The 54,682-nt window shown below is 73.1% G+C and carries 57 protein-coding genes (1 of these 57 cut by a window edge); 22 read left to right on the top strand and 35 right to left on the bottom strand.

Annotated elements, in window-relative coordinates:
* Positions 1-79 precede the first annotated feature (79 nt).
* The 4 genes from ACFWAR_RS14890 to ACFWAR_RS14905 form a co-directional block, all read right to left on the bottom strand.
* Complete coding sequence (locus ACFWAR_RS14890; RefSeq protein ID WP_385776947.1) at positions 80-1,777, bottom strand: DUF885 domain-containing protein; 1,698 nt, start codon at positions 1,775-1,777, stop codon at positions 80-82.
* Positions 1,778-2,024: 247 nt separating this feature from the next.
* Positions 2,025-3,518: a GNAT family N-acetyltransferase gene (locus ACFWAR_RS14895; protein ID WP_385776948.1), complete on the bottom strand. Its 1,494-nt coding sequence runs from the start codon at positions 3,516-3,518 to the stop codon at positions 2,025-2,027.
* A gap of 111 nt (positions 3,519-3,629) precedes the next feature.
* The gene (locus tag ACFWAR_RS14900; RefSeq protein WP_385776950.1) at positions 3,630-5,192 is read right to left on the bottom strand and encodes an alkaline phosphatase D family protein; all 1,563 of its coding nucleotides are present in this window, start codon (positions 5,190-5,192) and stop codon (positions 3,630-3,632) included.
* 104 nt (positions 5,193-5,296) lie between these two features.
* Positions 5,297-6,154 (bottom strand): alpha/beta fold hydrolase, encoded by an 858-nt coding sequence (locus ACFWAR_RS14905; RefSeq protein ID WP_385776952.1) that lies wholly within the window; start codon positions 6,152-6,154, stop codon positions 5,297-5,299.
* A gap of 294 nt (positions 6,155-6,448) precedes the next feature.
* Between ACFWAR_RS14905 and ACFWAR_RS14910 the strand changes: the two genes are divergently transcribed.
* Entirely contained in the window at positions 6,449-7,231 is a 783-nt protein-coding gene (locus tag ACFWAR_RS14910) for a GntR family transcriptional regulator (protein WP_385776954.1), read from the top strand.
* 107 nt (positions 7,232-7,338) lie between these two features.
* On the opposite strand, the gene ACFWAR_RS14915 is transcribed toward ACFWAR_RS14910, so the two are convergent.
* From ACFWAR_RS14915 to ACFWAR_RS14930, 4 genes are all read right to left on the bottom strand, one after another.
* Positions 7,339-8,499: an ROK family transcriptional regulator gene (locus tag ACFWAR_RS14915; protein WP_385776956.1), complete on the bottom strand. Its 1,161-nt coding sequence runs from the start codon at positions 8,497-8,499 to the stop codon at positions 7,339-7,341.
* Positions 8,500-8,610: 111 nt separating this feature from the next.
* Positions 8,611-9,261 (bottom strand): response regulator, encoded by a 651-nt coding sequence (locus ACFWAR_RS14920; protein WP_385776958.1) that lies wholly within the window; start codon positions 9,259-9,261, stop codon positions 8,611-8,613.
* Between the two features lie 4 nt (positions 9,262-9,265).
* Complete coding sequence (locus ACFWAR_RS14925; RefSeq protein WP_385776961.1) at positions 9,266-10,438, bottom strand: sensor histidine kinase; 1,173 nt, start codon at positions 10,436-10,438, stop codon at positions 9,266-9,268.
* Between the two features lie 128 nt (positions 10,439-10,566).
* Positions 10,567-10,791, bottom strand: a complete 225-nt coding sequence (locus tag ACFWAR_RS14930) for a hypothetical protein (RefSeq protein ID WP_385776963.1) — start codon at positions 10,789-10,791, stop codon at positions 10,567-10,569.
* Between the two features lie 98 nt (positions 10,792-10,889).
* Here ACFWAR_RS14930 and ACFWAR_RS14935 point away from each other — a divergent pair, with 98 nt between their 5' ends.
* The 3 genes from ACFWAR_RS14935 (at position 10,890) to ACFWAR_RS14945 (ending at position 13,146) form a co-directional block, all read left to right on the top strand.
* On the top strand, positions 10,890-11,882 hold the full coding sequence (locus tag ACFWAR_RS14935) for an ATP-binding cassette domain-containing protein (RefSeq protein WP_385776965.1): 993 nt from the start codon (positions 10,890-10,892) through the stop codon (positions 11,880-11,882).
* A gap of 24 nt (positions 11,883-11,906) precedes the next feature.
* Positions 11,907-12,659 carry an ABC transporter permease gene (locus ACFWAR_RS14940; RefSeq protein WP_385776967.1) on the top strand — a complete coding sequence of 251 codons (753 nt, stop codon included), beginning with the start codon at positions 11,907-11,909 and terminating at the stop codon, positions 12,657-12,659.
* 115 nt (positions 12,660-12,774) lie between these two features.
* Entirely contained in the window at positions 12,775-13,146 is a 372-nt protein-coding gene (locus tag ACFWAR_RS14945; RefSeq protein WP_385776969.1) for a hypothetical protein, read from the top strand.
* A 51-nt stretch (positions 13,147-13,197) separates the two neighbouring features.
* On the opposite strand, the gene ACFWAR_RS14950 is transcribed toward ACFWAR_RS14945, so the two are convergent.
* The 11 genes from ACFWAR_RS14950 to bioB all read right to left on the bottom strand — a co-directional run bounded on the left by ACFWAR_RS14950 (position 13,198) and on the right by bioB (position 24,006).
* Positions 13,198-13,791, bottom strand: coding sequence for a hypothetical protein (locus ACFWAR_RS14950; RefSeq protein WP_385776971.1), 594 nt, complete (start codon positions 13,789-13,791; stop codon positions 13,198-13,200).
* Between the two features lie 2 nt (positions 13,792-13,793).
* Positions 13,794-14,336, bottom strand: a complete 543-nt coding sequence (gene mug / locus ACFWAR_RS14955) for a G/U mismatch-specific DNA glycosylase (RefSeq protein WP_385777125.1) — start codon at positions 14,334-14,336, stop codon at positions 13,794-13,796.
* Positions 14,333-15,766 carry an adenylosuccinate lyase gene (purB, locus tag ACFWAR_RS14960; protein ID WP_385776973.1) on the bottom strand — a complete coding sequence of 478 codons (1,434 nt, stop codon included), beginning with the start codon at positions 15,764-15,766 and terminating at the stop codon, positions 14,333-14,335. Before purB ends, mug begins: the two co-directional genes overlap by 4 nt.
* 71 nt (positions 15,767-15,837) lie before the next feature.
* Positions 15,838-16,629 (bottom strand): SGNH/GDSL hydrolase family protein, encoded by a 792-nt coding sequence (locus ACFWAR_RS14965; protein ID WP_385776975.1) that lies wholly within the window; start codon positions 16,627-16,629, stop codon positions 15,838-15,840.
* A gap of 80 nt (positions 16,630-16,709) precedes the next feature.
* A complete protein-coding gene (locus ACFWAR_RS14970) occupies positions 16,710-17,729 on the bottom strand; it encodes a hemolysin family protein (RefSeq protein WP_385776977.1) in 1,020 nt (339 codons plus the stop codon).
* Positions 17,726-19,114 (bottom strand): hemolysin family protein, encoded by a 1,389-nt coding sequence (locus tag ACFWAR_RS14975; protein WP_385776979.1) that lies wholly within the window; start codon positions 19,112-19,114, stop codon positions 17,726-17,728. The genes ACFWAR_RS14970 and ACFWAR_RS14975 overlap by 4 nt, the downstream gene beginning before the upstream one ends.
* A 153-nt stretch (positions 19,115-19,267) precedes the next feature.
* Positions 19,268-19,696, bottom strand: coding sequence for a GNAT family N-acetyltransferase (locus ACFWAR_RS14980; protein ID WP_385776981.1), 429 nt, complete (start codon positions 19,694-19,696; stop codon positions 19,268-19,270).
* A gap of 64 nt (positions 19,697-19,760) precedes the next feature.
* Positions 19,761-20,468 carry a methyltransferase domain-containing protein gene (locus tag ACFWAR_RS14985; protein ID WP_385776983.1) on the bottom strand — a complete coding sequence of 236 codons (708 nt, stop codon included), beginning with the start codon at positions 20,466-20,468 and terminating at the stop codon, positions 19,761-19,763.
* 121 nt (positions 20,469-20,589) lie between these two features.
* Positions 20,590-21,324, bottom strand: coding sequence for a dethiobiotin synthase (gene bioD / locus ACFWAR_RS14990; protein WP_385776985.1), 735 nt, complete (start codon positions 21,322-21,324; stop codon positions 20,590-20,592).
* A 68-nt stretch (positions 21,325-21,392) separates the two neighbouring features.
* Positions 21,393-22,715: an adenosylmethionine--8-amino-7-oxononanoate transaminase gene (locus tag ACFWAR_RS14995; RefSeq protein WP_385776987.1), complete on the bottom strand. Its 1,323-nt coding sequence runs from the start codon at positions 22,713-22,715 to the stop codon at positions 21,393-21,395.
* Positions 22,708-24,006, bottom strand: coding sequence for a biotin synthase BioB (bioB, locus tag ACFWAR_RS15000; RefSeq protein ID WP_385776989.1), 1,299 nt, complete (start codon positions 24,004-24,006; stop codon positions 22,708-22,710). Before bioB ends, ACFWAR_RS14995 begins: the two co-directional genes overlap by 8 nt.
* Positions 24,007-24,161: 155 nt before the next feature.
* Here bioB and ACFWAR_RS15005 point away from each other — a divergent pair, with 155 nt between their 5' ends.
* On the top strand, positions 24,162-25,331 hold the full coding sequence (locus ACFWAR_RS15005; RefSeq protein WP_385776991.1) for an 8-amino-7-oxononanoate synthase: 1,170 nt from the start codon (positions 24,162-24,164) through the stop codon (positions 25,329-25,331).
* A 13-nt stretch (positions 25,332-25,344) separates the two neighbouring features.
* On the opposite strand, the gene ACFWAR_RS15010 is transcribed toward ACFWAR_RS15005, so the two are convergent.
* Both ACFWAR_RS15010 and ACFWAR_RS15015 read right to left on the bottom strand, forming a co-directional pair.
* Entirely contained in the window at positions 25,345-25,566 is a 222-nt protein-coding gene (locus ACFWAR_RS15010; protein WP_385776993.1) for a DUF397 domain-containing protein, read from the bottom strand.
* Between the two features lie 12 nt (positions 25,567-25,578).
* Positions 25,579-26,454, bottom strand: coding sequence for a helix-turn-helix domain-containing protein (locus ACFWAR_RS15015; protein WP_385776995.1), 876 nt, complete (start codon positions 26,452-26,454; stop codon positions 25,579-25,581).
* A 195-nt stretch (positions 26,455-26,649) separates the two neighbouring features.
* Here ACFWAR_RS15015 and ACFWAR_RS15020 point away from each other — a divergent pair, with 195 nt between their 5' ends.
* Positions 26,650-27,087, top strand: a complete 438-nt coding sequence (locus tag ACFWAR_RS15020) for an ATP-binding protein (protein ID WP_385776997.1) — start codon at positions 26,650-26,652, stop codon at positions 27,085-27,087.
* Between the two features lie 6 nt (positions 27,088-27,093).
* Here the strand turns inward: ACFWAR_RS15020 and ACFWAR_RS15025 are convergent, their stop codons facing one another.
* Positions 27,094-27,483 carry a VOC family protein gene (locus ACFWAR_RS15025; protein ID WP_385776999.1) on the bottom strand — a complete coding sequence of 130 codons (390 nt, stop codon included), beginning with the start codon at positions 27,481-27,483 and terminating at the stop codon, positions 27,094-27,096.
* 358 nt (positions 27,484-27,841) lie between these two features.
* On the opposite strand from ACFWAR_RS15025, the gene ACFWAR_RS15030 reads away from it, so the two are divergent.
* The 7 genes from ACFWAR_RS15030 (at position 27,842) to ACFWAR_RS15060 (ending at position 34,256) form a co-directional block, all read left to right on the top strand.
* Complete coding sequence (locus ACFWAR_RS15030) at positions 27,842-28,144, top strand: urease subunit gamma (protein WP_385777001.1); 303 nt, start codon at positions 27,842-27,844, stop codon at positions 28,142-28,144.
* A gap of 14 nt (positions 28,145-28,158) precedes the next feature.
* Positions 28,159-28,470: an urease subunit beta gene (locus tag ACFWAR_RS15035; RefSeq protein ID WP_385777003.1), complete on the top strand. Its 312-nt coding sequence runs from the start codon at positions 28,159-28,161 to the stop codon at positions 28,468-28,470.
* Positions 28,463-30,184: an urease subunit alpha gene (locus tag ACFWAR_RS15040; protein ID WP_385777005.1), complete on the top strand. Its 1,722-nt coding sequence runs from the start codon at positions 28,463-28,465 to the stop codon at positions 30,182-30,184. Before ACFWAR_RS15035 ends, ACFWAR_RS15040 begins: the two co-directional genes overlap by 8 nt.
* A gap of 28 nt (positions 30,185-30,212) precedes the next feature.
* Positions 30,213-30,887, top strand: a complete 675-nt coding sequence (locus ACFWAR_RS15045) for an urease accessory protein UreF (RefSeq protein WP_385777007.1) — start codon at positions 30,213-30,215, stop codon at positions 30,885-30,887.
* A gap of 26 nt (positions 30,888-30,913) precedes the next feature.
* The gene (ureG, locus tag ACFWAR_RS15050; protein WP_385777009.1) at positions 30,914-31,600 is read left to right on the top strand and encodes an urease accessory protein UreG; all 687 of its coding nucleotides are present in this window, start codon (positions 30,914-30,916) and stop codon (positions 31,598-31,600) included.
* A complete protein-coding gene (locus tag ACFWAR_RS15055; protein ID WP_385777011.1) occupies positions 31,597-32,403 on the top strand; it encodes an urease accessory protein UreD in 807 nt (268 codons plus the stop codon). Before ureG ends, ACFWAR_RS15055 begins: the two co-directional genes overlap by 4 nt.
* Positions 32,404-32,663: 260 nt before the next feature.
* Entirely contained in the window at positions 32,664-34,256 is a 1,593-nt protein-coding gene (locus tag ACFWAR_RS15060) for an alpha/beta hydrolase (protein ID WP_385777127.1), read from the top strand.
* A gap of 64 nt (positions 34,257-34,320) precedes the next feature.
* Here the strand turns inward: ACFWAR_RS15060 and ACFWAR_RS15065 are convergent, their stop codons facing one another.
* From ACFWAR_RS15065 to ACFWAR_RS15090, 6 genes are all read right to left on the bottom strand, one after another.
* On the bottom strand, positions 34,321-35,031 hold the full coding sequence (locus tag ACFWAR_RS15065; RefSeq protein WP_385777013.1) for a lysophospholipid acyltransferase family protein: 711 nt from the start codon (positions 35,029-35,031) through the stop codon (positions 34,321-34,323).
* 100 nt (positions 35,032-35,131) lie between these two features.
* Entirely contained in the window at positions 35,132-35,290 is a 159-nt protein-coding gene (locus ACFWAR_RS15070; protein ID WP_385777015.1) for a hypothetical protein, read from the bottom strand.
* A gap of 32 nt (positions 35,291-35,322) precedes the next feature.
* A complete protein-coding gene (locus ACFWAR_RS15075) occupies positions 35,323-36,279 on the bottom strand; it encodes a cytochrome c oxidase assembly protein (protein ID WP_385777017.1) in 957 nt (318 codons plus the stop codon).
* Positions 36,280-36,371: 92 nt separating this feature from the next.
* Positions 36,372-37,400, bottom strand: coding sequence for a 6-phosphofructokinase (locus ACFWAR_RS15080; protein WP_385777019.1), 1,029 nt, complete (start codon positions 37,398-37,400; stop codon positions 36,372-36,374).
* Positions 37,401-37,587: 187 nt separating this feature from the next.
* The gene (locus ACFWAR_RS15085) at positions 37,588-38,316 is read right to left on the bottom strand and encodes a glutamine amidotransferase (protein ID WP_354381934.1); all 729 of its coding nucleotides are present in this window, start codon (positions 38,314-38,316) and stop codon (positions 37,588-37,590) included.
* Positions 38,317-38,343: 27 nt separating this feature from the next.
* Positions 38,344-39,582, bottom strand: a complete 1,239-nt coding sequence (locus ACFWAR_RS15090) for a MurT ligase domain-containing protein (RefSeq protein ID WP_354381933.1) — start codon at positions 39,580-39,582, stop codon at positions 38,344-38,346.
* 113 nt (positions 39,583-39,695) lie between these two features.
* On the opposite strand from ACFWAR_RS15090, the gene def reads away from it, so the two are divergent.
* Positions 39,696-40,244, top strand: coding sequence for a peptide deformylase (gene def, locus ACFWAR_RS15095; protein WP_385777021.1), 549 nt, complete (start codon positions 39,696-39,698; stop codon positions 40,242-40,244).
* Positions 40,245-40,283: 39 nt separating this feature from the next.
* Here the strand turns inward: def and ACFWAR_RS15100 are convergent, their stop codons facing one another.
* Positions 40,284-40,940, bottom strand: coding sequence for a TetR family transcriptional regulator (locus ACFWAR_RS15100; protein WP_385777022.1), 657 nt, complete (start codon positions 40,938-40,940; stop codon positions 40,284-40,286).
* A gap of 204 nt (positions 40,941-41,144) precedes the next feature.
* Here ACFWAR_RS15100 and ACFWAR_RS15105 point away from each other — a divergent pair, with 204 nt between their 5' ends.
* Positions 41,145-42,374, top strand: a complete 1,230-nt coding sequence (locus tag ACFWAR_RS15105) for an acyl-CoA dehydrogenase family protein (protein ID WP_385777024.1) — start codon at positions 41,145-41,147, stop codon at positions 42,372-42,374.
* Here ACFWAR_RS15105 and ACFWAR_RS15110 read toward each other — a convergent pair.
* On the bottom strand, positions 42,371-42,841 hold the full coding sequence (locus ACFWAR_RS15110) for an SRPBCC family protein (protein WP_385777026.1): 471 nt from the start codon (positions 42,839-42,841) through the stop codon (positions 42,371-42,373). The genes ACFWAR_RS15105 and ACFWAR_RS15110 overlap by 4 nt on opposite strands.
* A gap of 155 nt (positions 42,842-42,996) precedes the next feature.
* Here ACFWAR_RS15110 and ACFWAR_RS15115 point away from each other — a divergent pair, with 155 nt between their 5' ends.
* Positions 42,997-43,182 (top strand): DUF5999 family protein, encoded by a 186-nt coding sequence (locus ACFWAR_RS15115; protein WP_330329229.1) that lies wholly within the window; start codon positions 42,997-42,999, stop codon positions 43,180-43,182.
* Between the two features lie 170 nt (positions 43,183-43,352).
* On the opposite strand, the gene ACFWAR_RS15120 is transcribed toward ACFWAR_RS15115, so the two are convergent.
* Positions 43,353-45,377: an ATP-binding protein gene (locus ACFWAR_RS15120; protein ID WP_385777028.1), complete on the bottom strand. Its 2,025-nt coding sequence runs from the start codon at positions 45,375-45,377 to the stop codon at positions 43,353-43,355.
* Positions 45,378-45,549: 172 nt separating this feature from the next.
* On the bottom strand, positions 45,550-46,530 hold the full coding sequence (locus ACFWAR_RS15125; RefSeq protein ID WP_385777030.1) for a fibronectin type III domain-containing protein: 981 nt from the start codon (positions 46,528-46,530) through the stop codon (positions 45,550-45,552).
* A 288-nt stretch (positions 46,531-46,818) separates the two neighbouring features.
* Between ACFWAR_RS15125 and ACFWAR_RS15130 the strand changes: the two genes are divergently transcribed.
* Complete coding sequence (locus ACFWAR_RS15130; RefSeq protein WP_385777032.1) at positions 46,819-47,013, top strand: hypothetical protein; 195 nt, start codon at positions 46,819-46,821, stop codon at positions 47,011-47,013.
* A gap of 137 nt (positions 47,014-47,150) precedes the next feature.
* Positions 47,151-48,719, top strand: coding sequence for a hypothetical protein (locus ACFWAR_RS15135; RefSeq protein WP_385777034.1), 1,569 nt, complete (start codon positions 47,151-47,153; stop codon positions 48,717-48,719).
* A gap of 13 nt (positions 48,720-48,732) precedes the next feature.
* On the opposite strand, the gene ACFWAR_RS15140 is transcribed toward ACFWAR_RS15135, so the two are convergent.
* Both ACFWAR_RS15140 and ACFWAR_RS15145 read right to left on the bottom strand, forming a co-directional pair.
* Positions 48,733-49,377 (bottom strand): cytochrome b/b6 domain-containing protein, encoded by a 645-nt coding sequence (locus ACFWAR_RS15140; protein WP_385777036.1) that lies wholly within the window; start codon positions 49,375-49,377, stop codon positions 48,733-48,735.
* Positions 49,361-50,026, bottom strand: a complete 666-nt coding sequence (locus ACFWAR_RS15145; RefSeq protein ID WP_385777129.1) for a molybdopterin-dependent oxidoreductase — start codon at positions 50,024-50,026, stop codon at positions 49,361-49,363. The genes ACFWAR_RS15140 and ACFWAR_RS15145 overlap by 17 nt, the downstream gene beginning before the upstream one ends.
* A 463-nt stretch (positions 50,027-50,489) precedes the next feature.
* Here ACFWAR_RS15145 and ACFWAR_RS15150 point away from each other — a divergent pair, with 463 nt between their 5' ends.
* Positions 50,490-51,614, top strand: coding sequence for an MFS transporter (locus ACFWAR_RS15150; protein WP_385777131.1), 1,125 nt, complete (start codon positions 50,490-50,492; stop codon positions 51,612-51,614).
* Between the two features lie 78 nt (positions 51,615-51,692).
* On the opposite strand, the gene ACFWAR_RS15155 is transcribed toward ACFWAR_RS15150, so the two are convergent.
* Positions 51,693-52,298 carry a disulfide bond formation protein DsbA gene (locus ACFWAR_RS15155; protein WP_385777038.1) on the bottom strand — a complete coding sequence of 202 codons (606 nt, stop codon included), beginning with the start codon at positions 52,296-52,298 and terminating at the stop codon, positions 51,693-51,695.
* Positions 52,299-52,676: 378 nt separating this feature from the next.
* Between ACFWAR_RS15155 and ACFWAR_RS15160 the strand changes: the two genes are divergently transcribed.
* The 3 genes in view from ACFWAR_RS15160 to ACFWAR_RS15170 are tightly spaced (each overlapping or abutting the next) and all read left to right on the top strand, a layout consistent with a single transcriptional unit that may run on beyond the window.
* The gene (locus ACFWAR_RS15160; RefSeq protein WP_385777040.1) at positions 52,677-54,275 is read left to right on the top strand and encodes an ATP-binding protein; all 1,599 of its coding nucleotides are present in this window, start codon (positions 52,677-52,679) and stop codon (positions 54,273-54,275) included.
* The gene (locus ACFWAR_RS15165) at positions 54,272-54,673 is read left to right on the top strand and encodes a roadblock/LC7 domain-containing protein (RefSeq protein ID WP_354381922.1); all 402 of its coding nucleotides are present in this window, start codon (positions 54,272-54,274) and stop codon (positions 54,671-54,673) included. Before ACFWAR_RS15160 ends, ACFWAR_RS15165 begins: the two co-directional genes overlap by 4 nt.
* Positions 54,670-54,682 carry the 5' portion of a DUF742 domain-containing protein gene (locus ACFWAR_RS15170; RefSeq protein ID WP_354381921.1) on the top strand. The gene runs 341 nt beyond the window's last position, so the window shows 13 of its 354 coding nt (coding positions 1-13); it begins with the start codon at positions 54,670-54,672; the stop codon falls past the right edge of the window. Before ACFWAR_RS15165 ends, ACFWAR_RS15170 begins: the two co-directional genes overlap by 4 nt.

A 54,682-nucleotide genomic window follows, 5' to 3' on the forward strand; every position in this document is an offset into this window, starting at 1 on the left:
GCCCCCCGCCGGGGGCGAACGGCCCGTCGTCACAGACCGACCGGAGTGCGGTCGGCGCGGTCGGTACCGGTCGGCGCGATCAGAGCTTGGACAGCTCGTCCACCAGGTCGTCCAGACCCAGCGAACCCTGCGAGAGGGCCGCCATGTGCCAGGCCTTCAGGTCGAAGGACTCGCCGTGCGCGGCGCGGGCGTTGTCCCGGCCCAGCAGCCAGGCGCGCTCGCCCAGCTTGTAACCGATCGCCTGGCCCGGCATCGAGACGTAGCGGGTCAGCTCGCTCTCGATGAAGTCGGCCGGGCGGCCGCTGTGCAGCCCGAAGAACTCCTGCGCCAGGTCCACGGTCCACGTCTCGCCCGGGTGGAACGGCGAGTCCGCCGGAATCTCCAGGCCCAGGTGCATGCCGATGTCCACGATGACCCGTGCGGCGCGCATCATCTGGCAGTCCAGGTAGCCCAGGCGCTGCTCGGCGTCCGTGAGGTAGCCCAGTTCGTCCATCAGGCGCTCCGCGTACAGGGCCCAGCCCTCGGCGTTGGCGCTGACGATGCCCACGGTGGCCTGGTAGCGGGAGAGCTGGTCCGCCACGTGCGTCCACTGCGCGAGCTGGAGGTGGTGGCCCGGAACGCCCTCGTGGTACCAGGTCGAGACCAGGTCGTAGACCGGGAAGCGGGTCTGGCCCATGGTCGGCAGCCAGGTGCGGCCGGGGCGCGAGAAGTCCTCGGAGGGCGAGGTGTAGTACGGGGCCGCGGCGCCGCCCGCCGGGGCGATCCGGGACTCCACCTTGCGGACCCGCTCGGCGAGTTCGAAGTGGGTGCCGTCGAGGTTCTCGATGGCCTCGTCCATGATGCCCTGCAGCCACGCCTGGACCTCGTCGACGCCCTCGATGTGGGTGCCGTGCTCGTCGAGGTGGCGCAGCGCGTCCCAGGGACCGGCGCCGGGCAGGATCTTGGCCGCTTCGGTCTTCATCTCGGCGAGCAGCCGGTGGTACTCCGACCAGCCGTAGGCGTACGCCTCGTCCAGGTCGAGGTCCGTGCCGTTGAAGTAGCGCGACCAGCGGGCGTAGCGCTCGCGGCCCACCGGGTCCGGGGAGCCCTTGACGGCGGGGGCGTACACGTCGCGCATCCAGTCGCGCAGCGAGACGACGGCGGCGTTCGCACCCTCGACGGCCGCGTCGAGTTCGCCGCGCAGCGCCTCGGGGCCGGCCGCGGCGAAGTCGGCGAAGAAGCCGGGGCCCTCGCCGTCCTCGCCGACCCAGGTGCCGAGCTGGCCGATGAAGGTGGCGGTGGGGCGCGGGCTGCCGTACAGGCCGCGGTCGAGGCCGAGCTGGAGACACTCACGGTATCCGGCGAAGGCGGCGGGAACTCCGCGCAGCCGCTCGGCGATCGCGGCCCAGTCCTCGTCCGTGTCGGCGGGGGTCAGCGTGAAGACCTCGCGGACGCTGTGCACCGGGGAGTGGATGTTGCTGACCGCGCGCAGGTCCTCGTCCGCTTCGTGCACGGCGAGTTCGGCGGTCAGGCGCTCGCGCAGCAGCCGGGCGCAGCGGCGCTCGGCGTCGCTGTCGCCGCCGGGGAGCTGCTCGGCGGCGTCGAGCTTGGCGAGGGTGGTGCGGGCGAGCTCGGCGGAGGCCTCGCGCCCGGCGGGGGAGAAGTCCGGGAGTTTCGCGGAACTCGCGGCGACACCGAGGTAGGTGCCGGTGATCGGGTCGAGTGCGATGAGGTCGTCGACGTACGCGTCCGCGACCTGGCGGGGCAGCTGGTTGCCGCTGTGGAGGGTGTCTGACATGCGGACATCTTCATACGGGAGACCCGTCCGCGTCACTACCGTTCGCTGTCAGCAGCCTGACGCGACCTGCGGCGGTGCGCCGCGTCCACCTCCATGAAAAGGCATCCCTGGCCGGCACGGGCGATTTCGCGCCACGGGGTGCGGTGCCGTTCCGGGCACGGGCCGTGTCGTGCCGGGTACGCCGCCGGCCCCGGGGAGGCGGATGCGCCACCCGGGGCCGGTGGGGGCCGGAAAGTCCGGCGCGTGCTCAGTTCTGGTGGCGCGGGCTCTCGTACGGGCGCTGCTCGGCCTGTTGCCGGTACGTCGGCCCGGTTCCGACCGTGGCGGTGTCCAGGCGGGCCGTGATCACCAGGGTGCCCTCCTCGATCTGGTAGTCGAGGGGGAGCCCGAGACCGCGCATGGCGGCCACCATGCCGGTGTTCGAGGCCTGCGTGACGGCGTACACGCTGTCGCAGCGGGCCTCGACCGCCATCGAGACGAGCCTGCCGAGCAGTTCGGAGCCGATGCCGCGGCGCTGCCAGTCGTCCTCGATGAGCAGGGCCACCTCGGTCTCGTCCCCGTCCCACAGCAGGTGGCCGAGGGCGACCAGCTTGCCGGAGGCCGTGGTGGCGGCCAGGGTGCGGCCGAAGCGCGGGCTCAGCAGGTGGCCGAGGTAGCGGTCGGCGTCGGCGACCGGACCGTGGTAGCGCAGGCCCAGCGTCCGCTCGGAGCAGCGGTCGTGCATCGCGCGCGCGGCCGGCAGGTCGGAGCCGTCGGCGCGGCGCACGGTGATCTCGTTGCCCTCGGGCAGGGTCAGCACGTCCTGGCTGCGCGGGACGCGCGGGCCGAGCCGGGCGTCCAGCTCGACCAGGGCGCGGGCGCGGGCGAACTCGGTCGGGGTGAAGGGCAGGTGGGGGCGGTCGACGGTGATCGCTCCGCCCGAGGGGTCGCGCAGCCGCATCGTGGTGGCCTCCAGCACGCCCTCGACCGGGGCGTGGGCGGCGGCGTTGGGGCGGCCGGTGAGGGTGGTGGCCGGGATCGAGTGGATCGTGCAACGGCCCAGGAGCTGGCGCAGCGCGAGCGGCAGCTCGGCGGCGTCGAGGGCGGTCCGGGTGGCCAGCCCCAGTACCCGGGTCGGGGTGTCGACCAGGTCGTGGGCGTCCGCGCGCTCGATCCAGGTGCTGTGGCCGCCCGCCCGGGCGGCGGCGCGGGTCAGCTCGGCGGAGGCCAGCTCCTGCGGGGCGCGCAGCAGGAACTCGTCGACGGTGCCGCCCTCGGGGAGCGGGTGGGTCTGGAGCGTCAGGATGTCGACGGAGTGGTGGGCCAGCGCGGTGCACAACGCGGCGAGGCTGCCCGGTTCGTCCCGTACGGTCGTGCGCATCCGCCACAGCGCGGTGGAGCCCGCGCTCGTCGGGTCGGACGCCGCGTCCGCAGCGGCGGCGCCGGAACGCGCGGGCTCCGACGAGGTGGCCGGATCCCCGGTCGGGGCGCCGGTATCGGAGGGGGCCGTCCGGCCCGGGGGAGGCGCGTGGCTGTGGCGGCGGGCCCACCAGGTGTGGAACCCGGCGGTGACCAGGAGCGCGACCGCCGAGGCCACCAGCATCACGGGCCCGCTCGGACCGTGCACCACGAGATTGGCCAGGGCGTCGGCGACCGCCACGGCGCAGAACAGGGCGGCCAGCTCCACGAGGTCGTGGCGCCAGTGATGGGTGCGGCGGGGTCGGTGGGACGGGTGGGCGGTGGCGGGGCTGCGGTCAGTCATGCACACCACTGTGACGCGGGGGTGTTGCGTGATCACGAACGGTTTGTGACCGACTGGTTAAGTGTCGATCCGATAGATTTCGCCCGGTTTTCCGGCTCGTCGCGCTCATGGCTACTGGCCCACCTGCCCCGGCCGGAGCGTCTTGGTGAAGAGGACGTCGCCGCCCTGGCGGCGCAGTCGAACGGTCAGCTCCCCGCTCGCCCCGTCGATCTCCACCTCTCCGTAGTACGGCGGGTTCTCGGCCGGGGACATGTTGGCCACCGGCGCCGACCGCACGAAGGCCGTCTCGGGGCCGAAGGTCGCGTCGAGCCGTCCGTGCGGGAAGCCGCCCGCGCCGACGGGCCCGGACACGAACTCCCAGAAGGGAGCGAAGTCGCGGAAGGCCGCCCGCTCGGGGGCGTAGTGGTTGGCCGCGGTGTAGTGGACGTCGGCGGTGAGCCACAGGGTGCCGGTGATGCGCTGGTGCTTGATGTGGCGCAGCAGTTCGGCGATCTGGAGTTCCCGGCCGAGCGGAGTGCCCGGATCGCCCTGGGCGACCGCCTCGAAGTCGGTCGCACCGTCGGCGACGACGATGCCGAGCGGCATGTCGGCCGCGATCACCTTCCAGGTGGCGCGGGACCGGGACAGCTCCCGCTTCAGCCAGGCCAACTGCTCGGCGCCCAGGATGCCGACGGGGTCGGCGCCCTGGCGGTCCGGGGAGTTGGCGTTGCGGTGGGTGCGCATGTCGAGGACGAAGACGTCGAGCAGCGGGCCCCGGCGCACGACCCGGTGCACCCGGCCCTGGGCGCGGGTGGCGGGGTCGATCGCGAGGCCGGGGAAGTACTCGCCGAAGGCCCGGCGGGCCCGCTCGGCCAGCACGTCGACCTGCTTGACCGTGTAGCGCGGGTCCTCCAGCAGCTGACCGGGGTACCAGTTGTTGCGCACCTCGTGGTCGTCCCACTGGGCGATCACCGGCACCCGGGCGTTGAAGGCGGTGAGGTTGCGATCGAGCAGGTTGTAGCGGAAGTTCCCGCGGAACTCCGCCAGGGTCTCGGCGACCTTCGACTTCTCCTCGGTGGTCACGTTGCGCCAGATCCGACCGTCGGGCAGCGTCACGCTCGGCAGGAGCGGACCGTCCGCGTAGACGGTGTCCCCGCTGAAGAGGAAGAAGTCGGGGTCGCGCAGGCGCATCTCGTCGAAGACGCGGTAGCCGCCGAGGTCCGGATTGATGCCCCAGCCCTGGCCCGCGAGGTCACCGGACCACAGGAAGCGGACACCGGAGCGGCGCGAGAGGGGCGTCGTGCGCAGGCTTCCGTGGACGGGCTCGCCGCTGCGCCGCGGGTCGTCCGGATCGGCCACCACCACGCGGTAGTGGACTTCCGCGCCCGGCGGGAGGCCGCGCAGGGGGGTGGTGCCGGTGAAGTCCGTGGCCGGTCCGAGGAGCGGACCCGGGTGCCGGCGCACCCCGCGACGGAACGATGCGGTGGGCGAGGTCTCGACGTACATGCGCGCGGGGCGGTCGGAACGGGTCCAGACGAGCGCGGACCCCTCCGTGACCTCACCGGACTGGACGCCCCACGACGCGCTCGGGCGACCGGACCGGGCGAAGGCCGGAGCCGACAGGCCGAGCGGGAGGGCGAGCGCGGCGGAGGCCGCGAGCGAGCCGGTGAGCAGGGTCCGGCGGGTGTGCGGCATCGGTGCGTCTCCAGGGTCCGGTCGGGCTCGCACGGGCCGGACCAGTGTGCCGCCGGCACACCGGTCCGCCCGCGTCGCGCACGCGAACCGTGGATGAACAGCCGTCAGCCGGCGGCCGGGGCCGGGAGCGCGGCGCGGGCCGTGTCGAGGATGACCCGGGCGACGAGCGCGGGGTCGTCGTTCATCGGGACGTGACCGCAGCCCGGCAGCCGGACCAGCCGCGCGCCGGGGATCGTGTGCTTGGCGCGCACGCCCTGGCGGCGCAGCAGCAGCCGGTCCCGTTCGCCCCAGGCGATGGTGACCGGCACCCCGGGCACGTCGTCGGTGAACCGTACGGACCCCCCGGCGGCCAGCGTGGAGTCGAAGCCGGTGGCTCCGCGCAGGGCGAGGGTCTCCGCGACCACGGCTTCGGGGGAGCGCCGGCCGGGGCGGGCGTAGATCGTGCCGGTGAGGGCGGCGCGGCCCACGGCACTGCGGGAGAGCCGCTCCACGGCGGGCAGCGGGAGGGCGTGGGCCCCGGCCCGCATCGCGCGCAGCGCCCCGAAGGCGTAGCGGCGCTCGGTCTCGCTCCAGAATCCGGCGGGGGAGAGGGCGGTCACGGAGCGGACGAGCCCGGCGCGCCCCATGGCCAGGGCGAGCAGACCGCCGAGGGAGTTGCCCGCTACGTGGGGGCGCTCGACGCCGAGGGCCGAGCAGAGGGCGCCGAGGGCGGGGGCGACGGTGTCGAGGTCGTAGGGGACCCCCTCCGGCAGCGGGGCGGAGGCGCCGAAGCCGGGCAGGTCGACCGCGATGACGTCGTGGTCGACGGCCAGGACGTCGGTGACCGGGCGCCACGCCTGGAAGTGGTGGCCGATGCCGTGGAGCAGCAGGATCGGTTCGCCCGCTCCCTTGCGCTCGTAGGCGACGGTCGTCGTGCGGGGGCCGGTCGGGGAGTCGATGGTGAAGGAGGCGGTGCTGGTCATGCTGCTCCTCGGGTGCGGTGGTGGACCGGTGCGGCGGTGAGCGCTGTGAGACTCGCTGTCAGTAATGATTACCGCCCGGTAGCACCCGACTACAAGCCTCCGGGGGCGCCGAGAACATCCTGTGAACGGCTTGATACGAATACCCGTTATGCCCGGCATCGGGATGAGGATTGGTCTTGACCAAGTCCGGGAGCCGTCCTATCGTCGCAGGGATAGTGCAAGGACCTTTAATAAACAAAGACGCGAAACTGCCGCTGGAACACGGCGATTGCAGCGATGGCAGGAGGAGTCAGGGTGGGGACCACGCAGCTCGAATCGGTGCCGGAACCGAAGTACTGGCACCTCAAGACCGTGCTCAGCGAGGCGCTCGACCAGGACTTCGCCGTGGGCGAGGTGCTGCCCAACGAGCGTGACCTGGCCGCCCGCTTCGGCGTCGCCCGCGCGACCCTGCGCCAGGCCCTGGAACAGCTGGAACTCGAAGGCAGGCTGCAGCGCCGACGCGGTGTCGGCACCACCGTGGCCCCGCCGCGGGTGGGCGTCGCCGTCGGCACCACCCAGCACGCCTGGCCCGGCGAGGCCGTCGACGGGTGGCAGCTCGTGGACGCGGCCGAGACCCTGCCCAGCGCCGCCGTCGCCAAGCTCCTCGGCACCGCCTCCGCCGTCCCCTTCGGCACCGACCAGACCGTGCACACCGTGCGCCGGACCCGGGTCACCCAGGGCCAGGCCGTCGCGGCCGAGCTGCTGTACGTCCCCGGCTCCTCGGTGCCGGGTCTCTCCGGCATAGACGCTCCCGCCGGGCCCGCCCGCGCCCGCGCCGTGCTGCGTGAGCTGCAGCGCCTGGCGCTGGAGGGTCAGGACCGGTCCGTGGAACTCGGCTCGGCCCGCGCCGACGACGCCAAGGAGCTCGACCGGCTGCCGGGGGCCCCGGTGCTGCTGGTCACCACCCGCTACTTCACGGCCGAGGGCACCGCGGCCGTCTCCGTCGCGACCTACCGCGCGGACACCTGCCGACTGACCTTCGGGGACTCGGGCGACGTCCAGATAAGCCACCACGCGGAGACGCTCGTCGCCTCCTGACCCGCGGGCTCCCGCCCGCAGGTGCGACCCGCTCTGCGCTCCCCGCTCTCCGCACCGCCCGAGGCGGCCCCTTCCGGGGGCCGCCTCGCGGTGTACCCGGCGCGGTATCAGGCGCGGTCGCGGGCCGGGGCCGGCTTCTCCACCGCGAAGAGCTCTTCCTCCGCCTGGTCCAGCGCCAGCCGCAGGGCTCCGGTCGCCACCGCCGCCTCCCCGAGCAGGGACAGGGCCACGCGCGGCGGGCGCAGGCAGTACCGCTCCAGCTCCCGACGCAGCGGATCCAGGACCCCGTCGAGCCCGGCGGCCCAGCCGCCGACCACGACCAGCTCCGGATCCATCGCCAGGACCAGGGCGGCGACGTCGTGCACCAGGCGCTGGATGAACCGCTCCACCGCGGCCATCGCCCCCTCGTCGCCCCTCTTGGCCAGCGCGAACACGGCGGCGACGGCCTGCTCGTCCAGCGGGTGCAAAGGCTCCCCGTTGGTCGACAGCAACCGTTCCGGCGTCACGTCGCGGCCCAGCAGGTGCAGCGCACCGATCTCGCCCGCCGCGCCGCCGAAGCCGCGGTGCAGCCGCCCGTTGATCAGCGAACCGGCACCCGGGCTGAGGCCCGCCATGACGAACACCAGGTCGTCCGTGTCCCGCCCCGTGCCCTTCCAGTGTTCGGCGACCGCCGCCGCGTTGGCGTCGTTCTCCACCTGGACCGGGCAGCGGAAGGACCGCTGCAACCGCTCGCCGAGCGGGAGCCCGGTCCAGCCCGGAAGGGCGGTGCACAGGCGGACCGTGCCGTCCGCCTCCACGATGCCCGGGCTGCCGACACCGACCGCGCGCAAGGAGTCCCTCGGCACTCCGGCGCGCCGGAGCAGGTCGGCGACCGTGGCCCGGACCCGGTCGAGCCGCTCGTCGGCCGAAGCCGACTCGTCGACCTCCTTGGTACCGGCCCCGATCACCCGTCCGTCCAGCCCGGAGAGCAGCGCCGCGACCCGGTGCGAGCCGATCTCGATCCCGAGCAGATGGCCCGCCTCCGCACGGAACCGGAACCGTCTGGCCGGCCGTCCCTGTCTGCGAGCGCCCTCTTCCGCCTCGGCCTCCATGACGAGCCCGGTGCCGATGAGTCCCTCGACGACCCCCTCGACCGTAGGTCGCGAGAGCCCGGTCAGTCGGGTGAGATCGGTGAGCGTCGGTGATTCGGCCGCGCGAAGCGCCCGCAGGACCACGGCGGAATTGATCCGCCGAAGCAGCGAGGGGTCCCCGCCGGTCAGCTGCCCCAACGTGTGTCCTCCCAGCTAGCGAGCTTGTTCAGCCGGATCGTACTGCGCACACTGGGTGACGGCGAGAAGCGGCCCCCCATCGGCCGGAACCGATCCCTCCTCTCTTCCCTCTCAGGCCGGGGCGACGAACCCCGATTCGTACGCCATGATCACTGCCTGGGTCCGGTCCCGCGCCCCCAGCTTCGCCAGCACCGCACTCACATGGGACTTCACGGTCTCCGCGCCGACGAACAGCTCTCCGGCGATCTCCGCGTTCGTCAGCCCCCGGGCCATCAGCCGCAACACGGACTCCTCCCGCTCGGTCAGCGCCGCCCGCTCTAGCGTGCTCCGAGCGGCCCGGTTCCCGTACTCGGCGGCCAGTGCGCGCACCGCCGCCGGGAAGAGCAGGGTCTCGCCCTCCGCCACCAGCCGCACCGCGTGGACGATCTCCGAGGGCCGGGCCCGCTTCAAGAGGAACCCGTCGGCCCCGGCGCGCAGGGCCCGGTAGACGTACTCGTCGTTCTCGAAGGTCGTGACCACGAGGATCTTCGGCGGGTCGTCGACGCTCTTGAGCACGGCCCGGGTGGCCTCGATCCCGTCGAGCAAGGGCATCCTGACGTCCATCGCTACCACATCCGGCCGCAGTCGGCGGACCAGCGGGATCACGGCGGCCCCGTCGGCGGCCTCGCCGACGACCTCGATGTCGGGCTGGGCCTCCAGGACGGCGCGCAGTCCCGCACGCACCAGGGGTTCATCGTCGACGAGGAGCACGGTGACGGGCATCCCGTCAGCGTATTCGCTCCAGCGGGAGCCGGGCGCGCACCCTCCAAGTGCCCTCGTGCGGACCGGTTTCGGCCGCACCGCCCAGCAGCGCGGCCCGCTCCCGCATCCCGCGCAGCCCGCTGCCGCTGCCCGACATCAGGGTCGGCCCCTTCGGGAGCGGGTTGGTCACCTCCAGGTCGAGCTGCCCGACAGCCACCTCGACCCGCACCCGGACCGGTACCGGCCCGCAGTGCCGCAGCACATTGGTCAGTGCTTCCTGCAGGATCCGGTACCCCTCACGAGTGACGGGCCCGGGCAGCTGGTCCAGGGGCCCGGTGACTTCGCTCTCCACCCTCGCCCCCGAGGCCCGGGCCGACTCCAGCAACCGGTCCGCCTCCGAGAGGGTCGGCCGCTGCGAGGGCGGCTGCGCGGACTCCCGCAGCACCAGCAGCACGCGCTCCAGGTCCTCCAGCGCGGCCCGTCCGGTCTCCTCGATCGCGCACAGGGCCCGCTCCGTGAACTCCGGGCTGCCCGCCGTGCGAGCCGCTCCGGCCTGCATCACCGCGACGGTCAGCGCATGACCGATCGAGTCGTGCAGCTCGCGGGCGATCCGGTTGCGCTCCAGCAACCGCTCCGTCCGCTCCTCGAGCGCGGAGAGCCGCTCGGCGGCCGAAGGTCCGAGCAGGCGGCCGGCGACCGATGTGATCATCTCGCCGAGCAGGACGACCGTCGCGGCGAGCAGGACCAGCGGCACCGGGGTGAGGAGGGCCGACGCCCAACGCGGTACCTCCAGCGGCACCCACGGATCCGCCGAAGGGTGACCGAAGGCGGCGCATCCCAGCTCGACCGAGGCCGACAGCAGGAACACGGTCGAGAACAGCGCCGCCGACGAGACCACCAGCCGTATCTCGAGCCACAGCACCGTCCGCCAGCGATCGCCCCAATGAGCCGAAGGGGCCGCGCTGATCATGCTGCCGAGGCCCCCTTCGTCGTGCGGAGCGAGCAAGAAGCGTGCCTGGAGGCCCTCGGCCAGGCGGACCCAGGGCACCAGGCCGACCGGCGCCACCAGGAGCAGCGGCATCAGCGGCGCGGCGGGGTAGACGAACATCCACACGGCCACGACGAGGGTGGGCACGCACAGATGTAACCAGCGGGTGTAGGTCACCGCCTTCAACGGTGCACGGATCATTCGGTACATGCCGTCATCGTGGCAGCCGCCCGATCACGCCCGGCACCCCCGCACGGGGGAGACGGGCACCCCGCACGGGGGAGGCAGGCACCCTTGCGCGGGGAGACGAGGCGGAGACGGACCACCCCGAGCGGGGGTCAGACGCGGGTGCGTGCGAACAGCTCGAGGTGGCCGCACTGCGGACACCGGAGCGCATCGATCTGCCACCGCTGCCGGCCCAGCCGCTTTGCTCCGCCGAAGATCCCGAGCTCCAACGCCCCGGCTATCCAGCGGGCGTATCCCCGTGAGCCCTCTCCGGAGTCCTCGACGAAGCCCTGCTCGAGCCCTACGACACCGCACTGGGTGCACTTGATGGTGTTCACGCGGTGAGTGTAGGCAGCGGGCCATCTCCCCCGCACGGGGGAGGGGTTCCCCCCTGGCGGGGGAGGATCGGCCAGGGCCCGACGCCGAATCTTGAGGCATGAAGAACATCGAGATCCGCGAACTCACCAAGGAGTACGGCGCTGCTCGGGCCGTGGACCACCTCAGCTTCGAGGTGCGGCCCGGACGGGTCACCGGCTTCCTCGGACCCAACGGCGCAGGCAAGTCGACCACGATGCGGCTCCTGCTGGGCCTGGACCGGGCCACCTCCGGCACCGCCACCATCGGCGGCCGGCTCTTCACCGACTTCCACGACCCGTTGCACCACGTCGGGGCCCTTCTGGACCCCCAGCCGGCCCACGGCGGGCGGACGGCCCGTGACCATCTGCTCGCCCTCGCGGTCAGCAACCGCATCCCGGCCCGTCGGGTCGACGACGTCCTCGACGCGGTCGGGGTCGCCGCCGTGGCCGGGCGGCGGATCGGAACCTTCTCCTTGGGGGTGCGCCAGCGTTTGGGCATAGCCGCGGCGCTGTTGGGCGACCCCGGGGTGGTGCTCCTGGACGAGCCGACGAACGGGCTCGACCCCGAAGGCATCATCTGGATCCGGGAACTGCTCCGGAGGCTCGCGCTGGAGGGGCGGACGGTCCTTGTCTCCAGCCATCTGATGTCGGAGAGCGCGACGTTCGTGGACCACTTGGTCGTCCTGGGCCGGGGCAGGCTGCTCGCCGACATGTCGATGAAGGCGTTCATCGATGCGCGGAGCGCCCCGAGAGTGCGGCTGCGCACCTCGGAGCCCCTACGTATGCGAGAGGTCCTCGCCGCCGACGGGCTCTCGACGGAGGAGGCCGAGGAAGGGCGGTGGCGGGTCGACGGCGCGCAGGCCGAGCGGATCGGTGCGCTCGCGGCCCGCGAAGGCATACCCGTCCTGGAGCTGGCCGACGAGCGTGCCTCGTTGGAGCAGGCCTACCTCGACCTCACGGCGGACGAGACGCCCTTCGCCGCCCGGTCCGGCGCACACCGACCTTGCGCGGCGCCTCCGGCACCAACGCCCGTGCGCCCTGCACGACCCCTGAAGCGACCTGGAACGACCTGAAGCCACCCGACTGGAGAACTGGCCATGACCGCTCGTGCTTTGCCCACCGCCCCCGTCCTGCACTCGGAATGGATCAAGATACGGTCGCTGCGCGGCACGCTCTGGGCACTCGTCGCGATACTCGCCGCGACCTGCGGCAGCCAAGTGCTGATGGCTGCGATGATCGGCCCGTCCGAGGCGGCGAGACCCGGGAGCGACCCGCTCCGGTTGGCCTTCCACGGTGTCGTCTTCGGGCAGATAGCGGCCATCGCCTTCGGTGCGAAGGCGGTCGCCTGCGAGTTCCACAACGGGGCGCTGCGGACGAGTCTGGGCGCGGTGCCGAACCGGACCCGGTTCTACGTCTCCAAGATCGTGGTCATCGGCGCACTCGCGCTGGTGGCGGGACAGCTCACCGCGATCGTCACCTTCGTGTCGGGTCAGGCCCTCATGGGAGAGCGGGCCTTGGAGTCGGGATCGCCGGGTGTGCTGCGGGCGGTCGTCGGGAGCGGGCTCTACCTCGCCCTGATGGTGCTCTTCGCAGCCGGCTTGACCGCGGTACTGCGCAGTGGGACCGCCGTGTTGAGCCTGCTCATACCCTTCGTCCTGCTGGTCTCGTTCGTCATCGGCGACCACGCCGGTGGCCTGGGGCAGTACCTGCCGGACCGTGCGGGGCAGCTCGTGTTGAGCGCCCACCCGCAAGGAGACCTCGGCCCGTGGGCCGGGTTGGGGGTGGAGGCCTTGTGGGCGGTGGCCGCCTTGGTGGCCGGTGGCATCGCCCTACGCCGACGGGACGCGTGACGCCGGGCCACTTGTCAGTGGTCGTGGGGATACTGACGACATGACGACGGCAGCGCACCTCGAGGCAATCGACCGGCTCCGGACGCGTGGGTTCCCCGCGGCGCGGACCAGATCGGTGACCGAGCGGAGCGGCCCGGGATACCACCTCGTGGAGCTCGGGGAGAGCCGCTGGTACGGAGACGAGGACGCGGCCGACCGGATAGCCGGGGTCGAGCAGATATCGGCCGAGTACGGAGCGCTCACCCTGCGGCTGACGGAGCGCTGGGGGGAGGAGCAGGTGTTCCACCTGGGAAGCCTGCTGGAGAGGGCGGTCTCGGGAGAGGGAGAGGGGGAGGTTCCGGAGCCCTGGGGGGAGATGAGCGGTACGACCGACCACGTGCACGTGTGGCGGGTCGAGGAGCACTGGGTGGTCGTGTACGTCGCCGAGTGGGGAGCGGATCACTCACCACAGTTGATGGCCGCCGTCACGGTGATCGACCCGCCCTAGGGCCGCGCCGTGCCGGATGCCGTGGCACGGTGAACCGTTCCGGTCACGGCACTAGCGATCCGGATCCCAGGGGGACGGTTGGCGCGAGGGGCCGGCGAGCCAGGCGGTGAGGGCGGCGTAGTCCGCGTCGGTCAGGCCGCGGCGGGGGTCGACCCGGTGGAGCAGGGCGGGGCCCGGGTGGTGCGCGGACACCCAGATCCGGTCCGCGTCCGTGATCTCGTCGTCGACCCAGATGAACGGCCCACCCGCTGCCCGGGACAGCAGCCCGCGGGTCTTCCAGTGGAGGCCGAAACGCTCGTCCCGCTCGTCCTGTTCGGTCGGTGCGTAGGCCTCGGTCGGTGCGTCCGGGGCGGACGGCTCCGGCCAGTGCATCACTTCCAGGGGCGGTAGGCCGAGCAGTGGTGCGAGGTGGGTGTTGGCGTCGGCCATCCAGGTCGTGGCCCAGACCAGGGTGCACGGGAGCGCCGACAAGCGGGGGCCGTGGCGCGGGTCGAACCGGTGCAGGAGCGGGTGGGCGGTGGCCTCTCCTCCCGAGGCTCCGGGCCACGTCGGGTGGGTCGGGTACGCGTGCGACGGTCCGCCGAACGGGATGAGCGGGCCGTCCACGTCGAGGAAGAGCAGCGCAGGGGCCGGGGCGTCGGGCACGGTCAGTGGTCCGCCTCGGCGGCCAGGCGGAGGCGGGCGTACTCCTCGGCCATGGTGTCGGCGGTCCAGTGGGCGTTGAGACCGCTCGGGTTGGGCAGGGCCCAGATCCGGGTGGCGCCGATGGTGCGCTCCTGGGGGCCGATCCGGGCCTTTCGCTCCCCGAAGGCCGTGCGGTAGGCGGTGACGCCGACCACGGCCAGCCACTGGGGGCGCAGGAGTTCGACCTTGGCCGTCAGCAGGCGGCCGCCCTCGCGGAACTCCTCGGCGTCGAGTTCGTCGGCGCGGGCGGTGGCCCGGGCCACGACGTTGGTGATGCCCAACCGGTAGGTCAGCAACTCCTCCTGCTCCGCGGGTGCCAGGCGGCGCGGGGTGAAGCCCGACAGGTGCAGGACGGGCCAGAAGCGGTTTCCGGGACGGGCGAAGTGGTGGCCCGTCGCGGCCGACAGCAGGCCCGGGTTGATCCCGCAGAACAGCACGCGCAAACCGCCCGCGACCACATCCGGGAGGATGCGGTCGCGGGCGGCGGCCAGCTCTTCGGGCGTCAGAGGATCGACCCCGGGGTGTAGCCCGCGGCCTCCGGGTGCTGCTTGGTGATCTCCTCGATGCGGGAGACCACCACGGCGACCTGGTCGCCCGCCGCGCCGGTGAAGGACAGCTTGTCGGCCATCAGGGCATCGAGCTGCGCGCGGTCCAGCGGCATCCGCTCGTCCGCGGCCAGCTTGTCGAGCAGCTCGTTGCGCTCGGCGCCCTGCTCGCGCATCGCGAGGGCGGAGGCCACCGCGTGCTCCTTGATGACCTCGTGGGCGGCCTCGCGGCCGACGCCGGCGCGGACCGCGCCCATCAGGACCTTGGTGGTGGCCAGGAAGGGGAGGTAGCGGTCCAGCTCGCGCGCGACGACCGCGGGGAAGGCGCCGAACTCGTCCAGGACGGTCAGGAAGGTCTCCAGCAGACCGTCGAAGGCGAAGAAGGCGTCCGGCAGCGCGATCCGGCGGACCACGGAGCAGGAGACGTCGCCCTCGTTCCAGGTGTCGCCCGCGAGCTCGCCGGTCATCGAGGCGTAGCCGCGCAGGATGACCATCAGGCCGTTCACGCGCTCGCAGGAGCGGGTGTTCATCTTGTGCGGCATCGCGGAGGAGCCGACCTGGCCGGGCTTGAAGCCCTCGGTGACCAGCTCGTGCCCGGCCATCAGGCGGATGGTCTTGGCGATCGAGGACGGGGCGGCGGCGAGCTGCACCAGCGCGGTGACCACGTCGTAGTCGAGCGAGCGGGGGTAGACCTGGCCGACCGAGGTGAAGGCGTGCGCGAAGCCGAGGTGGCCCGCGATGCGCTGCTCCAGGTCGGCGAGCTTGGCGGTGTCGCCGCCGAGGAGGTCGAGCATGTCCTGCGAGGTGCCGACCGGGCCCTTGATCCCGCGCAGCGGGTAGCGCTCCAGCAGGTCCTCCAGGCGGCCGTAGGCGACGAGCAGCTCGTCGGCGGCGGTCGCGAAGCGCTTGCCCAGGGTCGTGGCCTGCGCCGCGACGTTGTGGGAGCGCCCGGCCATGACCAGCTCGGCGTGCTCGGCGGACAGCTTGCCCAGGCGGGCCAGTACCGCGACCGTGCGGTCACGGGCCAGTTCCAGGGAGAGCCGGATCTGGAGCTGCTCGACGTTCTCGGTGAGGTCGCGGGAGGTCATGCCCTTGTGTACGTGCTCGTGACCGGCGAGGGCGTTGAACTCCTCGATCCGGGCCTTCACGTCGTGCCGGGTGACCTTCTCGCGCTCGGCGATGGAGGCCAGGTCGACCTGCTCCAGGACGCGCTCGTAGTCGGCGAGGGCCGCGTCGGGCACCTCGATACCGAGGTCCTTCTGGGCGCGCAGCACGGCGAGCCACAGCCGCCGCTCCAGCGTCACCTTGTACTCGGGGGACCACAGGACGGCGAGCTCCGCGGAGGCGTAGCGGCCGGCCAGGACATTGGGGATGCGGGGCTTGGCAGTCACGTGTAGGGATTCTACTTGCGCTTCGGCTGTGCGTTTACGCAGGTGGGTGCCCCGCCTCTGGTTGTGGCTTGCTACGAGAGCCGCTCGCCCGTTCCGGTGGCGTAGGGCAGCAGCTCCGGCCGCTTCGCCGGGCGGCCGTCCCCGGAGGAGCGGCCCGTCAGACGGCGGCCGATCCACGGGAGCAGGTGTTCGCGGGCGAAGCGGGCGTCGTCGACGCGCCGGACGGCCCAGCCCGGCGGCCGGGAGGCGGACAGCGGGGCGCGCCAGTCCTCCTCCGCGGGCAGCCCCAGGGCCTGCCACACGGCCTCGGCGACCCGGCGGTGGCCCTCGTCCGTGAGGTGCAGCCGGTCGGCGTGCCAGAGGCGCTGATCGGCCAGCACGGGGGCGCCGTACAGGTCGACGACCAGTGCGCCGTGCCGCGCCGCCAGCTCCTCGATGATGGCGAAGAGCTCTTCCATGCGCGGGCGGAAACGTTCCATCACGGGCCCCTGGCGGCCGGGCGAGCGCATCAGCACGAGCTGCCCGCACGCGGGCGCCAGCGTCTCCACGGCGGCCTCCAGATGGCCGCGCACCCGCCCCATGTCGACCTTGGGGCGCAGGGTGTCGTTCAGGCCGCCGACCAGGGTGACCAGGTCCGCGCCCATGGAGGCGGCGAGGGGTGCCTGCTCGGTGGCGATCTGGCCGATCAGCTTCCCGCGCACCGCCAGGTTCGCGTAGCGGAAGCCGGGCTCGCGGGCCGCTAGGCGGGCGGCGAGCAGATCCGCCCAGCCCCGGTAGGACCCGTCCGGCAGGGCGTCGGACATGCCCTCGGTGAAGGAGTCGCCGACCGCGACCAGACTCGTGTAAGACGCATTCATCTCCATGGCGGAGCGATGCTACCGCGCGGTTCCCCGGTCCCGCGAGCGCGAACGCGAGCGCGAGGGGGCCGGGGAACCGCGCGTCCCTATGCGGCCGTCTGGTTGCCGAACAGTTCGCGCAGCACGTCCTCCATCGTGACCAGACCGGTCATGGACCCGTCCGCCGCGAGGACCGCCGCCAGGTGCGTACGGCTGCGCCGCATGGCGGTCAGCACGTCGTCCAGCGGGGTCTCGGCCCGTACCTGGGCGATCGGCCGCAGGGCGGAGACCGGGAAGGCCTCGTCGCGCGCGATCACGTCGAGGGCGTCCTTGACGTGCAGGTAGCCGAGGATCTTCTGCTGGCCGTCGAGCACCGGGAACCGCGAGTACCGGGACGCGGCGGAGAGGCGCTCCAGGCCCTCGGGCGTGATGCCCTCACCGGCGGAGACCACCCGGTCCACGGGCAGCGCCACGTCGATGACGGGCCTGCGGCCCAGCTCCAGGGCGTCGTGCAGGCGCTCGCTCGCCCGGCCGTCGATCAGACCGGCCGCGCTGGAGTCCTTGACGATGCGCGCCAGCTCGTCGTCCGAGAAGGTCGCGGCGACCTCGTCCTTCACCTCGACCCGCAGCATCCGCAGCAGCGTGTTGGCGAAGGCGTTGATCGCGAAGATCACCGGCCGCAGCCCCCGCGTCAACGCCACCAGCGGCGGTCCGAGCAGCAGCGCGGTACGGACCGGCTCGGCCAGCGCCACGTTCTTCGGCAGCATTTCGCCGAAGAGCATGTGCAGGTACGTCGCCAGTGCCAGGGCCACCACGAAGGAGATGGCGTGGGTCACCCCGGTCGGTACTCCGGCCAGGTCGAGGAGCGGGGTCAGCAGGTGGGCGATGGCGGGCTCGGCGACCACACCGAGCACCAGGGTGCACAGGGTGATGCCCAGCTGGGCCGCCGCCATGAGGGCCGACACGTGCTCCAGGCCCCACAGCACGGCCCTGGCCCGCCGGTCGCCCTGCTCGGCGTACGGCTCGATCTGGCTGCGCCGGACCGAGATCAGCGCGAACTCCGCGCCGACGAAGAAGGCGTTGACGACCAGGGTCGCCAGGCCGATCAACAACTGGATCGCGGTCATCGGCCCTCCTCCGGGTGCGTGTCGGCGTTCTTCCTGCCCTGCCTGCGGCGCGCGCCGTCGGGCGATGTTTCGGCGGGCGCCGTGACGGGGGCGTGCAGCAGGACGCGGGCGGCCCGCCGTCCGCTGTCGTCCACCACGTCCAGCTGCCAGCCGCCCAGCTCCAGGCTGTCGCCGACCACCGGTATGCGGCCCAGCTCCGTGGCCATCAGCCCGGCCAGGGTCTCGTACGGGCCGTCCGGCACCCGCAGTCCGATCCGCTCCAGCTGGTCGGTGCGGGCCGCGCCGTCCGCGGAGAAGAGCCCGCGGCCGGAGGCGTCCGTACCGGCCGGGGCCAGGTCCGCGGTCTCGTGCGGGTCGTGCTCGTCGCGGACTTCGCCCACGACCTCCTCGACGATGTCCTCCAGCGTGGCCACGCCGGCCGTGCCGCCGTACTCGTCGATGACCACGGCCATCGTCTGCCGGCCGGAGAGCCGGTCCAGCAGGCGGTCCACGGTCAGCGACTCGGGCACGAGCAGCGGCTCGCGCAGCAGCTGGGAGACCGGGTGGCGGCGGCGGTCCGCGGCGGGCAGTGCCAGGACGTCCTTGATGTGGACGGTGCCGACGACGCTGTCGAGGCTGCCGCGGTAGACGGGGAAGCGCGACAGGCCGGTGGCCATGGTCGCGTTCGCCACGTCCTCCGCGGTCGCCTGCACGTCCAGGGCGGTGACCTGGACGCGCGGGGTCATGACGTTCTCCGCGGTCAGGTCGGCCAGGTTCAGGGTGCGCACGAACAGCTCGGCGGTGTCCTTCTCCAGCGCGCCCTCCTTGGCGGAGTGCCGTGCCAGGGCCACCAGCTCCTGCGGGCTGCGCGCCGAGGCCAGCTCCTCGGCCGGCTCCAGGCCGAAGCGGCGGACCATGTGGTTGGCCGTGCTGTTCAAGTGGCCGATGAGCGGCTTGAAGGCCCGGCTGAACATCCGCTGCATGGTCGCCACCCGCTTGGCCACGGCCAGCGGGGAGGAGATCGCCCAGTTCTTGGGGACCAGCTCGCCGACGACCATCAGGACGACGGTCGACACGGCGGTGCCCAGGATCAGGGCGGTGGAGGAAGCGGCTCCGGCGGGCAGCCCCATGGCCTCGAACGGGCCCGTGAGCAGGGCGGAGATCGAGGGCTTGGAGATCATGCCGATGACCAGGCCGGTCACGGTGATGCCGAGCTGGGCGCCGGAGAGCTGGAACGTCAGGCTGCGGACGGCGGCCAGGGCGCTGTCGGCCCCGCGCTCGCCCCGCTCGGCGGCCTGTTCGAGCTCGCTGCGCTCGATGGTCGTCAGCGAGAACTCGGCCGCGACGAAGACCCCGCACGCGAGGCAGAGCAGCAGCGCGACCACGAGCAGAAGCACTTCGGTCATCGGTTCACCTCCGTCCCATGATCAGACAGGAGGAGGGGTATCGCGCGATGTCGGGTACTGGGAGGCTCGCCCATGGGCGGACGCTCACACCTTTCGATTCGAGGAGAACGGTTCCCCATAGGGTAAAGGATCGGCAAAGCGGGCGCATCCGCGTTACGCGGGGCCGAGCGGCTTGACCCAGCGGCGCCACTGGTCCTCGCGCTCGTAGCCCGCCGCGGCCCATGCCCGTCGGCCCCGCTCGTTCGCCTCCAGCACCATGGCGTCCCCGCGGCGTCCGCCCACCGCCAGGAACCGCCGCTCGGCGGCGTCCAGCAGCGCCGTCCCGATGCCCCGCCGACGGTGGGAGGGGAGCACCGCCAACCGGTAGAGCGAGCAGCGCCAGCCGTCGTAGCCGGCGATGACGGAGCCCACCAGGATCCCGTCGGACTCCGCCAGGATCAGGGCCTGCGGGTCGCGCCGGACGAGGCGGGTCACCCCGTCCGCGTCGTCCGTGATGGAGGTGCCCTCCGCCGCTTCCTTCCAGAAGGCGAGCACGTCCTCGGCGTCGGCCGGGTCGGCGGTCCGTATGCGCAGATCGATCATGGCGGTGAGCCAAACACGCGCCCTCGACCGCGCGCAATGGTCCACCGCACGAAACCGGATCCGCTCAGTCGTCGCTGCGCCGGGCCGATCCGATCACGCAGTACGAGGTCGGCAGCGCGGGCCCGCGCTCCGGTACGCGCACCCCGCGCTGCTGGACGATCCGGAAACCGGCGGCCTCGATCGCGGCCAGCGTGTCCCGCGCCGTGTGGCAGCCGCCGAACAACCGGGGCCACACCGTGCGGTCCAGCGCGCGCTGCACGGAGGCCATGGTGGGTCCCGGCGCCAGCCCGTGCTCGAAGAAGCGCAGCTCACCGCCCGGCCGGATGACGCGGTGCAGCTCGGCGAGGGAGCGCGGCAGGTCCCGTACGGTGCACAGCACCAGGGAGGCCACGGCCGCGTCGAAGGCCTCGCTCTTGACCGGGAGCGCCTCGGCCGCGCCGGGTACGACGTCCACCGGGACCTCGGCCCGCTGCGCGGCGGAGGAGGCGAGGCGGCGCAGGGTCCGCTCCGGTTCGACCGCGACGACCTCGCAGACGGCGCGCGGGTAGTGGGCGAAGTTCAGCCCGTTGCCCGCGCCGATCTCGATGATCCGGCCGGAGAGGCCGTGCAGCAGTTCCCCGCGCAGCGCGGCGAGCCCGCCGTGGGCGTCCGCCTGGACGCTCATCCGGGCGTAGAAGCGGGCGAACACGGGGTGGTGGACGGCGTCCCGGGGCGGGGCCGGTCGCGGGCGCGGGGACATGACGGACCTCCCGGAGCGGGCGGACGTACGCATGTCTTCAGTCTCCCCGCGCCGCGGGGCGTCACCCCTCCCGGCGCGGGGGTTCATCAGGACGCGCGCGCCGGGGGCCGGGCGGGTCGGGCCGGGCGGGCCGGATCCCGGGCCGCCCGGAGCCTCAGGACCAGGTCCGCAGGAACGCGGTCGCGGACCACGCGCCGCCCAGGTCGGGGGCCAGCCAGCCGGGCGCGGCCGCGCGGAAGTCCTCGGGCGCCAGGGCCCCCGACCCGTGCGGCACCGCCCCGAGCAGCGGCATCCCGGACACCACCGGGAGGTCGGCCAGATTGCACCGCGACGCCAGGTCGGGGGCGACGGGCCAGCTGCCGACCACGATGCCCAGGCCCGTCAGTCCGCGGGCCCGCAGCGCCTCGCCCGTCAGGGCCGCCGAGTTCAGGGTGCCGAGCCCGGCGGGCGCCACGATCAGCACCGGAGCCCGCAGCAGTCGGGCCGCGTCCGCGAGGGTGTGCCCGGCCTCGTCGAAGCGCACGAGCAGCCCGCCCGCGCCCTCCACGAGGACCAGGTCGTGCTCCGCGGCCAGTTCGGCCGCCGCCGCGGCGATCGCGGCGGGCTCGACGGTGGCCAGCCCGGAGCGCCGGGCCGCGGTGTCCGGAGCCAAGGGCTCCGGGTAGCGGGCCAGCTCCAGCGTGCTCACACCGGACCCCGCGAGCCGCCGCACCTCGGCCGCGTCACCGTCCTCGCCCGGGGCGACCCCGGTCTGCGCGGGCTTGAGCACCGCCACCGAACGCCCGGCGGCCAGGGCCGCGGCGGCGATCGCCGAGGTGACGACGGTCTTCCCGATCTCGGTGCCCGTCCCGGACACCACCACCACGCCCGACAGCACCTGACTCACCACGACCGCACCTTCCGCACCACCAGCACTGGTTCCACCACCTGCACCCGCACCCGCACCCATCGAACCGCTCAGCCTTCCCGCGCCGCCGCGCACACCGCACGGCCGATCCGCGCGACGTCGCCGTCACCCGTCACGAACGGCGGCATGGTGTAGATCAAGTCCCGGAACGGCCGCAGCCACACGCCCTCCCGGACGGCCGCCCGGGTCGCGGCGGCCATGTCGACGGGGTGGTCCAGCTGCACCACGCCGATCGCCCCGAGCACCCGTACGTCCTTCACCCCGGGCAGGTCGGCCGCCGGAGCCAGGCCCTCCAGCAGCCCGGCCTCGATCCGCTTGACCTCCCGCGCCCAGTCCTGGGACAGCAGCAGGTCGAGCGAGGCCAACGCCACCGCGCAGGCCAGCGGGTTGCCCATGAAGGTCGGCCCGTGGGCCAGCACCGGCACCTCGCCCCGGGAGATCCCGTCCGCCACCCGCGCGGTGCAGAGCGTCGCCGAGAGTGTCACGTACCCGCCGGTCAGCGCCTTGCCGAGGCACATCACGTCCGGGGTGATCCCCGCGTGGTCGGCGGCGAACAGGGCGCCGCTGCGCCCGAATCCGGTCGCGATCTCGTCCAGGATCAGGAGCACGTCGTACTCGTCGCACAGCTCGCGCAGCACCCGCAGGTAGCCCGGCGAGTGGAAGCGCATGCCGCCGGCGCCCTGCACCACCGGCTCCACGATCACCGCGGCCAGTTCGTCCGCGTGCGCGCAGAGCAGCGAGCGCAGGTGGTCGACGTAGGCCGGGTCGACGGGGGCGTCGAAGCCGCCGGGCGGCTCCTGCGCGAAGAGCTGGCGCGGGAGCATGCCCTGCCACAGCTCGTGCATGCCGCCCTCGGGGTCGCACACGGCCATCGGCTGCCAGGTGTCCCCGTGGTAGCCGCCGCGCCAGGTGAGCAGGCGGTGCTTGCCCGGGCGGCCCACCGAGGTCCAGTACTGCAGGCACATCTTGACCGCGACCTCGACCGAGACCGAGCCGGAGTCGGCGAGGAAGACGTGCTCCAGACCGGCCGGGGAGATCTCGACCAGCTTCGCGGCGAGCCGGACGGCGGGCTCGTGGGTGAGCCCGCCGAACATCACGTGCGACATCCGGCCGAGCTGGTCCCGCACGGCGTCGTTGAGCACCGGGTGGTTGTAGCCGTGGATGGCCGACCACCAGGAGGACATGCCGTCGACCAGCTCGTCCCGGCCCTCGGCGGGCCGACCGAGCCGCAGCCGGACGCCCGAGGCGGAGGAGACGACCAGCGGCTCCTGCCGCCCGGGCATGGGCCCGTACGGGTGCCAGACGTGCTGCCGGTCCAGCGCGAGGAGCGCGTCGGCCGGCAGCGGGTCGTGCGGGTGGTACCGGTCAGGCATTGGGCGCGAGTTCCGTTCCCGCGCCGCGGCGGCGCACGGCCACCAGGTCCGAGCGCACCTCGCCGGCCTCGGCCTGGCCCGAGGGGGCCGGGGCCGGGGCGGAAGCCGGGGCCGGTACGGACGACGCGGCCGCCGCCTCGCCGTGGCCGGAGCAGCCGCCGCACGCCGAGCCGCAGCCCGCCGCACCCGCGTCGGCGGAGGACGCCGAGGACGCGGCCGAACCGCATACGGATCCGCCCGGGGCCGCGCCCCCGCCGTGCGAGCCGCAGCCGCCGGCCAGCGCGTCGGAGCGGTGCGCGGGGAGGGTCGACGTACCGGCGCCCTCCACCTCGAAGCCCGCGTCCGCGATCATGTCGAGGTCGGCCTGGCCGGCCTGGCCCTCACTGGTCAGGTAGTCGCCGAGGAAGATCGAGTTGACCAGGTGCAGCGCGAGCGGCTGCATCGAGCGCAGGTGCACCTCGCGGCCGCCGGCGAGGCGGACCTCGACGTCGGGGCAGACGAAGCGGACCATCGCGAGGATGCGCAGCGCGCGCTGCGGGGTGAGGTTCCACTCCTTGGCGAGCGGGGTGCCCTCGAACGGGATCAGGAAGTTGACCGGGACCGAGTCCGGGTCCAGCTCGCGCAGCGAGTAGACGACGTCGACGAGGTCCTCGTCGCTCTCGCCCATGCCCGCGATCAGGCCGGAGCAGGCGGAGAGGCCCGCCGCGTGCGCCTTCTGCACGGTGTCCACGCGGTCCGCGTAGGTGTGGGTCTTGGTGATCGCCCCGTACGTCGCCTCGGACGTGTTGAGGTTGTGGTTGTAGGCGTCGGCGCCCGCGTCGCGCAGCCGCTCCGCCTGACCGTCCGACAGCAGACCGAGGCAGGCGCAGACCTCGACGCCCTCGTTCTGCTCCTTGATCGCGGCGATGGTCTTGCCGACCCGGTCCACGTCGCGGTCCGTCGGCCCGCGGCCGCTCGCCACCAGGCAGACGCGCTTCGCGCCGCCCGCGACCCCGGCCGCGGCGGCCTGCGAGGCCTCCTCCGGCTTCAGCCACGTGTACTTCAGGATCTCCGCCTTCGAACCCAGGCGCTGGGAACAGTAGGAGCAGTCCTCGGGGCACAGGCCCGACTTCAGGTTGACCAGGTAGTTCAGCTTGACCCGACGCCCGAACCACTGGCGGCGCACCTTGCCGGCAGCGGCCACCACGTCGAGCAGTTCGTCGTCAGAGGTCGCCAGCACGGCGAGCGCCTCTTCGCGGGTCGGCAGCTCGCGCCGCAGCCCCTTGTCCACCAGGGTGTTCAGCAGGTCCATGAGGCCGATCCTGGACCACACGACCACTCCCGGCCAAGGAGAGATCGCACAACATGGCCGGATCAGAGTGTGTGTATCGCCACACCTGGCGCTGGAGTCACGGCGGCTAGGGTCGGGCAGGTCTGTGGACTGCCGACAAAAACGAGGACCCGCCGATGCCCCAGGACACCCCCGACCCCGCCGATGTCTTCGCCTGGACCGACGACGCGGAGCGGGCCCGGGAGCGCGCCGGACTGGTGCGCACGCTGCGCCCCCGCCCGGCCTCCTCGCCGCTGCTCGACCTGGCCGGCAACGACTACCTCGGGCTGACCCGGCACCCCGAGACCGTCGCGGGCGCGCGGGCGGCGGCCGAGCGCTGGGGTGCCGGGGCCACCGGGTCGCGGCTGGTCACCGGGACCACCGAGCTGCACGCCGAGCTGGAACGGGAGCTGGCCGCCTTCTGCGGCTTCGAGGCCGCCCTCGTGCTGTCCTCCGGCTACGCCGCCAACCTCGCCGCCGTCACCGCGCTCACCGACCGGGAGAGCCTGGTCGTCTCCGACGCCGGGAACCACGCGTCGATCGTCGACGGCTGCCGCCTCTCGCGGGCCCGCACCGAGGTCGTCCCGCACGCGGATCCGGACACCGCGCGCAAGGCGCTGGCCGGGCACACGGGCCGGGCGCTGCTGGTCAGCGACTCGGTCTTCTCCGTGGACGGGGACGCCGCGCCGCTCGCCGCCTACGCGGCCGTGTGCCGGGAGTTCGGCGCGGCCCTGGTCGTGGACGACGCGCACGGGCTCGGCGTGGTGGGCGAGGGCGGCCGCGGCGCGCTGCACGCCGCCGGGCTCGCGGGCGCTCCCGACGTGGTGGCGACGCTGACCCTCTCGAAGTCCCTGGGCAGCCAGGGCGGAGCGGTGCTCGGACCGGCCCGGGTGATCCGGCACCTGATCAACACCGCCCGGACCTTCATCTTCGACACCGGGCTGGCTCCGGCCGCCGCGGGCGCCGCCCTCGCGAGCCTGCGCCTGCTCCAGCGCGAACCGGAGCGGGCGGCGCGGGCCCGGGAGGTGGCCGAGCGGCTGTACGGGCGGCTCACCGCGTCCGGCCTGACCGCGGCCCGGCCGGACGCGGCCGTGGTGTCGGTACGGGCCCCGTCGGCCGCGGCGGCACTGCGCTGGGCCGCCGATTGCCGCGAGGCGGGTCTGTCCGTGGGGTGCTTCCGGCCGCCGTCCGTGCCGGACGGGATCTCCCGGCTGCGGCTGACCGCCCGGGGGGATCTCACGGGGGAGGAGATCACCCGGGCCGTGGACACGATCCTCGCGACCGCGCCGGCCGGAGCCACGGACTAGGTACGGCCCCGGCCTACCGGGCGAGGTCCGCCCGTACCAGGGTGAGGAAACCGTCCCAGGCCGGCCCGGTGAAGAGCACGGCCGGGCCGTCCGCCCGCTTGGAGTCGCGGACGGCCAGCAGGCCGCCGCTGAGGACGGCGGTCTCCACACAGTTGTTCATTCCGGTGCTGCGGCTGCTGCGCCGCCACCGCGCGCTGATCAGAAGTCCGCGGGTGGATAAGGGGGTTGCGGACACGGGGGTGCCTCCTTACGCGTCGTCAGCGAGTGCGCTGATCAGATCCGACGAGTCCTGGGGCGGGAGGGCGTGCGCCTGAATGGTGCGGAACGCGGCGCTGTACGCCTCGAGGTCTTCCTTCCGCTCCAGATAGAGGCTACTCGTCAAATGGTCGAGTACCACCACATCCAGATCGGCGATGTTCGGAAATGAGAAAATTACGAACGGTCCTGTCAGGCCGAGATGTCCCCCTACGCTGAACGGCAGTACCTGGAGCCGTACTTGGGGCAGTCGGGCCACCTCCACGAGGGACCGCAGCTGCTCCGCCATCACCCCCGGACCGCCGATCTGGCGCCGCAGCACCGCCTCGTCGAGCACCGCGCTCAGCTCCAGCGGCGGATCCGTGCGCAGCACCGACTGCCGGGCGAGCCGTACGTCGACCAGCGCGTCCACCTTCGGCTCCGGCAGGCCGCCCAGCGCGGCGCGGGTGACGGCGCGCGCGTACGCGGGGGTCTGCAACAGGCCGGGGACCACCGACAGCTCCACCGTGCGCGCGGACCGGGCGCCCGCCTCCAGGCTGATGAAGTCCCGGTACTCCTGCGGCAGCAGGCCGCGGTAGTCGTGCCACCACTGGGGGCCCCGACCGGTCTCGGCCCCGGGTCCGGCGGCGGAGGCGGAGAGCGCCTCCAGCAGGGCGCGCTGCTGGGCGCCCACGCCGCCGTAGGCGTCGAGGAGCAGCCGCACGTCCTCGGGCTTGACCCCGCTGCGGCCGGTCTCGATCCGGCTGATCTTCGATTGGTGCCACCCCACGATCCGGGCCGCCTCACCGCTGGTGAGTCCGGACCGGTCACGGAGCGCACGCAGTTCCTCGCCGAGCTTGCGCCGACGTACCGAGGGACCGTGCTGCACACCCGCCTCCTTCCACCGGCACAGCTCGCACCAGTCTGCCGTCCAAATACGGTCTTCCGTAGCAGAGTTCACCGCAACGAGGGACAGATATATGCAGATCTTGGGTGAACGGCAGCCGGGCCGGGACAATGAGTGGCACTCTGGCGCTCAGCACAGATCCGGGGCGTTGCGCTCCGGTGGGAAAGGGACCGCGCCATGGCAGATCACCAGGAAGCATCCGTCACCCTGCCGAGCGATCCCGCCTCGGTCTCCACCGCCCGGCGCTACGTGGCGGACGTGCTCAGCGGATGGGGACTGCCCGATGACGCGGATACCGCGGACACCGTCCGACTGATCGTCTCGGAACTGGCCACCAACGCGGTGCAGCACACCTTCGGCCAGTCGCCCACCTTCACCGTCGACGTCCGGCTGGAGCGCGAGGAGGTGCTCCGGGTGGGCGTGACCGACAGTCACCCGCGGTGGCCCCAGCGGCTCCCGGCCGCGGTCCAGCAGGACAACGGCCGGGGCATGGTCATCATCCGCTGGCTGACCGCGGAATCGGGCGGACGGCTCTCGGTCAGCCCCACCGAGGACGGCGGCAAGACGGTCTGGATCGCCCTGCCCTGGACCGTCCCGGCCGCCCGCCGCGGCTGAGGGCCGTCAGCCCAGGCCGCGCTCGGGGGCGCTGCGCTCTATGCAGAGCTCGTTGCCCTCGGGATCGGCCAGGACCACCCAGCCCGTGCCGTCCGGCCGCCGCTGGTCGCCCAGGACGCGCGCGCCGAGGCCCACGAGCCGTTCGACCGTCTCGTCGCGGGTTCCGGTCGGCGGTGAAATGTCCAGGTGTACGCGGTTCTTGACGTTCTTGGCGTCCGGCACCCGGACGAACAGCAGACCCGGCACGCCGGGCTGGTCGGTGGTCAGCAGGATCTCCGGGTCGCCTTCGAAGTCGTCCTCCTGCATGTGGTAGCCGGTCACCGACGCCCAGAACTCGGCCACCTTGTAGGGGTCGAGGGCGTCGAAGGTGATGTGGCGGACCGGGTTGTAGTACACGCGTCTCCCTCGTCGGTGGGCGGATAGCCCGGGCCCAACCTACCGGCGTATACGGCGCGGAGCCCGGACGGGGCACGCCCGTCGAAAGCGGTCCACGGCGGAAACGTGGGTTAACACGACGGAAAGGCCCGCGCCCTAACGTGGCGTCGGCCCGGCGCCGGACAGGGGGTCGGGTCTGGGCTCCAACGTCTGCATCCAGCCAAGACATGGCAAAGCCGCGGTGTGCGACCCGAAAAGTCTTGCCCCTCCTTGGACAAGAACTGCTTGGGCTGCATATGGGCAGGTCAACAAAGTGTTGAAGGTGGATAAGGTCTCGCACGGCGCGCAGTCGAAGACGTCGAGAAACCGGGTGACAAGGGTGCAACTCACACCGCACGAGCAGGAAAGACTCCTGATCCACGTGGCGGCCGATGTGGCCGAGAAGCGAAGGGCGCGCGGGGTGCTCCTCAACCACCCCGAGGTGATCGCGCTGATCACGACCCACATCCTCGAAGGGGCCCGCGACGGCCGCACGGTGGCCGAACTGATGGCCTCGGGGCGGACCGTGCTGACCAGGGCGGAGGTCATGGAGGGCGTTCCCGAGATGATCCACGACGTCCAGGTCGAGGCGACCTTCCCCGACGGGACCAAGCTCGTCACCGTCCACGACCCCATCGTCTGAGAGGTACCCCCCCCATGATCCCCGGCGAAATCCGCTTCGGGGACGGTCCGGTGCGCCTCAACGAAGGCCGCGCCGTCACCCGTCTCACCGTGCTCAACGCTGCCGACCGGCCCGTCCAGGTCGGCTCCCACTACCACTTCGCCGAGGTCAACCCCGGCCTCGACTTCGACCGGCCGGCCGCCCGCGGGCTCCGGCTGAACATCGCCGCCGGTACGGCCGTCCGCTTCGAGCCGGGCATCCCGGTCGCGGTGGAACTCGTACCGCTCGCCGGTCGGCGCGTGGTGCCGGGCCTGCGCGGGGAGATCGGGGGGCCGCTCGATGGCTGAGCTGACCCGGCAGCAGTACGCCGACCTCTTCGGGCCGACCACCGGTGACCGGATCCGGCTGGCCGACACCGACCTCTTCGTCGAGATCGAGGAGGACCTCAGCGGCGGCCCCGGACGCTCCGGCGACGAGGCCGTCTTCGGCGGCGGCAAGGTGATCCGCGAATCGATGGGCCAGGCCCGCACCACGCGTGCCGAGGGCGCGCCCGACACCGTGATCACCGGCGCGGTCGTGCTGGACCACTGGGGCGTCGTGAAGGCCGACATCGGCATCCGCGACGGCCGGATCTGCGGCATCGGCAAGGCGGGCAACCCCGACACCATGGACGGGGTGCACCCGGCCCTGGTCATCGGCCCCGAGACCGAGGTCATCGCGGGCAACGGGAAGATCGTCACCGCGGGCGGCATCGACACCCACGTCCACTTCATCTCGCCGACGATCATCGACGAGGCCCTCGCCTCCGGGATCACCACCCTCGTCGGCGGCGGCACCGGCCCCGCCGAGGGCTCCAAGGCGACCACCGTCACCCCCGGACCCTGGCACCTCGCCCGGATGTTCGCGGCGCTGGAGGACTCCCCGGTCAACATCGGGCTGCTCGGCAAGGGCACCACGATGTCCCGCGACGCCATGTACTCCCAACTGCGCGGCGGGGCGCTCGGGTTCAAGATCCACGAGGACTGGGGCGCCACCCCCGCCGTCATCGACGCCTGTCTGGGCGTCTGCGACGAGACGGGCGCGCAGGTCGCCATCCACACCGACACCCTCAACGAGGCCGGGTTCGTCGCCGACACCCTCGCGGCCATCGGCGGGCGGACCATCCACTCGTACCACACCGAGGGGGCGGGCGGCGGGCACGCGCCCGACATCATCACCGTGGTCTCCGAGTCGAACATCCTGCCCAGCTCGACCAATCCCACCCGGCCGCACACCGTCAACACCATCGAGGAACACCTCGACATGCTGATGGTCTGCCACCACCTCAACCCCGCGGTCCCCGAGGACCTCGCCTTCGCCGAGTCCCGGATCCGCCCGTCCACCATCGCCGCCGAGGACGTCCTGCACGACCTCGGAGCCATCTCGATCATCTCCTCCGACGCCCAGGCGATGGGCCGGATCGGCGAGGTCGTCATGCGGACCTGGCAGACCGCGCACGTGATGAAGAAGCGGCGCGGCTTCCTGCCGGGCGACGGGCCCGCCGACAACCACCGGGCCCGGCGCTACGTCGCCAAGTACACGATCAATCCGGCCGTCGCCCAGGGCCTCGCCCGCGAGATCGGCTCCGTGGAGACCGGCAAGCTCGCCGACCTGGTGATCTGGCGGCCCGCCTTCTTCGGGGTCAAGCCCGAAGTGGTGGTCAAGGGCGGGCAGATCGCCTACGCGCAGATGGGCGACGCCAACGGCTCCATCCCCACCCCGCAGCCCGTGCTGCCCCGGCCGATGTTCGGCGCCACCGGTCGCTCCGCCGGCCACAACTCGCTGAACTTCACCTCCCGGCCCGCGCTCGACGACGGCCTGCCCGAACGCCTCGGCCTGGCCAAGCCCTTCGTGGCGATCGAGAGCACCCGCAAGGTCACCAAGGAGGACATGCGCAACAACGACGCGCGCCCCCGCGTCGAGGTGGACGCGGACACCTTCACCGTGACCATCGACGGCGATGTCGTGGAGCCCGCGCCCGCCGCGGAACTGCCCATGGCCCAGCGTTACTTCCTCTTCTGATGGGGACCTTCGAGAGCGGACCGCCGCGATGAGCCGGGCCGCCCTGCTGGTGCTCGCGGACGGACGCTTCCCCGCCGGGGGCCACGCGCACTCCGGCGGGGCCGAGGCCGCCGTCAAGGCGGGCCGGATCCACGACGACCGCACCCTGGAGGCCTTCTGCCGGGGCCGGTTGCACACCGCCGGGCTGGTCGCGGCGGCCCTGGCCGCCGCGGCCGCCCTCGGCATGGATCCGGCCGTACTGGACGCCGCCGCCGACGCCCGGACGCCCTCGCCCGCGCTGCGGGCCGCCGCGCGCCGACTCGGTCGCCAGCTGCTGCGCGCCGCCCGGGCCACCTGGCCCTCGGCGGAACTCGAAGCGGTGGCCGCGGCCTTCCCGCGCGGGGCGCACCAGCCCGTGGTGCTCGGCGTCACCGCGCGGGCCGCCGGGCTCGGGCCGCTCGATGCCGCGCACGTGGCGGCGTACGAGGCCGTCGGGGGTCCGGCCACCGCGACCGTGCGGCTGCTGGGCCTGGACCCCTTCGAGGCGAGCGGGGTGCTGGCCCGGCTGGCCCCGGCCATGGACGAGGTCGCCGACCGGGCGGCGGACGCCGCGCGCCTCGCGCTCTCGGCCGGGGCGGGGGCGCTGCCCGCCGCCTCCGCGCCCCTGCTGGACATCGCCGCCGAGGCGCACGCGGCCTGGCCCGTACGCCTCTTCGCCTCCTGAAAAACCACCCTCCCAAGGAGTCCTCCATGCACCTCGACCACGCCGGGACCTTCCCGCACCGGCACAGCCACAGCGCCGCTCCGCTGCGCGCCGACGGCTCGCGCCGGGCGCTGCGCATCGGACTCGGCGGTCCGGTCGGCTCCGGCAAGACCGCCACGGTCGCGGCGCTCTGCCGGGAGCTGCGCGCGGAGTTCTCGATGGCCGTCGTGACCAACGACATCTACACCCGCGAGGACGCCGAGTTCCTGCTGCGCGAGGCGGTGCTGCCGCCCGAGCGGATCGCCGCCGTCGAGACCGGCGCCTGCCCCCACACCGCGATCCGCGACGACATCTCCGCCAACCTGGAGGCGGTGGAGGAGCTGGAGGACGCGATCGGTCCGCTCGACCTGGTGCTCGTCGAGTCCGGCGGCGACAACCTCACCGCGACCTTCTCGCGCGGGCTGGTCGACGCGCAGATCTTCGTGATCGACGTGGCCGGCGGCGACGACATCCCGCGCAAGGGCGGCCCCGGCGTGACCACCGCCGACCTGCTCATCGTGAACAAGACCGACCTGGCCCCCTACGTCGGATCGGACCTGGACCGGATGGCGCGCGACGCCGCCGACCAGCGCGGCGAACTCCCGGTCGCCTTCCAGTCGTTGCGCGGACCGCAGGGCGTGGGCCCGGTCGCCGCGTGGGTGCGCGAGCACGTCGCGGCCTGGGTGTCCCGGTGACCACGGCCACGGCCCCCACCGCGGCCCCCGCGCCGCCCGTACCGGCCTCGGGGCTGCGGGCCACGGCCCGCATCCGCGCCGAGGCCGACGGCCGCGGCGGCACCGCCCTGCCGCTGCTCCACGGGGAGGGCCCCTTCGCGCTGCGCCGGACCCGGGGGAGCGGCCCCGGGGAGGCGCGGGTCACCCTCGTCGGCGCGATGAGCGCACCGCTCGGCGGCGACCACCTCACCGTCGAGGCGAGCGCGGGCCCCGGCGCCCGGCTCGCCCTCGGCTCGGCCGCGGCCACCCTGGCCCTGCCCGGCCGCGGCGGGGCGCCCGCGCTGTACGAGACCTCGCTGACGCTGGAGGAGGGCGCGGCCGTGCGCTGGCTGCCCGAGCAGCTGGTCTCGGTCGCGGGCAGCGACCTGTGGGTGCGCACCCGGGTGGAACTGGCCGCCACCGCCCGGCTGGTGCTGCGCGAGGAGCAGGTGCTCGGGCGCACCGGCGAGGCGCCGGGCCTGCTGCGCAGCCGGCTCACCGTGCGCCGCGCCGGGTCGCCCCTGCTGGACCAGGAACTCGCCTGCGGCCCCGGCGCCCCCGACGGCTGGGACGGCCCGGCCGGGCTGGCCGGTCACCGGGCCCTCGGTCAACTCCTGATCGTCGACCCGGCCTTCGCGGCGGACCCGCCCGCCGCCGCGCCGCTCGGCCCGCTGGCCGCCGTCACCCCGCTGGCCGGGCCCGCCGTGCTGGTCACGGCCCTGGCGGCGGACGCGCTGGCGCTGCGCGAGGTGTTGGACGGGGCGCTGCGCACGTACGCCCCGTGACGGCGGATCCCGTGTCCGGACGCCGGGACGGACCGGGACCCCGCTCAGCGGTACACCTGAATCCGCATATCGGGTTGGCAAAGAACCCGACCGCGCTCTGTTGTCGCGTATAGGTCAGGCGCGAAGATCCCCCTGCACGTCGTCCGAAGTCGGCCGCCCACGGCGGCACCTGACGCAGGGGGAACAACCACGTGATACGCAACGCAGCGCTGGGGAGCGCTGCCGCTCTGATCGCCGGTACGCTCACGGCCGGCCTCGTCATGGCCACACCCGCCGCCGCCACCGACAACCGGTCCTACGGGATCCCGGAGTCGGTCGGCGTCGAGATCGCCGCCGCCCGCGCGGCGCACACCGGGATCGACTGGAAGGCCTGTCCGGCCGACTGGGGCTTCGAGGCCCCGATCCAGTGCGGCTACGTCAAGGTCCCGCTCGACTACGCCAAGCCCTTCGGCAAGACCATCGACCTCGCGGTCGACCGGATCGGCAGCACGGGCACCCCGCAGGAGCGCCAGGGCGCCCTGATCTACAACCCCGGTGGTCCCGGCGGCTCCGGCATGCGCTTCCCGCGCCGTGTCACGACCAAGAGCCCGCTGTGGGTCAACACCTCCAAGGCGTACGACTTCGTGGGCTTCGACCCCCGCGGCGTCGGCCACTCCGCGCCGATCTCCTGCATCGACCCGCAGGAGTTCGTCAAGGCCCCCAAGGCCGACCCGGTCCCCGACTCGGTCGCCGACAAGAACGCGCAGCGCAAGCTGGCCGCCGAGTACGCGGACGGCTGCAAGGCCCGCAGCGGCGAGATGCTGCCGCAGATGACCACGCCGAACACCGCGCGCGACCTCGACGTCATCCGCGCCGCCCTCGGCGAGAAGAAGCTGAACTACCTCGGCGTCTCCTACGGCACCTACCTGGGCGGGGTCTACGCGACCCTCTTCCCGACCCACGTGCGCCGCATGATCGTCGACTCCGTGGTCAACCCGGACCAGGACAACATCTGGTACCAGGCCAACCTCGGCCAGGACGTGGCCTTCCAGGGCCGCTGGAACGACTGGCAGGACTGGGTCGCCAAGAACGACGCGTCCTTCCACCTCGGTGACACCCGCGCCAAGGTCCAGGCCCAGTACGAGGCCCTGCGCGCCAAGGCCAAGGCCAACCCGATCGGTGGGGTCGTCGGTCCCGCGGAGCTGATCGGCTTCTTCCAGAGCGCCCCGTACTACGACTCCTCGTGGGTGCCGGTCGCGACGACCTTCGCGGCCTACGTCGCCGGTGACACGCAGGCGCTCGTCGACGCGATCGCCCCGGACATGTCCGACACCAAGGGCAACGCGACCGCGGAGAACGGCAACGCCGTCTACACCGCCGTCGAGTGCGCGGACGCCAAGTGGCCCACCAGCTGGGCCAAGTGGGACCGGGACAACAGCAAGCTGCACGAGAAGTACCCCTTCCTGACCTGGTCCAACGCGTGGATGAACCTCCCGTGCGCGACCTGGAAGGCCAAGCAGTCCACCCCGATCGAGGTCGGTGCCAAGCGCGGGCTGCCGCCGGTGCTCATCGTCCAGTCCGAGCGGGACGCGGCCACGCCGTACGAGGGCGCGGTCTCGCTGCACCGCCGGCTCGCCGGCTCGCGCCTGATCACCGAGCAGAACGCGGGCTCGCACGGTGTCACCAGCCTGGTGAACCCCTGCATCAACACCCGGGTGGACACCTACCTGCTCACCGGCAAGGTCGACGCGCAGGACGTGAAGTGCGGTCCGCACGCCACGCCCGTCGCCCCGGCCCCGACCGCCGCGAAGTCGCTCGCCAAGAGCGCGGCGTCCGACCTGCCGGCGCTCGAGGAGCTCCCCGCCGTCCGCTGAGGACGAGAGGTCCCTGCGGTCCGCCCCCGGGCGGACCGCAGGGGGAACGGTCCGTGGAGAAGGCTCAGCGCCCCGTGCGCCGGGCCTTCTTCCGCGTCTCCTCCGCCTCGGCCTTGACCTCGGCCGCGTACCGGTCGACGTACTCCTGACCGGACAGGCCGAGGACGGCGTACATGATCTCGTCGGTGACGGCGCGCAGCACGACGCGCTCGTTCTCCATCCCCTCGTACCGGCTGAACTCCAGCGGGGCGCCGAAGCGGATCGTCACCCGCCGGATCTTGGGGATCTTCTGTCCCGGCGGCTGGATCTCGAAGGTGCCGACCATCGCGCAGGGGACGACGGGCACCCCCGCGCCGAGCGCCATCGCGGCCACGCCCACCTTCCCCTTGTACAGCCGCCCGTCGTGCGAACGGGTGCCCTCCGGGTAGATGCCCAGCAGCTCGCCCTTGGCCAGCACCCCCAGCCCCTCGCGCAGGGCCGCCCGGCCCGCGTCCTTGCCGGTGCGGTCGACCGGGATCTGGCCCGCGCTGCGGAAGAAGGCGGCGGTGAGCCGCCCCTTGAGGCCGGGGCCGGTGAAGTACTCGGCCTTCGCGAGGAAGGTGATCCGGCGCCCCAGCACGGCGGGCATCAGGAAGTGGTCCGAGAAGGACAGGTGGTTGCCCGCCACGATGGCGGCGCCTTCGGACGGAATGTGCTCCATGCCCTCGATCCGCGGCCGGAACAACAGGCGCAGCAGGGGTCCGAGGAGCACGTGCTTGAGCAGGTGGTAGAACATCCGGCCGCTCCCGTCGACGTCCTGCGGTCACCGCCATCCTACGGACAGTCAGCTGCCGGACGGCAGAGGCGGGCGCGCGGCAGCCCGCGGACGGGGCGGATCAGGTGTTGCGGGAGACGGCCATCGCGGCCGTCAGCAGTCCCAGGAGGACCCAGCCGAACCACAGCCACCCATTACTGCCGAGGGCCACCGAGTACCCCGCCACCGCCACCAGCGCGGCACAGGTCATGACGGCCATCGCCTTCACAGATCCGGTCATGCCCCATGGTGGCGCGCCAGGGGGCCCCGGCGCTACTGTCCACGCGCTTGGAGGGAGGCCAGATATGCGTTGTAGGCCGCCAGCTCCTTGTCGCCGTCCCGGTCGGCCGCGCGGTCGGAGCGCTTCGCGGCCCGCTGCTCGGAGTGGTACCACTGGTAGACCAGCGCGATCAGGACCAGCACGGAGGGGATCTCGCTGAACGCCCAGGCGATGCCGCCGCCCCACTGCTGGTCGAGCAGCGGGTCGATGCCGAGGCTCGCGGGCGGGCTGGAGTACGTCTTGATCATCGGCTCGCTCGCCATCATCAGCGCGATGCCGAAGAAGGCGTGGAAGGGCATGCCGGCGAAGAGTTCCAGCATCCGCATCACGTATCCGGGGCGGTGCGGGCCCGGGTCCACGCCCATGATCGGCCAGAAGAAGATCAGGCCGACGGCGAGGAAGTGCACCATCATCGCGATGTGCCCGGCCTTGGACCCCATCAGGAAGTCGAAGAGCGGGGTGAAGTACAGGCCGTAGAGGCTGGCGATGAACATGGGGATGGTGAACACCGGGTGGGTGATCACCTTCATGTAGCGGCTGTGCAGGAGCATCAGCAGCAGCTCGCGCGGACCCTTGTGGCCGCGGGCCGCGGGCACCAGCGCGCGCAGGGCCAGCGTGACCGGCGCGCCGAGCAGCAGCAGGATCGGGCTCAGCATGCTGATGACCATGTGCTGGACCATGTGCACGCTGAACATGACCATGCCGTAGTCGTTCAGCTTGGTGCACATCACCAGCATCACGGTGAGCACGCCGATGGTGAAGGCCACCGTCCGGGCCACGGGCCAGGAGTCGCCGCGCCCGCGCAGGCGCAACACGCCCCACAGGTAGAGGCCGAGCCCGATCAGCGAGCCGAACAGGAAGAACGCGTCGAACGAGAACTCCAGACCGCGCCCGAGGGTGAACGGCGGCAGGCCACCCATATCCATGCCGTCGTGCGCGAGAAAGTTCATGCGTGTACTCCCTTGACCTGTGGTGCCCCACCACAGTAGTGCCGCCCCCGGTCGCAGCTGCGTCCGGGGGCGGGGTCAGAAGGGGGGAAAGATCACAGAACGGTCTCCGCCTCCGCGTACCGCTCGGCCGGGACCGTCTTGAGCGTCTGGGTGGCCTCGCCCAGCGGGACCATCACGATGTCGGTGCCGCGCAGGGCCGTCAGCATGCCGAACTCGCCCCGATGGGCCGCCTCCACCGCGTGCCAGCCGAAGCGGGTGGCGAGCACCCGGTCGTACGCCGTCGGCGTGCCGCCGCGCTGGACGTGGCCCAGGATCACCGGACGGGCCTCCTTGCCGAGGCGGTCCTCCAGCTCGACGGCGAGCCGGTTGCCGATCCCGGCGAAGCGCTCGTGGCCGTAGATGTCGGTGCCGCCCTGCTCGAAGGACATCGAGGAGCCCTCCGCGGGCTTGGCGCCCTCGGCGACCACGACGATCGCGAACCGCTTGCCCGCCGAGAACCGCTCGCCGACGATGGCCGTCAGCTCGTCGATGTCGAAGGGCCGCTCCGGCACGACGATCGCGTGGGCGCCCGCGGCCATGCCCGAGTGCAGGGCGATCCAGCCGGTGTGGCGGCCCATGACCTCGACCACCATCACGCGCTGGTGCGACTCGGCGGTGGTCTTGAGCCGGTCGAGGGCCTCGGTGGCCACCCCCACGGCCGTGTCGAAGCCGAAGGTGACATCGGTCGAGGAGATGTCGTTGTCGATGGTCTTCGGCACGCCGACGATCGGCAGTCCGGCCTCCGCGAGCAGGTGGGCCGCCTTCAGCGTGCCCTCGCCGCCGATCGGGATGATCGCGTCGAGGCCGAGGTCCGCTACGTGGCCGCGGGCCGTCTCGACCCCGCCGCGCAGGTGCGCGGGCTGGACCCGGGAGGAGCCGAGGATGGTGCCGCCGCGGGCCAGGATGCCGCTCACGGCGTCCAGGTCCAGCTTGCGGTAGTCGCCCTCCAGGAGGCCCTTCCAGCCGTCGAGGAAACCGATGACCTCGTCGCCGTGGTCGACGACGGCGCGGTGCACGACGGAGCGGATGACGGCATTCAGGCCGGGGCAGTCGCCTCCGGAAGTGAGCACACCAATGCGCATGGCAGGCAGGACCTTTGCAACGTGGGCCGATGACCGGACCACGTCGTCCGGTTGGAACTACCGCCACCCTACAATCGGATGCCCGCCGGACTGAACCATCCTCCACATGCTGGTCAGATCAGTCGTACGAACGCACGTCGGCCCGGATCCCCCTAGGGGAATCCGGGCCGAACGGGTGGTGGCGCGGCTAGGCGGGCTGCGTCGCCGAGGCGATGCGCTCCGCGCGCAGCGCCTCGTACCAGCGGTCGTCGACCGGCGGCAGCGCGTTCACGTCGAGGGCCAGCTTCAGCAGCAGGTCCGCGATCAGCGGGTTGCGGGCCATCACGGGGCCGTGCATGTAGGTGCCGAAGACGGTGTCGTTGTACGCGCCCTCCGTGCCGTCGCCCGTGCCGTTGCCGCGGCCCATGCTGACGCGGGCGAACGGGCGGGCGGTCGGACCGAGGTGCGTGACGCCCTGGTGGTTCTCGAAGCCCGTCAGCTGCGGCAGGCCGAGCCGCGGGTCGATGTCGCCGAGGACGTCGCCCACGCAGCGCTCGCCCTCGCCGCGCACGGTGACCACGTCCAGCAGGCCGAGGCCCTGCTGGCGCTCGCCCATGTCGTTGACGAACTCCTGGCCGAGGATCTGGTAGCCGGCGCAGACGGAGAAGACGATCGCCCCGTTCGAGACGGCGCGCTCCAGACCGCCGTCGCGCACCAGCCGCTCCGCGGCCAGTCGCTGGGGCCGGTCCTCGCCGCCGCCGATGAGGTAGATGTCACCGGAGGTCGGGATCGGCTGGTCGCTGCGCACGTCCACGCGCTGGACGTCCAGACCGCGCAGCCGTGCCCGGCGCTCCACGACCAGGGCGTTGCCCTGGTCTCCGTACGTGCTGAGCAGGTCGGGGTAGACCCACACCAGACGCAGGCTGTTGTCGCTCATGCTCTCGTGTCCTCTGGGGTATGAGTACTAGTTGCCGACGCGGCGGCGCACGTCCTGGAAGGCGGTGTAGTTGGCGATCAGCTCGATCTGGCCGGGAGGCGCCAGCTGGACGGCCTCGTCGAGGGTCTCGCAGACGCGGAAGTCCAGCCCCGCGACCTCCAGACGGACCGCGAGGTCGAGCTTGCGGTCGCCGATCACGAAGATCGGGTGACCGGCGAGGCGCGGGTAGTCCACGTCCCACAGCCAGGAGGTGTCGGTGCCGTCGGCACCGCGCGCGTTGACCGAAAGGATCACCGGCGTGGGCGGCGGGTCGATCAGGGAAAACGTTTCGAGCCAGCCCGCGGGGTTCTTCGCGAGCAGCAGGCGCAGCTCGCGGCCCTGGAAGGAGACCACGTCGTAGCGGCCGGCCACGGCCTGCACCTGGTACATGCGCTCCAGGGCCACCTGCGGGGGAACCCCGAAGACGGCGGCGACGGCGGCCGAGGTGGCGGCGTTCGCCTTGTTGGCGCGGCCCGGCAGCTGGAGGTGGATCGGCCAGGCGCTGCCGTGCGGGTCGAGCACGTGGTCGCCGCTGAGCACCCAGGTCGGGCTGGGGCGGCGGAAGCCGCACTCGCCGCAGAACCAGTCGTCGCCCGGACGCTGCATCACGCCGCCGCAGGAGGGGCACGACCAGGCGTCGTCCTTCCACTCCTGGCCGGCCGCGACCCACACCACGTTCTGCGACGAGGACGCGGACCACACGATCAGGGGGTCGTCGCAGTTCGCGACGATGACCGCCTTGGAGCCCTGGAGCCCCTCGCGCCACTTCTCCGCGAGCATGCGGGTCTCAGCGGCGCGGTCCAGCTGGTCGCGGCTGAGATTCAGGAGCGCGATCACCTTCGGCGTCACGTCCCGGGCCACGCCCGCGAGGTACTTCTCGTCGACCTCGATCACGCCGTACTTGGCGTCGCTGCCACCGGCCAGCGCCGACGTGATGCCCGCGGGCATGTTGGCGCCCAGCGCGTTGGACACCACGGGCCCGCTGGCGCGCAGGGCCTCCGCGATCAGCCGGGTCGTCGTCGTCTTGCCGTTCGTTGCCGACACGAGGACGACATCGAGATGCTGTGCCAGCGCGCCGAGAAGATCGGGATCGAGCCTGAGCGCGACCTTGCCCCCGATCACCGATCCGCTTCCGCGTCCCGCGGCCCGCGACACCGCCGCCGCGGCCTTGCCCGCCGTCACGGCCAGCTTGGCCCGCGGCGAAAGCGGCTCTGTGTTGCCTGCCATCGTCCCTCGTCCTCCTTGCGTCGGTCGGCCCCAGCCTATCCAGAACCGGTGGGAGCCCTGACCGCGGCGCCCACTGAATCCCTCATATAGTCGCTCCGCGTACCCTTATCGCCATGCGACAGCGTCCGATCCCCGGCAATTCAGGCCTCGTCCGCACCATGAGCCTGCTCGGCGATCCGGTGCTCCACTCCGCCTGCGCGGAGGTCACCGACTTCGGTCCGGCCCTCGACCGGCTCATCGAGGACATGTTCGCCACGATGTACGCCGCCCAGGGCGTGGGCCTGGCCGCGAACCAGATCGGCGTGAACCAGCGGGTCTTCGTCTACGACTGCCCCGACGACGAGGACGTCCGCCACGTCGGCCACGTGGTGAACCCGCGCCTCGTCGAGGCCGACGGGCTGGAGCTGGTCGGCCCCGAGGGCTGCCTGTCGCTGCCCGGTCTGGAGGCCGGGACGGTCCGCTTCGACCGCGCGGTGGTCGAAGGGGTCACCTCGGACGGCGCGCCGGTGCGGATCTGCGGCACCGGGTTCTTCGCCCGGTGCCTCCAGCACGAGTGCGACCACCTCGACGGTGGCGTGTACGCGGACCGGGTCACCGGCCTGCGGCTGCGCCGCCTGCGCCGCGCGATCCGCCGGGCGCCCTGGTCGGCTCCCGCCTCCTGAGCGCCCGCCGCGGTACGCGCCCCCGCGCCGCGGGACCTTTCAGAAGCCGGGGCCGTCCGGGCGGTTGCCCGCGGTCGCCAACCGGCCCCAGAGCAGGTCGACCAGGTCGCTGACCAACTCGGCCCGCTCGCAGGGCCGCTCGCCGAGCCACCAGTCGCCGGCCGCGTGCATCATGCCGACGATCCCGTGGCCCCACACCCGGGCCAGCCGCTCCCCGCCGGGGCCCAGGTCCACCCGCTCCGCGATCACCTGGGCCAGCTCCTCGCCGAGGCGGCGCAGCAGCGGCGCCGAGTGCAGGCCGACGTCGAAACCGCGCTCCGCGGTCTGCGGGTCCTCGGCCGGGTGCATCAGGAACCGGTAGACCTGCGGGCGCGCCTCGATGGCGGAGAGGTAGGTGTCGAGGGTGGCCTCTACCCGGCGCCGACGCTCGGCCGGTGCGTCCAGCGCGGCGCGCAGGGAGTCCAGGAGCGCGTCGGTGTGGCGGACGGCGAGGGCCTGGTAGAGGCCCGCCTTGTCGCCGAAGTGCCGGTAGAGGATGGGCTTGGTGATGCCCGCCTCGGCCGCGATGGCGTTCATGGAGGCCCGGGGGCCGTCCCTGAGGACGACGCGGTCGGCCGCTTCGAGCAGCTCCCGCCGCCGGTGCTCGGACGATCCTTGGTGGCCGCCTGCCGGGCCGGCCTGCCGCGTGGTCTCCATGACGTGTTTCTCTCCCCGCCCTTGCGATGTGCTCGACGCCCACGCAACGTAACACCCCGCACACCCGGTCGGCCGAATCGGCGGCGGTGGTGGGCGGCCGCTCCTGGTTGACAGTGGCTACCCGCCAGTAACACACTGTGCTCACTGTTCGATGTTACCGCGAGTAACGTCATGGGCTCGACAAGCACAGCTGGAGGGGACGACATGGCGGAGTTCACCATGGATCTCAATGAGGACCAGAAGCAGGTGCGCGACTGGATCCACGGCTTCGCCGCCGACGTGATCCGGCCCGCCGCCGCGGAATGGGACGAGCGCGAAGAGACTCCCTGGCCCGTCATCCAGGAGGCCGCGAAGGTCGGCATCTACTCCCTCGACTTCTACGCGCAGCAGTTCTTCGACCCGACCGGCCTCGGCATCCCGATGGCCATGGAGGAGCTGTTCTGGGGCGACGCGGGCATCGCCCTGTCGATCGTCGGCACCGGGCTCGCCGCCATCGGCGTCGTGGCCAACGGCACCGAGGAGCAGATCGGCACCTGGATACCCCAGATGTACGGCACCCCGGACGACGTGAAGGTCGCCGCCTTCTGCTCCTCCGAGCCGGACGCCGGCTCCGACGTCGGCTCGATGCGCACCCGGGCCGTCTACGACCAGGCCAAGGACGAGTGGGTGCTGAACGGCACCAAGACCTGGGCGACCAACGGCGGCATCGCCAACGTCCACATCGTCGTCGCCGTGGTGGACCCGGAGCTCGGCACCAAGGGGCACGCCTCCTTCATCGTGCCGCCGAACACCCCGGGCCTGTCCCAGGGCCAGAAGTTCAAGAAGCACGGCATCCGCGCCTCGCACACCGCCGAGGTGGTGCTGGAGGACGTCCGGATCCCCGGCTCCTGCCTGCTCGGCGGCAAGGAGAAGCTCGACGAGCGCCTCGCCCGGGCCCACGAGCGGGCCCGCAGCGGCGGCGGGGAGCGCGTGAAGAACGCGGCCATGGCCACCTTCGAGGCCTCCCGGCCCGCCGTCGGCGCGATGGCGGTCGGCACGGCGCGGGCGGCGTACGAGGTGGCCCTGGACTACGCGAAGACCCGCACCCAGTTCGGCCGCCCGATCATCGACAACCAGGGCGTGGCCTTCCAGCTCGCCGACATGCGCACCTCCATCGACGCGGCCCGGCTGCTGGTGTGGCGGGCGTCGTGGATGGCGGTCGCCGGCAAGCCCTTCACCTCGGCGGAGGGCTCGATGTCGAAGCTCTTCGCGAGCGAGGTCGCCAAGAAGGTCACCGCGCAGGCCGTGCAGATCCTCGGCGGCAACGGCTTCACCCGCGAGTACCCGGTGGAGCGGATGCACCGGGACAGCGCGATCTACACGATCTTCGAGGGCACGAGCGAGATCCAGCGCCTGGTGATCGCGCGGACCCTCTCGGACATGCCGATCCGCTAAGCCGCGGACCCCTCGTCCCTGCTGCGGGCGCCGTCCCGCAGCAGGGAGTCGATCACGCGGGCGAAGAGGCGGCGGCCCGCGGCGGCGACCGCCGGATCGAGCGTGCGGGGCAGGCCCCGCACGCGCAGTTCCTCGTGCCAGCGGACCTCCGCGCCGCCCGTCGGCAGCGGGTGGACCTCGATCCGAGCCCAGCCCCGCACCACGCCCCCGAGCTTCTCCAGTCGGACGGTGCCCGCGCCGCCCTCCGTCGGGGGCCGCCAGAGCGTCACTTCCATCGGGTCGTCGAATGTGACCCCGGCCACACCCGTGCGGGCCGTGAAGCGGGTTCCGACGCGGGTCGGCGGCGCCGTCGTGATCACGGTCCGGGTCAGCGGCACCCGCGCACCATGGCGTTCCCAGTCGGTGAGCCGGTGCCACGCCTCCGTGGCGGGCAGCGGCGTGCGGCGCAGGATCCGGATAACGGGCATGAGCGCATCGTAATCGGGCATACACATCCTGAACTGGACCTCGAATATGGGTTCCGTCCGGGGGCGGTGATCGGTAATACTCCTCGCCACCGTGGATCGCGGAATCGACCGGTTGACCATCGGCCCTCCCGCCCCACCCTGCGATGAGGTGCGCCATGTGCTCCCACCAGCCCCCCTGCCCGACCGCTGACAGCGCCGATCACGACGCCGCCCGCACGGTCGCCTTCCACCCCGAACAGGGCTGGAGCCTGCTGTGCAACGGCGCCGTGGTCTTCGACGACACCGGTGAACTGCTCCCCGACGGCCGTACGGTGGCTCCCCGCCGACCGGCCCTGGTCTGAGCGAGGAGGCAGCATGCGCCAGCAGCTGATCCGCAAGCCCGTCCCGAAGCCTGCCCCCCGCGACCTCGACCTGCGCACCCCGTCCGGCCGGCCCCTGCCGTACTGACGCCCGTGCGAGCCGCCCGCGCCCGCCGCCGGGTCGCCGATGCCCGCCCGGGGGGCATCGGCGCTCAGCCGGTGGGCGCCGCCGCGCCGCCGCGGAAGGCGTCCTCGTAGGCCTCGTCCCCGATCGCCGCCCGCGCGCGCCGCTCGCCCTCGTCCCGCAGGGCCAGCAGCGAGGGCGAGCCGCCCATCTGGGGGTGGCCGACCGTCCGCCACCACGCCTGGCCGGTGCCCAGCAGCCGGGCCGCCAGTTCCCCGTCGCCCAGCCCCGCCACCGCGGCCGCCAGCACGTCCAGGCCCAGCGCGATCCCCAGCCGGTCGCCCAGCAGCCGTTTGCCCGAGAGCATCGCCCGCACGTGCCGGGCCGCCTCCCCGTGGTGGCCGAGCCCGAGCGCCGCCACCGCCAGGACGTAGTCGGCGTAGGCGCGCAGCCAGCGGTCGCCCAGCTCCGCGCAGGCCTCGCCCAGCCCCCGGGCCTCCTCGGCCGCCTCCTCGAACCTGCCCAGGTCGCACAGCGCGTACGAGGCCGACAGGCGGCACAGCAGCCAGCCCGGCCCGCTGGTGCGCCCGCCGTGCCCGGCCCGGGCCCGCGGACCGGCCAGCTCCAGCGCCCGCCGCGGGTCCCCGGGCATCAGCAGGGACACCGACAGCAGGTACGCGGCCCGTAGCTCCGGTTCGGGGTCCGCCAGGAGGACGGCCGCCTCGACGCACCGCGCGCCCAGCGCCTGGGCGGTGGGCATCTCCCCCTGGAGCATCGCGGTGAGACCGAGCGCCCAGAGCGCCTGGAAGTGCGCCGTCCCGGCCCTCGGGGCCCCCCGCAGCGCCCGCTCCAGGAAGCCGCGGCCCTCGTGCGTGTGCCCGCAGGAGAACCAGAAGAACCACAGCGCCCCGGCCATCTCCAGGGCCGTCGCGGGGTCGCTGCCCAGCAGGTGCTCCAGGGCGGTGCGCAGCTGTGCGTGTTCGGCGGTCATCCTGCGGTACCAGTCGACCTGGCCCGGGCCGAGCCAGCCCGCGTCGGCGGCCCGGGCGAGGGCCGCGTACCAATGGGCGTGCCGATCGGCGAGCGTGCGCACCTCGTCGAGCTCGATCAGCCAGTCGTGCCCGTACTCGCGGATCGTGTCCAGCATCCGGTAGCGGGTCCCGCTGCCCCGCTCCTCGGTGCGCCGCACCACCGACTTCGCGACCAGGGCGGCCAGCACCCGCTCCACCCGGGCCGGTGGCAGCGGCCCGCCCGAGCACACCGCCCGGGCGGCCGTCAGGTCGAAGTCCCCGGCGAAGACCGACAGCCGTGCCCACAGCAGCCGCTCCACCGGCGCGCACAGCTCGTGGCTCCAGCCGATCGCCGTCCGCATCGTGCGGTGCCGCGGCTGGAGTCCGCTCAGCGGGTCGGACAGCACCTCGAAGCGCGCGTCCAGGCGCTGGGCCATCTCCTCCAGGCTCCACAACCGCATCCGGGCGCCGGCGAGTTCGAGGGCGAGCGGGATCCCGTCCAGGCGCCGGCAGACCTCGGCGGCGACGGCGGCGCGCCGGGGATCGGCGAAGGCGGCCGCGGTCTCCGGCGCGGCGGCCAGGGCACGTTGGCGGAAGAGGGCGAGCGCGTCGCTGTCGGGTCCCTCGGCGGGCAGCGGGCGGACCTCGACCAGCATCTCGCCGGGGGAGCCCAGCGGTTCGCGGGAGGTGACCAGGACGGTGAGGCCCGGGGCGGACTGGAGGAGTTCGCCCACCAGGTGGCGGCAGGCGGCCACCAGGTGTTCGGCGGTGTCGAGGACCAGGAGCAGCTCCTTGTCCGCCATCCAGGCGCAGAGCTCCTCGTCGGGGGAGCGTGCGGAGTGGTCGGAGAGCCCCAGGGCGTGGGCGACGGTGGAGGTGAGCAGCTCCGGATCGCGCAGGGGCGACAGCTCCACCCACCAGATTCCGTCGCGGTGTCCCGGGGGCAGGGCGTGCAGGGCGCGCAGGGCCAGCCGGGACTTGCCGACGCCTCCGACACCGGTCAGCGTGGTCAATCTGCGCTCGCGCAACAGCGCTTCGATGAGGTCGAGTTCGCGCTCCCGACCGACTAACGCCGCCGTCTCCGGCGGCAGGTTCCCCGGCACGGAGGCAGAGTCTGGCCGAGGGTCGCCGCCCGGCGGACCGGACTGACCGCTGTTGATCGAGTACTCACCGAACACGGAAGTATTGTGCGCGATCCGCGTTCGTGGCAGTGCCGTTCGGTGAAGATCGCGGAAGATCACGCGCGGCCGCGGGGGTCCGCGCGGGCGCGGGGGCTCAGGCGAGCGGGACCCGGCGCTCCGCCGAGAAGGACCCCCAGTTGCCGTCGGGCAGCCGTGCGCGCAGCTTCAGCGACCAGACCGTACCGGCCGGTTCGGCGACGCTGAGCTGATACTCGGCCCGCCCCGCGGGCACCGCGCCCGCACCGAACTGGATGATGGTCGTGGGCCGTTCGTTGACGTACAGCTGGTACTCGGCGGTGGGCTGCCCGGTGTCGGGCGGGTTCCAGGACAGCGCGACGGAACCGGGCGCAGCGGTCGCGGTGAAGTCGGCGGGCGCCGTGCTCGGGCCCTTTCCCGTGGCGGTGGCGGTGGTGACGTCCACCGGCGGGCTGTCGGGCGAGGAGTTGTCGGCGCCGTCGCGGGCGCGCACGGTGAAGGTGTAGACGGTGTCCGGCTGCAGGCCCGTCAGCCGGGTGCCGGTCTCCGCGGCGCCGGCGGTGTGGATGCGCACCCCGCCCTGGTAGACGTCGTAGGCCGTCACGCCCGTGTCGTCGGTGGCGGGGGACCAGGAAAGGGCGGCGGCGCGGGCGCCGTCCGGGCGGCCGGACGCGCGCGTCGGTGCCGTCGGCGGCCGGTGGTCCTCGGCCTTGGCGGCCCCCGTGGTGACGGTGGCCGCGGCGCTGGGGGCGGAGAGGTTCCCGGCGGCGTCCTGGGCCCGCACGGTGAAGGAGTACGCCGTCTGCGGAGTCAGGCCGGTGAGGTCCACCATCGTCTTCTCGGCCGGGACCTCCCGGACCACGGCCGAGCCCTGGAGCACCTGATACCGCGTCACGCCGTCGCGCGCGTCGGCGGATCGCCACATCACGTGCACGGAAGTGGCGCTCCCCGCCTGGGCGGTGAGCTCGGAGGGCGGCGCGGGGGGCCGCGTGTCGGGGGAGCCGCAGGCGGTGAGGGCGGCGAGGGCGGCGACGGCCAGGCAGCGGGCGGCCGTTCCGGTGGGGGAGGTGGCTGCGGTGGGGGAGGCGGGGCGGCGCAAGGGGGCGTCCTCACGGGGTGTCGGTGCGGCGCCGTCCGGGTGGGGCCGGGGCGGGTGGGGGCCGCCATCGGCGCCGCAAAGGTCTAGACATATATGGCACGCGCTCCGCCCCCGCGGCAAGACCCCGGGTGCCGGCGCCGCTCGACGGCCCTCGAACGCGGCCCGTATGCACGCCGATCGCTGATCCACCGTTGTCACACACGGTCAACACCCGTATGGCGGACGCGCGTTTCACCCGAAGGCACCGCCCGCTGCGCCACCATGGCGCCGCGCACAAGGAGGTGCCCGATGGTGATTTCGCTTTCCGTGGTCGTCCTGCTCGTCGTCCTCGCGTCGATCTTCGTACGCAGTGGCGGCCTCAAGTTCTCGCACGCGCTGGTCTGCGTGCTGCTCGGCTTCTACCTGGCGAGCAGCAGCATGGCCGCGACCATCCACAACGGCCTCGCGGCCACGGCGCAGGTGGTCGGCGACCTCAGGCCCTGACCGGCGTCGCGCGCGGGCGAATCATCCCGCCCGTGCATGGACTCCTCCGGTCGCCCGATCTACCGTCTGGCCCGCGCGATGTCGGGCACGCCGTCAACGGGACGGAAGAGGGACGCAGTACGGAGGAGGAGGCGCCGATGGTGCGAAGGGCGCTGAACTGCGCGGTGATTCCGGCCGTCGCCGTCGTCGTGGCGATGTACGGGATCTCCCCGACGCGGGCCGACGCGATACCCCAGGCGCCCGGCCACCGGCTGGTCAGCCACTACGACGGCAGTCCCGCGACGGCCGAACCGGTGCCCGGCCAGGCCCCGCCCCAGCACCCCTTCCTCGCGCCCAACGGGCGCAGCGGGATGCACGCCGACGCGGCGGGCAGCGCCACCTACCCCTGGTCCGGTCCGCTCGGCAGGAACCCCGAGGTCACCAGCGAGAAGATCGCCGCGCTCGGCGGCGAGTGCGCCACGGCCACCTTCGACGCGGCCGGCCGCCTGGTCACGGTCTGCGGCACCTTCTCCGGCTTCGAGGTCAAACTGCTCGACCCCCGCTCCCTCGCCACGCTCGCGGAGTACCGACTCCCGCAGCGCTCCTCGACGGTCGAGGCGATCACCTCGCTCGACTTCTCCAAGATATTCAAGGACACCTCGGGCGGCGCGTACTTCTACCTGGACGACCAGGACCGGGCGGTGCTGGCCGACGCCCGCCAGCACGTCCTGCGCCTCGCGCACGGCCAGAACCCCGACGGCAGCTGGAAGTTCACCGTCGTCGACGACTGGGACCTCACCGGTCAGGTCCCGCACGACTGCGTGAGCTGGACCCACCTGCGACCCCGTGGCGCCTGCGATCCGCTCACCTCGGTGATGCCCGACTGGCAGGGCCGCATCTGGTGGGTCACCCGGCAGGGTCGTGTCGGCACCCTCGACCCGGCGACCGGGGCGCTGCGCTCCGTCCGGCTGGAGGGCGAGGAGATCCAGAACTCCTTCTCCGTCGCCGAGGACGGCGTGTCGATCGTCTCCGACCACGCGCTCTACAGCTTCCGCGCCACGGCCGACGGCACCCCGCAGGTGCAGTGGCGCCAGACCTACGACCGCGGCAGCGGCACCAAACCCGGCTCCGTGAACCAGGGTTCGGGCACCACCCCGGACCTCTTCGGCGACGGCTACGTCGCCATCACCGACAACGCCGACGACCGGATGAACGTCCTCGTCTACCGGCGGGGCGTCGACGTCCCGGCCGACCGGCGGCTCGTCTGCAAGGTCCCGGTCTTCGGCTCCGGCGCGTCCACGACCGACAACTCCCTGATCAGCTGGGGCAACAGCCTCGTCGTCGAGAACAACTACGGCTACGAGAACCTCACCACCCTGGTGCGCGGCAGGAGCGTCGTCGGCGGCGTCAGCCGGGTCGACGTCCGGCCGGACGGCAGCGGCTGCGACACCGTGTGGGAGAGCGGGATCCGCTCGCCCTCGACCGTGCCCAAGCTCTCCACGGCCAACGGGCTGCTCTACTTCTACGAGAAGCAGCCCAACGCCTGGGGGATCGACGCCTGGTACCTCAGCGCCGTCGACTTCCGCACCGGACAGCGCCGCTGGAGGCGATTGACCGGCACCGGACCGCTGTACGACAACAACTGGGCGCCGATCACCATCGGCCCCGACGGCACGGCGTACGTCGGCGTCTTCAACGGCATCGTGGCCGTCCGCGACGGCGGCTGAGCGGTCCGCCCGCTCAGTCCTCCCGGTCGTCCGGGATCCGCCACAGCGGGTGTTCCCGCCGGGCCCAGTCCCGGTCCACCGAGCCGGTCCGCATGCCGCGCCGGGACTCCGGATCGGCCAGCGCCTTGCCCACGTGCGCGGCGAGCACCACGCCCAGGGCCAGCGCCAGCCAGTCGTGGACGAAAGTGGCCGCCGTCCGCCAGCGCAGGGGTGCGAAGCCCGTCACCCACATGAGCAGCCCGGTCCCCAGCATCACCAGGACCGCCCCGGCCAGCCAGCTTGCGTACACCTTCTGCCCGGCGTTGAACTTCCCGGCCGGGCGCGGGCTCCACCGGTCCCGGCGCAGCGCCGCCCGCAGCCACGCCCCGTCGTGCGGGCCGAAGCGGTTGAGCCGCCGCAGATCGCCGCGGAAGGTTCGCGACGCCAGCCCCAGCAGGAAGGGCGCCGGGAGCAGCAGCCCGGACCACTCGTGCACGGTGACGACGAGGTGGCGGCGGCCGACCAGCTCGGCGAGCGGGGAGAGGTACAGGCAGGCGGCCGAGGCCACGCACAGGCCCATCAGGACGCCGGTGGCCCGGTGCACCAGGCGCTGGGAGCGGCCGAACCGGCGCACCCGCGGAGCGGCGGTCGCCGCGGCGGCCTCAGACGGTAGGGGCATCGTCGCGTCCGTTCGATTTTCCGACCCAGGCGTCGACGTCGTAGCCGAGGCGTTCCCAGTAGCCCGGTTCCACGTCCCGGGTCACCGTGATGCCGGAGAGCCACTTCGCCGACTTGTAGAAGTACATGGGGGCGGCGTAGAGCCGGACCGGACCGCCGTGGGTGTGGCCGAGGGGCTGGTCCTGCATGCGCAGGGCCACCAGCACGTCGTCGCGCCGGGCCTGCGGCAGGGTCAGGCTCTCGGTGTACGCGCCGTCGAAGCAGGTGAACCGGATGGCCCGGGCCTGCGGGCTGACACCGGCCGCGTCCAGCAGCCGGTACAGCGGCACCCCTTCGAAGGGGGTGTTCGGGACCCGCCAGCCCGTCACGCACTGCACGTCGCGCACGACCCGGGTCTGCGGGAGCCGACCGAGGTCGTCCAGGGTGTACGTGGCCGGGCGCTCGACCATGCCGTCCACGGTGAGCCGGTAGTCCCCGGGGCCGCGCCGGGGGACGGAGGAGGCCACCGAGTAGTAGCGGAAGCCGCCGCCGTTGGGCAGCAGGGAGGTGATCCCGGTGGGGTCCTTGTCGGCGGTGGCCCCCAGGACCGATTCGAAGCCGCGCTGGAGGACGGGGGCGGCGGCCAGGCCCACGGCGCCGAGGCCGACCATCCCCAGGACCACGCGGCGGCCGACCGGGGAGCCCCGGCCGTCCGGATCGGGGCGCTCGGGGTTCGGGCGCTCGGGGTCCCGTCCGTGCTGTTCTGTGCTCACCCGGCGATTCGACCACCGTCGCCCGCCCGGCACCAGGGTCGGCGGCCCGCCGTCAGGATTCCGTCATACCTCGTGTCGCGGGAGCGCGAGGGGTGGTGTTGCGTCCCCCGATGCCAACACCACCCGCTCACGCACTCCGCTCCCCGAGCCTAGGCAGGGGCGGCCTCCACGGCTGTGCACTGCGTGCAGCGATCCTTGACGATCTGCGCAGCGGGTGCGCGCGCAGTGCGCGGAGGGCGCGCGGAGCCGGGCCGGGCTCCCGGGCGGGGCGCGGGCCCGCTCGTACGATGCGCAGGTGATCAACGCCGCACCGCGCCGCAGACCCGGGTACTTGGCCGCCGCGGCCGTCTTCGCCGTCGGCATGATGGGCACCACGCTGCCGACCCCGCTCTACGGGATCTACCGCGAGGAGATCGGCTTCTCCACCTTCGTGGTGACCGTCGTCTTCGCCGTCTACGCGGTCGGCGTGCTGGCCGTGCTGCTGCTCGCCGGGGACTACTCCGACCGGGCCGGGCGGCGGCCGGTGCTGCTGGCCGCGCTCGCGCTGTCGGCGGCGAGCGCCGTCTGCTTCCTGGCCGAGCACGGGCTGCCGCTGCTCTTCGCCGGGCGGCTGCTGTCCGGCTTCGCCGCAGGGCTGCTCAGCGGCACCGCGACCGCCACCGTCATCGAGCTGGCCCCGCCCGAGGGGCGGGCCCGGGCCGCCTTCGCCGCGACCGCCGCCAACATGGGCGGCCTCGGCTGCGGACCGCTGGTGGCCGGGCTGCTCGCCGAGTACGCCCCGCACCCGCTCGCCCTGCCCTTCCTGGTGCACCTGGCGCTGCTCGTGCCCGCGGCGGTGGTCGTGCTGCTGCTGCCCGAGACCGTGGAGCGGCCCGACCGGCGCGCCCGGCCGCATCCCCAGGGGCTGCGCGTACCGCCCGGGGCGCGGTCGGCGTTCGCGCTCTGCGCTCCGGCCGCCTTCGCCGGCTTCGCGCTGCTGGGGCTGTTCACGGCGGTGGCGCCCACCTTCGTCGCGCAGACCCTCGACGTCACCAACCACGCGGTGGCGGGGGCCATCGTCTTCTCGGTCTTCCTGGCCTCCACCGCGGGCCAGTGGGCCGCGGGTCGGCTGGAGGCGGAGCGCGCGCTGCCGCGCGGGCGGCTGCTGCTGGTGGCCGGGCTGGCGCTGGTCGCCGCCTCGCTGGCGGTGGAATCGCTGCCGCTGCTCGTGGTGGGCGGCGCCCTCGCCGGGGTCGGCCAGGGCATGGCCTTCCGCGCGGCGGTGGCGACCGTATCGGCCGCGGCTCCCGCGGAGCAGCGGGGCGCCACGATCTCCACGCTGTTCGTCGTCGCCTACTGCGGGATCTCCCTGCCCGTGGTGGGCGTCGGGGCGCTCACCCTGTGGCTGGGCCTGCGGGGCGCGGGCCTGGTCTTCACGGCCTGTGTCGCGCTCACGGCGGCGGCCGGCCGCCGCAAGGGCGACCGGCCGCGATCCGGCCCGCACTGAACGAGGGGCTTCCCCGGTCGGAGGTGCGCACCGCGAGGTCCGCCCCGACCGGAGGCGCGCCCCGGCGGTGGTGCGGCCTCAGCTGAAGTCGAGGCCGCCGGTCCGGGTGCGCTTGAGTTCGAAGAAGTCGGAGTATCCGGCGAGCAGCCGCACGCCGTCGAAGACCCGTACGGCGTCCTCGCCGCGCGGGATCGAGGTCAGGACGGGTCCGAAGAAGGCGGTGCCGTCGATGTGGATCGTCGGCGTGCCGACCTCCTCGCCGACCGGGTCCATGCCCTCGTGGTGGCTCTTGCGCAGGGCGTCGTCGTATTCGGAGCGCTCGGCGGCCTCGGCCAGCTCCACCGGCAGGCCGACCTCGGCCAGGGCCTCGCGGATCAGCTCGTCCGTGGCCGACCGGTCCTGGTTGTGCAGCCGGGTGCCGAGGGCGGTGTACAGGTCGCGCAGTACGTGTTCGCCGTGCTCCTGGGCGGCGGCGATGCAGACCCGCACGGGGCCCCAGCCGGTCTCCAGCAGCCTGCGGTAGCGCTCGGGCAGGTCTTCCTTGCCCTCGTTGAGCACGGACAGGCTCATGACACGGAAATTGAGGTCCAGGTCGCGCTGCTTCTCCACCTCCAGGATCCAGCGGGAGGTGATCCAGGCGAAGGGGCAGATGGGATCGAAGTAGAAATCAACTTTGTTGGTCACCCGTCCGATCCTAGGAGGCCCATGTCCCGTCCAGAAGGGCCATTCTGATGCCTTGGAAGTGGGCCATTGCCCCGCCGTGAGTCCGCCGTGAGTCCGTCGGGAGGCCGTCTGGGGGAGCGTCGGGGGAGCGTCGGGAGCGTCCGCGGCCCTGATGCCAGGTCACATGATCTTGCTCCGGCGGTCGCGCGAGGGCCTTCGTGGCGGGTGTTGGCACGTGAAAATGAGACGACGAAACGCCTCAAATGGCCACCAAGTGACCGTCCAGCGATCCAATCTTCATCAAGGACTTTCTCAATCGATCAGCAACTCTCCTATAGTTGCCTCTCGTTGCCACAGGAACCCTCTCTTCCATTTCTGCCCGGTTTGAGGCTTTGATTGATGACGGCGTCGCCCTCCCCCTTTCGCCCCTCCGCGCTCGCCCTGCTGCTCACCGCAGCGGTCGGCGGAGCGCTCTGCACGGCGGCGGTGGCCGCGGCCCCGTCGACCGTCCAGACCCCGCTCGCCTGGTTCTCCGTGACCGGCGTCCTGCTGCTCGGGATCGCCGCCTTCGGGCTCACCTGGACGACGCGCACGGCCCAACTGCTGCGTCGGCGCACCGCCGCCCTCGCCGCCGACGTGTCCGCCCGGGACGCCGAGATATCCCGGCTCACCGCCGCGGCGGCCCGTGACGCGGCCGCCCGCACCGCCGAGCGCCGACAACTGGTCGGCGACCACGCCGCCGAGCTGGACCGGCTCGGCCGCGCCGGAGCCGCCGAGGCGGACCGGCTGACGGCCTCCCACCTCAGCGCGCGCCAACACCTCGGCGACGAGCTGCGCCGCGCCGAATCCGGCCGGGCGGCCGCCATGGCCGCCGCCGCCAACGCGGCGGGCCGGATGCAGGCCCTGGCCACCGGCATGCTCGCCGACCTGCGGGAGATGGAGCACCGGCACGCCGACGAGGACGTCCTCGGAGACCTGCTGCACCTCGACCACCGCACCGCCCAGGCGGGCCGCCTCGCCGACTCCATCGCGGTGCTCACCGGCGCCCGTTCGGGCCGCCGCTGGGCCAAGCCGATCGTCATGGAGTCGATCCTGCGCGGCGCGATGGGCCGGATCGGCAGCTACCAGCGGGTGCGGCTGCACTTCACCAGCGACGCGGCCATCGCCGGGCACGCCGCCGAGGGCGTCATGCACGCGCTCGCCGAACTGCTCGACAACGCGGCGAACTTCTCGCCGCCGACCGCCGAGGTCCACGTGTACGTGGAGGAGGTCCCGGCCGGGATCATCATCACCGTCGAGGACAGCGGCCTGGTGATGAGCGAGGTGCAGCTGCGCCGCGCCCAACAGGCCGTGGCCGCCGAATCGCTGGACCTGGCCGGGCTCTCCGGCACCCGCCTCGGCCTGGCCGTGGTCGGCCGCCTCGCCCGCAAGCACGGACTGACCGTGTCCTTCCGCCCGTCGGCGCGCGGTGGCACCGGCGCGCTGATGATGCTCCCCCAGGACCTGATCAGCCGGGGTCCCTCGGTGAACCCCGCCGCCGAGGGCGGTGTCCCCGTCCCCGTGGGCACGGACGACGCCGCCTCCGGCGCCGGACGCCCGGACCCCCGTACCGCCGACCCGGCCGCCGCGACGGCCGAACCCGCGGCGGACCACGGCGCCGCGCGCACCGGCGCCGCGGACGCCGGCGACCCCGCGCGCCCCGCGACCCGTACCGACGCGAGCGCGGTCGGCGGAACGGACGCCGAGGACACCGGCGGGCACCCCGCGCTCGGCGAGAGCGGACTGCCGCAGCGGCGCCGTGGCCGGACGCTGGCCGCCGCCCACCCCGAGGGGGCCGGCGACCCGTCGGCCGGGCGCCAGCCCGCCCCCGCGGACGCCTCCCGCTCCGCCGCCCGCTTCGGCAGCTTCCGCCAGGCCGTGCGCGGCGCCGCGGCCGCGCCGCCCGCAGGGCCCTCGAACTCCCCGCACCCCCCGCACCCGGAAGGCAACACGCGATGACCGGCACCACCACCGACGAGACGCTCGGCTGGCTCCTGGAGAGCCTCCTGGAACGCACCCCCGGCGCCCGCCACGCCCTCGTGCTCTCCCGGGACGGCCTCAAGCTCTGCCGCACCCCGGAGCTCTCCGTCGACCAGGCCGACCAGCTCGCGGCGATCGCGGCCGGGATCCAGAGCCTCTCGCACGGGGCGTCCATCGAGTTCGGCGACGGCAGCGGCGGCGTCCGCTCCGCGATGGCCGAGTTCTACGGCGGGATCCTCTTCATCGTCGAGGCGGGCGAAGGCGCCCACCTGGCGCTGGTCGCGGCGGAGGACGCGGACGCGGGCCTCGTCGGACACAACATGTCGGAACTGGTCGAACAGCTCGGTGAACACCTGATCGCCAGGCCCCGGGGATGAGCCGGAGCA

The organism is Streptomyces sp. NPDC059917 (assembly GCF_042730635.1).
In the GTDB taxonomy this organism is placed as follows: Bacteria; Actinomycetota; Actinomycetes; order Streptomycetales; family Streptomycetaceae; genus Streptomyces.

Excerpts from the sequence above, each read along its gene's own strand:
- ACFWAR_RS15070 (WP_385777015.1), bottom strand. The coding sequence starts at position 35,290 with ATGACCGGATCTGTGAAGGCGATGGCCGTCATGACCTGTGCCGCGCTG.
- ACFWAR_RS14895 (WP_385776948.1), bottom strand. The coding sequence starts at position 3,518 with ATGACTGACCGCAGCCCCGCCACCGCCCACCCGTCCCACCGACCCCGC.
- ACFWAR_RS15105 (WP_385777024.1), top strand. The coding sequence starts at position 41,145 with ATGGCGGAGTTCACCATGGATCTCAATGAGGACCAGAAGCAGGTGCGC.
- bioB (WP_385776989.1), bottom strand. The coding sequence starts at position 24,006 with ATGGACCTGCTGAACACCCTGGTGGACAAGGGGCTGCGGCGCGAGCTG.
- ACFWAR_RS15165 (WP_354381922.1), top strand. The coding sequence starts at position 54,272 with ATGACCGGCACCACCACCGACGAGACGCTCGGCTGGCTCCTGGAGAGC.
- ACFWAR_RS14975 (WP_385776979.1), bottom strand. The coding sequence starts at position 19,114 with ATGACCGAAGTGCTTCTGCTCGTGGTCGCGCTGCTGCTCTGCCTCGCG.
- ACFWAR_RS15140 (WP_385777036.1), bottom strand. The coding sequence starts at position 49,377 with ATGCCCCTACCGTCTGAGGCCGCCGCGGCGACCGCCGCTCCGCGGGTG.
- ACFWAR_RS14980 (WP_385776981.1), bottom strand. The coding sequence starts at position 19,696 with ATGATCGATCTGCGCATACGGACCGCCGACCCGGCCGACGCCGAGGAC.
- ACFWAR_RS15045 (WP_385777007.1), top strand. The coding sequence starts at position 30,213 with ATGAGCCGGGCCGCCCTGCTGGTGCTCGCGGACGGACGCTTCCCCGCC.
- ACFWAR_RS15160 (WP_385777040.1), top strand. The coding sequence starts at position 52,677 with ATGACGGCGTCGCCCTCCCCCTTTCGCCCCTCCGCGCTCGCCCTGCTG.
- ACFWAR_RS14970 (WP_385776977.1), bottom strand. The coding sequence starts at position 17,729 with ATGACCGCGATCCAGTTGTTGATCGGCCTGGCGACCCTGGTCGTCAAC.
- ACFWAR_RS15085 (WP_354381934.1), bottom strand. The coding sequence starts at position 38,316 with ATGAGCGACAACAGCCTGCGTCTGGTGTGGGTCTACCCCGACCTGCTC.
- ACFWAR_RS14890 (WP_385776947.1), bottom strand. The coding sequence starts at position 1,777 with ATGTCAGACACCCTCCACAGCGGCAACCAGCTGCCCCGCCAGGTCGCG.
- ACFWAR_RS15090 (WP_354381933.1), bottom strand. The coding sequence starts at position 39,582 with ATGGCAGGCAACACAGAGCCGCTTTCGCCGCGGGCCAAGCTGGCCGTG.
- ACFWAR_RS15060 (WP_385777127.1), top strand. The coding sequence starts at position 32,664 with ATGGCCACACCCGCCGCCGCCACCGACAACCGGTCCTACGGGATCCCG.
- ACFWAR_RS15040 (WP_385777005.1), top strand. The coding sequence starts at position 28,463 with ATGGCTGAGCTGACCCGGCAGCAGTACGCCGACCTCTTCGGGCCGACC.
- ACFWAR_RS14985 (WP_385776983.1), bottom strand. The coding sequence starts at position 20,468 with ATGCGTACGTCCGCCCGCTCCGGGAGGTCCGTCATGTCCCCGCGCCCG.
- ACFWAR_RS15100 (WP_385777022.1), bottom strand. The coding sequence starts at position 40,940 with ATGGAGACCACGCGGCAGGCCGGCCCGGCAGGCGGCCACCAAGGATCG.
- ACFWAR_RS15020 (WP_385776997.1), top strand. The coding sequence starts at position 26,650 with ATGGCAGATCACCAGGAAGCATCCGTCACCCTGCCGAGCGATCCCGCC.
- ACFWAR_RS15110 (WP_385777026.1), bottom strand. The coding sequence starts at position 42,841 with ATGCCCGTTATCCGGATCCTGCGCCGCACGCCGCTGCCCGCCACGGAG.
- ACFWAR_RS14900 (WP_385776950.1), bottom strand. The coding sequence starts at position 5,192 with ATGCCGCACACCCGCCGGACCCTGCTCACCGGCTCGCTCGCGGCCTCC.
- def (WP_385777021.1), top strand. The coding sequence starts at position 39,696 with ATGCGACAGCGTCCGATCCCCGGCAATTCAGGCCTCGTCCGCACCATG.
- ACFWAR_RS15130 (WP_385777032.1), top strand. The coding sequence starts at position 46,819 with ATGGTGATTTCGCTTTCCGTGGTCGTCCTGCTCGTCGTCCTCGCGTCG.
- ACFWAR_RS15005 (WP_385776991.1), top strand. The coding sequence starts at position 24,162 with ATGCCCCAGGACACCCCCGACCCCGCCGATGTCTTCGCCTGGACCGAC.
- ACFWAR_RS15035 (WP_385777003.1), top strand. The coding sequence starts at position 28,159 with ATGATCCCCGGCGAAATCCGCTTCGGGGACGGTCCGGTGCGCCTCAAC.
- ACFWAR_RS15145 (WP_385777129.1), bottom strand. The coding sequence starts at position 50,026 with ATGGTCGGCCTCGGCGCCGTGGGCCTGGCCGCCGCCCCCGTCCTCCAG.
- ACFWAR_RS15080 (WP_385777019.1), bottom strand. The coding sequence starts at position 37,400 with ATGCGCATTGGTGTGCTCACTTCCGGAGGCGACTGCCCCGGCCTGAAT.
- ACFWAR_RS14925 (WP_385776961.1), bottom strand. The coding sequence starts at position 10,438 with ATGTACCGAATGATCCGTGCACCGTTGAAGGCGGTGACCTACACCCGC.
- ACFWAR_RS14935 (WP_385776965.1), top strand. The coding sequence starts at position 10,890 with ATGAAGAACATCGAGATCCGCGAACTCACCAAGGAGTACGGCGCTGCT.
- ACFWAR_RS14905 (WP_385776952.1), bottom strand. The coding sequence starts at position 6,154 with ATGACCAGCACCGCCTCCTTCACCATCGACTCCCCGACCGGCCCCCGC.
- ACFWAR_RS15115 (WP_330329229.1), top strand. The coding sequence starts at position 42,997 with ATGTGCTCCCACCAGCCCCCCTGCCCGACCGCTGACAGCGCCGATCAC.
- ACFWAR_RS15075 (WP_385777017.1), bottom strand. The coding sequence starts at position 36,279 with ATGAACTTTCTCGCGCACGACGGCATGGATATGGGTGGCCTGCCGCCG.
- ACFWAR_RS14995 (WP_385776987.1), bottom strand. The coding sequence starts at position 22,715 with ATGCCTGACCGGTACCACCCGCACGACCCGCTGCCGGCCGACGCGCTC.
- ACFWAR_RS15135 (WP_385777034.1), top strand. The coding sequence starts at position 47,151 with ATGGTGCGAAGGGCGCTGAACTGCGCGGTGATTCCGGCCGTCGCCGTC.
- ACFWAR_RS14920 (WP_385776958.1), bottom strand. The coding sequence starts at position 9,261 with ATGCCCGTCACCGTGCTCCTCGTCGACGATGAACCCCTGGTGCGTGCG.
- ACFWAR_RS14965 (WP_385776975.1), bottom strand. The coding sequence starts at position 16,629 with ATGGAGATGAATGCGTCTTACACGAGTCTGGTCGCGGTCGGCGACTCC.
- ACFWAR_RS15150 (WP_385777131.1), top strand. The coding sequence starts at position 50,490 with ATGATGGGCACCACGCTGCCGACCCCGCTCTACGGGATCTACCGCGAG.
- ureG (WP_385777009.1), top strand. The coding sequence starts at position 30,914 with ATGCACCTCGACCACGCCGGGACCTTCCCGCACCGGCACAGCCACAGC.
- ACFWAR_RS14940 (WP_385776967.1), top strand. The coding sequence starts at position 11,907 with ATGACCGCTCGTGCTTTGCCCACCGCCCCCGTCCTGCACTCGGAATGG.
- ACFWAR_RS15065 (WP_385777013.1), bottom strand. The coding sequence starts at position 35,031 with ATGTTCTACCACCTGCTCAAGCACGTGCTCCTCGGACCCCTGCTGCGC.